The sequence below is a fragment of the Streptomyces sp. NPDC043996 genome (assembly GCF_056435225.1).
This window is the reverse complement of record NZ_JBWKEY010000002.1, coordinates 287,701-345,371: the sequence shown is the minus strand read 5'-3', so window position 1 is coordinate 345,371 and position 57,671 is coordinate 287,701. Positions and strand designations below refer to the sequence as shown.

The 57,671-nt window shown below is 74.6% G+C and carries 43 protein-coding genes and 1 pseudogene (2 of these 44 only partly in view); 27 read left to right on the top strand and 17 right to left on the bottom strand.

Features of this window, described 5'->3' with window-relative positions; translation table 11 throughout:
- On the bottom strand, nt 1-514 hold the 5' portion of the coding sequence (locus AC07A4_RS05935; RefSeq protein ID WP_478593539.1) for a TetR/AcrR family transcriptional regulator. The gene continues 71 nt to the left of window position 1, outside the view; only the first 514 of its 585 coding nucleotides appear in the window; it begins with the start codon at nt 512-514; its stop codon lies off the left edge, out of view.
- A 111-nt stretch (nt 515-625) separates the two neighbouring features.
- Between AC07A4_RS05935 and AC07A4_RS05930 the strand changes: the two genes are divergently transcribed.
- Nucleotides 626-1,021 (top strand): nuclear transport factor 2 family protein, encoded by a 396-nt coding sequence (locus AC07A4_RS05930; protein WP_478593536.1) that lies wholly within the window; start codon nt 626-628, stop codon nt 1,019-1,021.
- A 295-nt stretch (nt 1,022-1,316) separates the two neighbouring features.
- Here AC07A4_RS05930 and AC07A4_RS05925 read toward each other — a convergent pair whose 3' ends face one another.
- The 3 genes from AC07A4_RS05925 to AC07A4_RS05915 all read right to left on the bottom strand — a co-directional run bounded on the left by AC07A4_RS05925 (nt 1,317) and on the right by AC07A4_RS05915 (nt 5,547).
- Nucleotides 1,317-3,599, bottom strand: a complete 2,283-nt coding sequence (locus AC07A4_RS05925; RefSeq protein WP_478593534.1) for an ATP-binding protein — start codon at nt 3,597-3,599, stop codon at nt 1,317-1,319.
- A 146-nt stretch (nt 3,600-3,745) separates the two neighbouring features.
- The gene (locus AC07A4_RS05920; RefSeq protein WP_478593533.1) at nt 3,746-4,648 is read right to left on the bottom strand and encodes a serine hydrolase; all 903 of its coding nucleotides are present in this window, start codon (nt 4,646-4,648) and stop codon (nt 3,746-3,748) included.
- The gene (locus AC07A4_RS05915; protein ID WP_478593531.1) at nt 4,645-5,547 is read right to left on the bottom strand and encodes a LysR family transcriptional regulator; all 903 of its coding nucleotides are present in this window, start codon (nt 5,545-5,547) and stop codon (nt 4,645-4,647) included. Before AC07A4_RS05915 ends, AC07A4_RS05920 begins: the two co-directional genes overlap by 4 nt.
- Nucleotides 5,548-5,711: 164 nt before the next feature.
- Between AC07A4_RS05915 and bla the strand changes: the two genes are divergently transcribed.
- Complete coding sequence (gene bla / locus AC07A4_RS05910) at nt 5,712-6,680, top strand: class A beta-lactamase (protein WP_478593529.1); 969 nt, start codon at nt 5,712-5,714, stop codon at nt 6,678-6,680.
- 80 nt (nt 6,681-6,760) lie between these two features.
- Here the strand turns inward: bla and AC07A4_RS05905 are convergent, their stop codons facing one another.
- Complete coding sequence (locus AC07A4_RS05905; protein ID WP_478593526.1) at nt 6,761-7,228, bottom strand: hypothetical protein; 468 nt, start codon at nt 7,226-7,228, stop codon at nt 6,761-6,763.
- 366 nt (nt 7,229-7,594) lie between these two features.
- On the opposite strand from AC07A4_RS05905, the gene AC07A4_RS05900 reads away from it, so the two are divergent.
- From AC07A4_RS05900 to AC07A4_RS05875, 6 genes are all read left to right on the top strand, one after another.
- Nucleotides 7,595-8,419, top strand: a complete 825-nt coding sequence (locus AC07A4_RS05900; RefSeq protein ID WP_478593524.1) for a 2,3-dihydro-2,3-dihydroxybenzoate dehydrogenase — start codon at nt 7,595-7,597, stop codon at nt 8,417-8,419.
- 128 nt (nt 8,420-8,547) lie between these two features.
- A complete protein-coding gene (gene dhbC, locus AC07A4_RS05895) occupies nt 8,548-9,756 on the top strand; it encodes an isochorismate synthase DhbC (protein WP_478593522.1) in 1,209 nt (402 codons plus the stop codon).
- Complete coding sequence (locus tag AC07A4_RS05890; protein WP_478593520.1) at nt 9,753-11,405, top strand: (2,3-dihydroxybenzoyl)adenylate synthase; 1,653 nt, start codon at nt 9,753-9,755, stop codon at nt 11,403-11,405. The genes dhbC and AC07A4_RS05890 overlap by 4 nt, the downstream gene beginning before the upstream one ends.
- 43 nt (nt 11,406-11,448) lie before the next feature.
- Nucleotides 11,449-12,084, top strand: coding sequence for an isochorismatase family protein (locus AC07A4_RS05885; protein ID WP_478593518.1), 636 nt, complete (start codon nt 11,449-11,451; stop codon nt 12,082-12,084).
- A gap of 226 nt (nt 12,085-12,310) precedes the next feature.
- Complete coding sequence (locus AC07A4_RS05880) at nt 12,311-13,234, top strand: glycoside hydrolase family 19 protein (RefSeq protein WP_478594362.1); 924 nt, start codon at nt 12,311-12,313, stop codon at nt 13,232-13,234.
- Nucleotides 13,235-13,367: 133 nt separating this feature from the next.
- Nucleotides 13,368-14,630, top strand: coding sequence for a glycosyltransferase (locus AC07A4_RS05875; RefSeq protein WP_478594359.1), 1,263 nt, complete (start codon nt 13,368-13,370; stop codon nt 14,628-14,630).
- An 8-nt stretch (nt 14,631-14,638) separates the two neighbouring features.
- On the opposite strand, the gene AC07A4_RS05870 is transcribed toward AC07A4_RS05875, so the two are convergent.
- Nucleotides 14,639-15,466, bottom strand: coding sequence for a pentapeptide repeat-containing protein (locus AC07A4_RS05870; protein WP_478593516.1), 828 nt, complete (start codon nt 15,464-15,466; stop codon nt 14,639-14,641).
- A gap of 98 nt (nt 15,467-15,564) precedes the next feature.
- Nucleotides 15,565-15,957, bottom strand: coding sequence for a DUF5997 family protein (locus tag AC07A4_RS05865; protein WP_478593513.1), 393 nt, complete (start codon nt 15,955-15,957; stop codon nt 15,565-15,567).
- A gap of 163 nt (nt 15,958-16,120) precedes the next feature.
- Between AC07A4_RS05865 and AC07A4_RS05860 the strand changes: the two genes are divergently transcribed.
- Nucleotides 16,121-16,921: a LysR family substrate-binding domain-containing protein gene (locus AC07A4_RS05860; protein ID WP_478593510.1), complete on the top strand. Its 801-nt coding sequence runs from the start codon at nt 16,121-16,123 to the stop codon at nt 16,919-16,921.
- 16 nt (nt 16,922-16,937) lie between these two features.
- On the opposite strand, the gene AC07A4_RS05855 is transcribed toward AC07A4_RS05860, so the two are convergent.
- A complete protein-coding gene (locus AC07A4_RS05855; protein ID WP_478593508.1) occupies nt 16,938-18,512 on the bottom strand; it encodes an alpha/beta hydrolase in 1,575 nt (524 codons plus the stop codon).
- Nucleotides 18,513-18,884: 372 nt separating this feature from the next.
- On the opposite strand from AC07A4_RS05855, the gene AC07A4_RS05850 reads away from it, so the two are divergent.
- The 4 genes from AC07A4_RS05850 (at nt 18,885) to AC07A4_RS05835 (ending at nt 22,604) form a co-directional block, all read left to right on the top strand.
- Entirely contained in the window at nt 18,885-19,460 is a 576-nt protein-coding gene (locus AC07A4_RS05850) for an RNA polymerase sigma factor (RefSeq protein WP_478593506.1), read from the top strand.
- Nucleotides 19,457-20,215 (top strand): hypothetical protein, encoded by a 759-nt coding sequence (locus AC07A4_RS05845; RefSeq protein ID WP_478593503.1) that lies wholly within the window; start codon nt 19,457-19,459, stop codon nt 20,213-20,215. The genes AC07A4_RS05850 and AC07A4_RS05845 overlap by 4 nt, the downstream gene beginning before the upstream one ends.
- Before the next feature lie 164 nt (nt 20,216-20,379).
- Complete coding sequence (locus AC07A4_RS05840) at nt 20,380-21,012, top strand: helix-turn-helix domain-containing protein (RefSeq protein ID WP_478593500.1); 633 nt, start codon at nt 20,380-20,382, stop codon at nt 21,010-21,012.
- A complete protein-coding gene (locus AC07A4_RS05835; RefSeq protein WP_478593497.1) occupies nt 21,009-22,604 on the top strand; it encodes a helix-turn-helix domain-containing protein in 1,596 nt (531 codons plus the stop codon). Before AC07A4_RS05840 ends, AC07A4_RS05835 begins: the two co-directional genes overlap by 4 nt.
- 18 nt (nt 22,605-22,622) lie before the next feature.
- On the opposite strand, the gene AC07A4_RS05830 is transcribed toward AC07A4_RS05835, so the two are convergent.
- Nucleotides 22,623-23,261, bottom strand: a complete 639-nt coding sequence (locus tag AC07A4_RS05830) for a hypothetical protein (RefSeq protein WP_478593496.1) — start codon at nt 23,259-23,261, stop codon at nt 22,623-22,625.
- 215 nt (nt 23,262-23,476) lie between these two features.
- Here AC07A4_RS05830 and AC07A4_RS05825 point away from each other — a divergent pair, with 215 nt between their 5' ends.
- Entirely contained in the window at nt 23,477-25,102 is a 1,626-nt protein-coding gene (locus AC07A4_RS05825) for an FAD-binding oxidoreductase (protein WP_478593493.1), read from the top strand.
- 60 nt (nt 25,103-25,162) lie between these two features.
- Here the strand turns inward: AC07A4_RS05825 and AC07A4_RS05820 are convergent, their stop codons facing one another.
- Nucleotides 25,163-26,677 (bottom strand): FG-GAP-like repeat-containing protein, encoded by a 1,515-nt coding sequence (locus AC07A4_RS05820; RefSeq protein WP_478593491.1) that lies wholly within the window; start codon nt 26,675-26,677, stop codon nt 25,163-25,165.
- A gap of 287 nt (nt 26,678-26,964) precedes the next feature.
- Between AC07A4_RS05820 and AC07A4_RS05815 the strand changes: the two genes are divergently transcribed.
- From AC07A4_RS05815 to araD, 5 genes are all read left to right on the top strand, one after another.
- Nucleotides 26,965-29,196: an MGH1-like glycoside hydrolase domain-containing protein gene (locus AC07A4_RS05815; protein WP_478593489.1), complete on the top strand. Its 2,232-nt coding sequence runs from the start codon at nt 26,965-26,967 to the stop codon at nt 29,194-29,196.
- A gap of 201 nt (nt 29,197-29,397) precedes the next feature.
- Nucleotides 29,398-30,171, top strand: a complete 774-nt coding sequence (locus tag AC07A4_RS05810; RefSeq protein ID WP_478593487.1) for an IclR family transcriptional regulator — start codon at nt 29,398-29,400, stop codon at nt 30,169-30,171.
- A 369-nt stretch (nt 30,172-30,540) separates the two neighbouring features.
- Nucleotides 30,541-31,197, top strand: coding sequence for a GntR family transcriptional regulator (locus AC07A4_RS05805; RefSeq protein ID WP_478594357.1), 657 nt, complete (start codon nt 30,541-30,543; stop codon nt 31,195-31,197).
- Nucleotides 31,194-32,126 carry a dihydrodipicolinate synthase family protein gene (locus AC07A4_RS05800; protein WP_478593485.1) on the top strand — a complete coding sequence of 311 codons (933 nt, stop codon included), beginning with the start codon at nt 31,194-31,196 and terminating at the stop codon, nt 32,124-32,126. Before AC07A4_RS05805 ends, AC07A4_RS05800 begins: the two co-directional genes overlap by 4 nt.
- The gene (gene araD / locus AC07A4_RS05795) at nt 32,123-33,853 is read left to right on the top strand and encodes an L-arabinonate dehydratase (RefSeq protein ID WP_478593483.1); all 1,731 of its coding nucleotides are present in this window, start codon (nt 32,123-32,125) and stop codon (nt 33,851-33,853) included. Before AC07A4_RS05800 ends, araD begins: the two co-directional genes overlap by 4 nt.
- Before the next feature lie 48 nt (nt 33,854-33,901).
- On the opposite strand, the gene AC07A4_RS05790 is transcribed toward araD, so the two are convergent.
- Nucleotides 33,902-34,282: a winged helix-turn-helix transcriptional regulator gene (locus tag AC07A4_RS05790; RefSeq protein WP_478593481.1), complete on the bottom strand. Its 381-nt coding sequence runs from the start codon at nt 34,280-34,282 to the stop codon at nt 33,902-33,904.
- Between the two features lie 147 nt (nt 34,283-34,429).
- Between AC07A4_RS05790 and AC07A4_RS05785 the strand changes: the two genes are divergently transcribed.
- Nucleotides 34,430-34,837, top strand: coding sequence for a RidA family protein (locus AC07A4_RS05785; protein ID WP_478593478.1), 408 nt, complete (start codon nt 34,430-34,432; stop codon nt 34,835-34,837).
- A gap of 45 nt (nt 34,838-34,882) precedes the next feature.
- On the opposite strand, the gene AC07A4_RS05780 is transcribed toward AC07A4_RS05785, so the two are convergent.
- Nucleotides 34,883-36,775, bottom strand: a complete 1,893-nt coding sequence (locus tag AC07A4_RS05780; protein ID WP_478593475.1) for a reprolysin-like metallopeptidase — start codon at nt 36,773-36,775, stop codon at nt 34,883-34,885.
- 379 nt (nt 36,776-37,154) lie between these two features.
- On the opposite strand from AC07A4_RS05780, the gene AC07A4_RS05775 reads away from it, so the two are divergent.
- Together AC07A4_RS05775 and AC07A4_RS05770 are read left to right on the top strand one after the other, a co-directional pair.
- Nucleotides 37,155-38,348 (top strand): S8 family peptidase, encoded by a 1,194-nt coding sequence (locus AC07A4_RS05775; RefSeq protein ID WP_478593473.1) that lies wholly within the window; start codon nt 37,155-37,157, stop codon nt 38,346-38,348.
- 452 nt (nt 38,349-38,800) lie between these two features.
- Nucleotides 38,801-39,538 (top strand): S1 family peptidase, encoded by a 738-nt coding sequence (locus AC07A4_RS05770; protein WP_478593470.1) that lies wholly within the window; start codon nt 38,801-38,803, stop codon nt 39,536-39,538.
- 90 nt (nt 39,539-39,628) lie between these two features.
- Here AC07A4_RS05770 and AC07A4_RS05765 read toward each other — a convergent pair whose 3' ends face one another.
- The 5 genes from AC07A4_RS05765 to AC07A4_RS05745 form a co-directional block, all read right to left on the bottom strand.
- Entirely contained in the window at nt 39,629-40,987 is a 1,359-nt protein-coding gene (locus tag AC07A4_RS05765; protein WP_478593468.1) for a cytochrome P450, read from the bottom strand.
- A gap of 86 nt (nt 40,988-41,073) precedes the next feature.
- A complete protein-coding gene (locus AC07A4_RS05760) occupies nt 41,074-42,348 on the bottom strand; it encodes an MFS transporter (RefSeq protein ID WP_478593465.1) in 1,275 nt (424 codons plus the stop codon).
- Nucleotides 42,345-44,909 (bottom strand): class III lanthionine synthetase LanKC, encoded by a 2,565-nt coding sequence (gene lanKC / locus AC07A4_RS05755; RefSeq protein ID WP_478593464.1) that lies wholly within the window; start codon nt 44,907-44,909, stop codon nt 42,345-42,347. The genes AC07A4_RS05760 and lanKC (AC07A4_RS05755) overlap by 4 nt, the downstream gene beginning before the upstream one ends.
- Before the next feature lie 376 nt (nt 44,910-45,285).
- Nucleotides 45,286-47,880 (bottom strand): class III lanthionine synthetase LanKC, encoded by a 2,595-nt coding sequence (gene lanKC / locus AC07A4_RS05750; RefSeq protein ID WP_478593462.1) that lies wholly within the window; start codon nt 47,878-47,880, stop codon nt 45,286-45,288.
- A 216-nt stretch (nt 47,881-48,096) separates the two neighbouring features.
- The gene (locus AC07A4_RS05745) at nt 48,097-49,230 is read right to left on the bottom strand and encodes a radical SAM protein (protein ID WP_478594355.1); all 1,134 of its coding nucleotides are present in this window, start codon (nt 49,228-49,230) and stop codon (nt 48,097-48,099) included.
- A gap of 169 nt (nt 49,231-49,399) precedes the next feature.
- Between AC07A4_RS05745 and AC07A4_RS05740 the strand changes: the two genes are divergently transcribed.
- The 5 genes and pseudogenes from AC07A4_RS05740 to narH all read left to right on the top strand — a co-directional run.
- On the top strand, nt 49,400-51,454 hold the full coding sequence (locus AC07A4_RS05740; protein WP_478593460.1) for a sensor histidine kinase: 2,055 nt from the start codon (nt 49,400-49,402) through the stop codon (nt 51,452-51,454).
- Nucleotides 51,447-52,145: a response regulator transcription factor gene (locus AC07A4_RS05735; protein ID WP_478593457.1), complete on the top strand. Its 699-nt coding sequence runs from the start codon at nt 51,447-51,449 to the stop codon at nt 52,143-52,145. Before AC07A4_RS05740 ends, AC07A4_RS05735 begins: the two co-directional genes overlap by 8 nt.
- A 99-nt stretch (nt 52,146-52,244) precedes the next feature.
- Nucleotides 52,245-53,063 carry a DUF1206 domain-containing protein gene (locus tag AC07A4_RS05730; protein WP_478593455.1) on the top strand — a complete coding sequence of 273 codons (819 nt, stop codon included), beginning with the start codon at nt 52,245-52,247 and terminating at the stop codon, nt 53,061-53,063.
- A gap of 175 nt (nt 53,064-53,238) precedes the next feature.
- Nucleotides 53,239-56,509: pseudogene (locus AC07A4_RS05725) on the top strand (molybdopterin-dependent oxidoreductase).
- Between the two features lies 1 nt (nt 56,510).
- Nucleotides 56,511-57,671, top strand: the 5' portion of a protein-coding gene (gene narH / locus AC07A4_RS05720) for a nitrate reductase subunit beta (protein WP_478593452.1). It continues 480 nt past the right edge of the window; only the first 1,161 of its 1,641 coding nucleotides appear in the window; the start codon lies at nt 56,511-56,513; its stop codon lies beyond the right edge, outside the window.

Sequence of the window (57,671 nt, the reverse complement as noted above, 5' to 3'; positions counted from 1 at the left end):
GCACGCGCCCGGCGCGGACCTCGTCCCCCGTGGCGTGGTTGAGCGCGATGACGGCCGCCACCTGCCAGGACAGCGCGGGGCGCGGGTCGAAGTCCCCCGTGTCGCGGCCGCGTCGCAGGACGCCCGCGACGCGGTCGGCGATCGGCGCGTGCCGTGAGCGGTCCTCCTCGGGCGCGGCCGGACGCCCGCCGAGCCGGATCAGGGCCGGATACGCCTCGGCGACGCTCCAGGCCGCGTCGAGCAGCCGCAGCAGCGCCTCCGGCGGCGGGCCCGCGTCGGCTTCGGCGGCGTCCATCGCCTCCGTCACCTTCTCCGTCACGCGGTCCACGACCGCCGTGAGCAGGCCGTCCCGCGAGGGGAAGTGCGCGTACACGGTCTGGCGGGTGACTCCGGCGGCGGCCGCGACGGCGGCCATGCCCGCGTCGGGGCGCTCGCCGAGCAGGCTCACGGCCGCGTCGAGGACGGCGGTACGGCTGCGTTCGGCGTCGGCGCGGCGCTGTGGAGGAGAGCTCAACTCTTACACCTTGTCAAAGTTGTCGGCTGCTCCATATCTTACAGGCTGTAAGAGTTAGCGGGGTGGCGGAACGTGCGCCGCTCCGCGTCACCGCGTCCGGACGGGAGCACCGTGAAACCACCGCACCAGAGCACTCCCGAGCAGTTCATCGCCGACTTCTTCACCTCCTTCCACGAGCAGGTCGTGCGGGGCGAGCACGATCCGGCGCCCGTGATGGCCCGCTTCTACACGCCCGACATCGTGATGGTCAGCGACGGCGTGCGGCTCGACTGGGGGAGGCTCGTCGACCACATCCGCCCCGTGCGCAAGAACCTGGCGGCGGGCGTCGAGCCCCGGTTCGAGGTGCACGAGGCCATCGCCGACGGCGACCGGATCGCGGCACGGCTCACCATCGACGCGACCACGCGCAAGAAGCGGATCGTCACCGAGGTCATGGCCTTCTACGCGTTCACACCGGACGGAAGGATGAGCCGGTCCCACGGCTTCACCCGGACGGCCACCGACTAAGGCTCCGCTGAGGGGGTCCGGGCGTGTGGTCGCCCGCCGACTGTGGCGACCGCACACCCGTCCGCACCGCCGGAGGGGAGAGGCGGCGCGGAACACCCGTGCCAGGGCGGGCGTGGACCTCCACGTCGCCGGCGCCCCGCACCGCGCTCCCGGCCCTCGGGCGGCCCGTCCAGCGTCGTGGCCGCGAGGGCGTCCCGCCATCCGTATCCCGCGCGGTCCGCATACGTACGCCGGGAGCCGTGTCCGGCCCCGGGGCGCGACACCCGTACGTACGTATGCCGCCCACGGGGGAGCGTCAGTCCGCGAGGGCCTCGGGGATCTCGGCGCGCGAGGTGAGGCCGAGCTTGGCGAGGATGCGCTCGACGTGGGTGTCCGCGGTCCGCTTGGAGATGACCAGGTGCTCGGCGACCTCCCGGTTGGACAGGCCCCGCGCCACGAGCGCGGCGACCTCGCGCTCGCGCGGGGTCAGCGCGTCGGCCGCGCGCCCCTGGCGGGAGCCGGGCACGGTCCTGGCCGAAGCGGGCACGTCCGCGTCGGCCCGCACCGCCTCCAGGACCTCCGTCCCCGAAAGCCGCGCCCCCAGGCCGTGCCAGCGCTCGTAGGCCGTGTCACCGAGCGCGGCCCGCACCGCCCGCTGCGTCGCCTCCTGCTCCTCCAGGAGCGAGGGCAGCATCGCCACCGGATCCCCGGTCAGGCGCCGCGCGCTCTCCGCGTACCCAAGCAGCCAGGCCGCGCGCGTGTGCCGCCCCCGCCCGGCGGCGTGCCAGGCGAGCCCCAGGCAGCACAGCGCGGCGACCAGCACGTCCCCGACCTCGCTCACCGCCTCCAGGGCCGTGCGCAGCGGCGGCGCGCTCTCCTCGCGCCGCCCGGCGAGCCACAGCACGATGCCCTGCACCATCAGCGTCGAGGCGTACAGCTGACGGTCCCCGGTCTCCCTCAGGTACGCGAGCCCGATCGCGCACAGCTTCAACGCCCCCTCGACGTCCCCGAGGACGGCCCGCAGCAGCGCGCCTTCGTAGTGGACCACGCCGATGCCGAGCGGATCCCCGGCCGCCACGATCCGCTCGCGCCCCCGCTCCAGCTGGGCGAGCCCCTCCTCGGTCTCCCCGCACAGCGCGCGCATCGCCCCCAAGTACGGCTCGGCGAACAGCTCCACGCGCTCCTCGCCGCAGCGCACCGCCACGGCCCGCGCCTCCTCGAAGTGGCCGGGGGCCGCGTCGAGGTCGCCGCTCCACACGGCGAGCACCCCGGAAAGCAGCAGCCCCCAGGCCCGCTCCGGGCCGTCGTCGGGCACGAGCGCGAGCCCCTTGTCGATCCAGTACCGCCCCTCCGACAGCGTGCCCGCCGCCCGCCAGAACGGCGCCAACTGCGCGGCCAGCCACAGGCCTTGCGCCGCACGGCCCGGCGTGGCGAAGGCGTGGCCGAGGGCGCCGCGCAGATCGGCGGCCGCAGCCCGCGCCTCCTCGTACCGCACGGCCTGCGCCGGGGTGAGCAGTTCGTCCCACAGCCGCTGGCCGCGCCGCCGGTGGAACGAGAAGTGCCGCTCCCGCACGGCCCCGGCGTCGTCCATGGCCTCCAGGCGCTCGGCGCCGTACGCGCGCAGGGTGTCGAGGAGCCGGTAGCGCCCCGTGCCCTCGCCGAGGTGCTGCACCACCGACTTGTCGACGAGCCCGACGAGCGCGTCCAGGACGTCCTCCGCGGCGAGCGCGCCGCCCGCGCACACCCGCTCCGCGGCGGCCAGCTCGAACGGGCCCGCGAACACCGAGAGCCGCGCCCACAGCAGGCGCTCGGCGGGCGCGCACAGCTCGTGCGACCAGTCGATGGCCGTGCGCAGCGTCTGGTGCCGGGCGAGCGCCGTGCGCCGGCCGCCCGTCAGGACCCCGAAGCGCCGGTCGAGCCGCGCCACCAGCTGCGCGAGCGGCACCGCCCGCAGACGCACCGCCGCGAGCTCGAGCGCCAGCGGAATCCCGTCGAGGCGGTCGACGAGCGCCCGCAGCTGCGCCCGGTTGGCGTCGCGCACCGCGAAGTCCGGGACCACGGCCGCCGCGCGCCGCGCGAACAGCTCCAGGGCGTCGTCGGCCGGGAGCGGCGCGATCGGCAGGCACCGCTCGCCGGGCACGTCGAGCGGCTGGCGGCTGGTGGCGAGGACGCACACCTCTGCGGCCTCCCGCAGCAGCACGTCGCACAGCAGCGCGCAGGCGTCCACCAGGTGCTCACAGGTGTCGAGGACGATCAGCAGGCGGCGCTCGCGCAGATGCGCGACGAGCGCGTCCAGCGGCTCCATCCCCGCTTGTTCGGGCACGTCGAGCACGGCGGCCAGGGTCGCGGGGACGAGCTCGGGGTCGCGCAGCGCGGACAGCTCCGTCAGCCACACCCCGTCGGGGAAGCGGCCGGAGAGCTCGCCCGCCACGCGCAGGGCCGTGCGGCTCTTGCCCACGCCGCCGGGGCCCACCAGGGTCACGACCGGGGCGCGCGCGAACGCCTCCTGGATCAGGGCGAGTTCCTCGGCCCGCCCGACGAAGTCGGTCCGTTCGACGGGCAACTGCCCGCCGCGCCGCTGTCCGAAGCCGAATCCCATGGCGCCCCCGTGCCCCCTCGACCGCGCACCGCGATCAGCGCGTCTCGTTCCTCAGCGTAGGAGAACGACAGCGGAGTGTTAACGGAAACGGGGGCGGCGGGTACGAGGCGCGCGGCGCGGCCCGAACGAGGGGAGGAGCGCGGTGGTCAGAGCTGGCGCAGGTGGTCCCGCAGCGCGCGGGCGACCTGGGCCATCAGGGCCTCGGCGCCCGGCTGCGCGCTCGCGGGCACGAGGGACTCGGTCAGGACGGCGACGGCGAAGGACTGGCCGTCGGCGTGCTCGACGACCCCGATCTCGTGGCGCAGGTTGAGCAGCGTGCCGGTCTTGGAGGACCAGGTGGCGGCGTCGGAGCTGAAGTCCGGGGTGAGCCGGTGCCGGATGAGGTTGTGGGCCATCAGGTCCCGGACCCGCGCGGCCACATCGGGGTGGATCGCGGAGGGGGTCCACAGGGCCTGGAGCAGGTCGGCGAAGGCGCGGGCGCTGCCGGTGTTGGCGCGGGTGGTGTCGAGCTGGGGCAGGCGGTGGCCGCGGCCGCTGGTGCCCGCGTCTATGGCGAGGGCGTGGGCGAGGTGGACCTGCGCGGCGTCGAGGCGCTCGGCGGGGGTGTCGACGAGCTCGCGCGTGTCGTGCCGGACGGTGATGCCGCCGATGCCGAGCTCATCGAGGATCTCGCTGACGCGGCCCGGGGGCGTGAGGTCGAACAGGGCGTCGGCGGCGGCGCCGTCGCTCAGGCTCGTGCTCAGGTACAGCAGGTCGTCGATGGCGATCCGGGCCGGGTGGCGGAAGCGGCTCACACCGGTGGGGCCGGGCGTGGTGATCCGTCCGGGCACCACCTCGACCGGGGTCGCGCCGTCGATCTCGCCGCGGCGGACGCGCTCCGCCGTCGCCACCGCGAGCGGGATCTTGACCAGGGACGCGGAGGGGAGCTGGGCGTCAGGATCGATGCCCAGTTCGTCCCCCGTGCGCAGGTCCCGTACGAGCAGACAGCCGTGCAGGCCGCCCTCGCGCAGCTGGCGGCGCAGGTCGCGCAGCAGGGCCTCGGTGCTCACGTGCTGGTTCCTCCTGGGGTGCGGACCTGGGCCCTTGTGCCGAGGCAGCGGGCGATGGCCGGGCCGAGGCGGGCCTCGATGTGCTGGGGGTTGCCGTCCGCGGCGGCGGTCAGGGCGAAGCCGCGGCTGAGCGCGATCTCGCCGATGGGCCGCCAGGCCAGACAGAGCTCGTCGGCCTGGGCGAGGGAGCACAGGAGCAGGTCGCCGCCGCACAGGACCTCCGCCGCGGCGGTGGTCAGATCGGCCGCGGCGGCCAGTTGGGCCGGGCGCAGGCCGAGCGCGTCCCGCAGCCGCGTCAGCGGGTCGCGGATGTGCGGCACGTCGTCCTCCGGCTGGATCCAGACGCGGCGTGCCGGTTCGGCGCTGCCGCGGCCGAGGCGCAGGGTCTCCAGGTAGACGCGGCGCACGCCGGGGTCGCGGGCGGCGGCGAGGCCCAGCGGCACGGTCCACGCGGCCTGGTCCGCGGGCACGGCGAGCAGGGCGGCCCGCACCTGCTGCGCGTGGAGGAGCTCCAGGCGCCGGGGCGGGAGCGCGACCCGCGGGTCGAGGGTGATGCCGTGGCCGCGGGCCTCGGCGACGAGGCGGGCGAGACCGGCGGTGGTGCAGACGTCGGGCACCGCGAGCCGCCACGGCTTGCGCTTGGCGGCCTCCGCCTCGTCGAGCAGCACGTCCGCCGCCCGGACCAGCTGGCGGGCCACCGGCAGCAGGTCCCGGCCGAAGGGGGTGAGCACGGCGCGCCGGGACGTCCGCTCGAACAGGGGCTCCCCGAAGCGCTCCTCCAGGGCGGCGACACGGCGGCTGGCCACCGACTGCGACATCCGCGCGGCGGCGGCGCCCACGGTGAAGCCGCCGCGGTCGCTGACGCTGACGAACGCCCGGCACGCTCCCACCAGATCCACCCCCGCACTCTATGCCGGATCGGCATGGAATGGCGCGTACGGGTATTGGACCGCATGGACGCCCGATGGCCAGGGTGGTCCTGGCACCGAGTCCACCCACCGGGACGGGCCGAGCCGCCCCGTCCCCCGACGCCCCCGCACGGGGCGCCCTGGAGGTTTGATCCATGCAGCACACGCGTACCCGGCGTGCCGCCCTGGCCGCGATCGCCGCGCTCACCCTCGTCCCGCTCGTGGCCTGCGGGCAGGACTCGTCGGCGTCGTCCTCATCGGCCTCGTCGAAGTCGAAGGCGCCGGGCACGTCGGGCGAGGCGGCGCGGACGACGCGGGCCTCGGCGGCGGACGCCTCGACGACCGGCGCCCGCGCGTTCAGGAAGCTTGAGGGCCAGTACGACGCGCGGCTCGGCGTCTACGCCGTGGACACCGGCACTGGACGCCAGGTCGCCTACCGCGCGGGCGAGCGCTTCGCCTTCGCGTCCACGTGCAAGGCCCTGCAGGCGGGCGCCGTACTGCGCAAGTACTCCCTGGGCGGCATGGACAAGCTGGTGAAGTACTCCAAGGACGACTTGGTCGCCAACTCGCCCGTCACGGAGAAGCACGTCGGCACCGGCATGACCCTGGACGCCCTGTCCGACGCCGCCGTCCGCTACAGCGACAACACCGCGGCCAACCTGCTCTTCGACCACCTCGGGGGGCCGCGCGGCATGAACGCCGTCCTGAAGGAGCTGGGTGACGACGTCACGCGCATGGAGCGCGTCGAGCCGGACCTGAGCGAGTGGATCCCGGGCGACACACGGGACACGACCACGCCCCGGGCGCTCGCCAAGGACCTGCGCGCGTTCGTCCTCGGGGACGCGCTCGGCAAGGGGGAGCGCAAGCGGCTCACGCGGTGGCTGAAGACCAACACCACCGGGGACGAGCTGATCCGGGCCGGGGTGCCCAAGGGCTGGGTGGTCGGTGACAAGACCGGCGCCACCAGCACGTACGGCGGACGCAACGACATCGCCGTGGTGTGGCGCCCGAACGCCGCCCCGATCGTCATGGCGGTCATGACGAACCGCAAGGAGAAGGACGCGACGTACGACAACAAGCTCATCGCCGACGCGGCCGCCGTGGTCGCGGACGAGGTGGCGTAGCGGACGGCTCGCGGGGCGGGCTCTCGTGAGGGGTGCGGTGGGCGGACCGGCCGGTGGCCGGTCCGCCCACCGCGTCACTGTCAGTACCAGTCGCCGCACCACACGACGGCGCCCGCGCTGTTGGCGGTGCAGGTCCTGACCTTGAGGTCCTTGATCTTCACGTCCGACCGGGTGTGCAGACTGGTGTGGATACCGGTCTTGGTGGTGTCCTTGAGCGTGTTGAGGACGCGCGTGACGGGCTTCCACGTGCCGTCGCTCAGGTACGAGTAACTGGCCTCGAGCCGGGCGTCGTTGCCGTCCTCGTAGAGGTCCCACATGTTGCCGTAGACGGCGCCCTTGCCGTCCTCCCAGTCCACGCGGACGAGGATGCGCGCGCCGTCCGTCTTGCCGTCGTGCGGCGAGAGGATGTTGCGGGAGTTGGCGTAGCGGACCTCGCCCTCGGTCCAGTGCTCGGGCGCGGCCGCCGCGGGCGACGCCACGGCCACGGCGGCGAGCGCCGCTCCGGCCAGCGGCGCGAACACGCGCGTGGACACCTTGGCGAGCTTCATGAATCCCCCTTCTCCGCCCCGGGTCATGGGGCTCGTGGTGATCGGCTGGCTCACCCAAGCACGCCGCCACGAGGCCTGTCACCAGTCATAGGGGTTCATGCCCCTGTCGCGGCGCTGATCTCGCCAAGTAGGGGTGGGGGAGGGGGTGTTCGGGCCCGGTCGGGCCTCGGGTTCGCCGGGTGGTGCCGCGGTGAACGCGCCCCGTGCCGGGGGCCTTCGGCGGGGGCTTGCGGTGGTCCCGCGTGCCGCGCTCGCGTGAAGTGAGGTTAGCCTAACCAAACACGCGTCCCGGAATCAGGCCGGAAGGGCTCGGCCTTGCGCTTGTATTAGGTTAGGCTTACCTAACCATTACGGGGGGAGTTGCCCATGCCTGACCACATATCCGGCGCCCGCGCCGAACTCGCCGACAGAACCGCCCTGGTCACCGGGGCGGGCCGGGGGATCGGCGCCGCGGTCGCCGAGGCCCTGGCCGCCGCGGGCGCCCGTGTCGTGGCCACCGACCGCGCGGCCGACGGAATCGCCGCGCTCGTCGCCCGCTGGACCGAGCGCCAGGCGCGCGGCGGCGAGGGCACCGCGGGCACGCTCACCGGCCGGGTCCTCGACGTCACCGACCCCGCGGCCGTCCAGGCCGTGGTGCGCGCCGCCGAGCGCGAGCACGGACCCGTCGACATCCTCGTGAACGTCGCCGGAATCCTCCGCCCGGGCCCCGCCGCCGAACTCACCGACCACGACTGGGCGGACACCTTCGCCGTGAACGCCACCGGCGTCCTGCACACCGCCCGCGCCGTCACCCCCGGCATGGCCGCGCGCGGCCGCGGCAGCGTCGTCACCGTCGGCTCCAACGCCGCGGGCGTCCCCCGCACGGGCATGGCCGCCTACGCCGCCTCCAAGGCCGCCGCCGCGATGTACACCAAATGCCTCGGTCTGGAACTCGCCCGCAGCGGTGTGCGGTGCAACGTCGTCGCCCCCGGCTCGACCGACACCGCCATGCAGCGCGCCCTGTGGACCGACGACGCCGCCCCCCAGCGGGTCATCGACGGCGACCCCGCCACGTACCGCACCGGCATCCCCCTCGGCCGCATCGCCGAGCCCCGTGACATCGCCGAGTCCGTGCTCTTCCTCGCCTCGGACCGCGCGCGCCACATCACCATGCAGGAGCTCTACGTCGACGGCGGCGCCACCCTCCGCTGACGTCCCGGCGCTCCTGACGGCCGCACCCCGGCCCTCGCTCCGCACCGCCTCCTCCACCCGCACACACAGCTCACCGGTGTCCGCGCGCCCGCCCGCGCCCGGACGGCGTGAGAGAAACGGAGACCCTCGTGTCGACGGCACCCGATGTCGCCACACACGCCCCGGCCCCGGCCGCGCCCACCCACCCCGCCGTGGGCGCCGCCACCGCCCTGCTCGCCGACCACACCCCCGGCGCCCGCTTCCTCGCCACCCCCACCCGGACCCTGCTCGGCCACGGCGTCCACACCGAAGTGCCCCACGGCGACAGACCCCTGGCGGAACGCGTCGCCCGGACCCTCGAAGCGGCCCGCGACGCCGGAGCCGAGGCGCCCGTCGTCATCGGCGCGGTGCCCTTCGACCAGGAGGCCCCCGCGGCGCTCGCCGTGCCCCGGTCGCTGCGCACCGCGCCGCCGCTGGCCTCCGACCCGCTGATCGCCCTGCCCGCCGAGCCGCCCGCCCCCGTCGACTGGCGCATCCGGCAGGTCCCCGAGCCCGAGCGGTACGGCGCGGCCGTGGCCGCGGCCGTCGACCGCATGTGGCGGGGCGAGTTCAGCAAGGTCGTCCTCGCCCGCACCCTCGAACTCGACAGCGACACGCCCCTCGACGTGCCCGCCCTGCTCCAGCGCCTGGCCCGGCGCGACCCCTCCGGCTACACCTTCGCCCTGCCCACCGGGCCCGAGCGCACCCTCATCGGCGCCAGCCCCGAGCTCCTGGTCTCCCGGCGCGGACAGCGCGTCGTCGCCAACCCGCTCGCCGGGTCCATCCCGCGCAGCGAGGACCTGGCGGAGGACGTGCGCCGCGCGGCCGCCCTGCTGCAGTCCGCCAAGGACCTGCACGAGCACGCCGTCGTCGTCGACGCCGTGCACCAGGCACTCGCCCCGTACTGCGCCGACATGACCGTCCCCGCCACGCCCACCCTGATCCGCACCGCCGCCATGTGGCACCTGTCCACGACCGTCACCGGCACCCTGAGCAGCCCGCGCACCTCCGCGCTCGCGCTCGCCCAGGCGCTCCACCCCACCCCGGCCGTGTGCGGCACGCCGACCGCCACCGCCCGCGAGGTGATCCGCGCCAGCGAGCCCTTCGACCGCGGGTTCTTCACCGGCATGGTCGGCTGGGGCGACGCCTCCGGCGACGGCGAGTGGGTCGTCACCATCCGCTGCGCGGAGGCTGAGCGGACCGCGCTGCGCCTGTACGCGGGCGCGGGCGTCGTCGCGGCCTCCGAGCCGGAGGCGGAGACCGCGGAGACCGCCGCGAAGTTCCGTACGTTCCTCACCGCCGTGGGAGCCCAGCTGTGACCAGCGCACCGAACCAAGCTCCCTTCTGGCCCGCCGAGTTCGCCGAGCGCTACCGCGCCGCGGGCCACTGGCGCGGCGAGACCTTCGGCGGCCTGCTGCGCGAGCGGGCCGCCGCCCATCCGGACCGGGTGGCGATCGTCGACCCCGCCACGAGCCGCCGCTGGACCTACGGCGAACTCGACGCCCGGGCCGACCGGCTCGCCGCGGGCCTGCTCGCGCGCGGCATCGCGCCCGGCGACCGCGTGGTCGTGCAACTGCCCAACATCGCCGAGTTCTTCGAGGTGGTCTTCGCGCTCTTCCGGATCGGCGCGCTGCCGGTGTTCGCGCTGCCCGCCCACCGCGAGACGGAGATCGCCTACTTCTGCCGCTTCACCGAGGCCGCCGCCTATGTCATCGCCGCCGAGCACGGCGGCTACGACTACCGGGCGCTGGCCGCGACGGTCCGGGCCGAGGTGCCGACGCTGCGGCACGTGTGGGTCGCGCAGGGCGAGCCGGGGGAGTTCGAGGCCCTGGCCGACGTGTCCGAGCACGTGGCCGCCGACGCCGACGCCCTGGACGCGGCCGGGCCCGCCCCGCACGACCTGGCCTTCCTCCAGCTGTCCGGCGGCAGCACCGGCGTACCCAAACTGATCCCGCGCACCCACGACGACTACATCTACTCACTGCGCGGCTCCAACGAGCTCTGCGGCGTCGACGAGCACAGCGTCTACCTGTGCGTGCTCCCGGCCGCCCACAACTTCCCGCTGTCCTCGCCCGGCACGCTCGGCGCGCTGTACGCCGGGGCCCGCGTCGTCCTGTGCCCGCAGCCGGGTCCCGACGCCGCCTTCCCGCTCATCGAGCGCGAGGGCGTCACCCTCACCGGACTCGTGCCGCCGCTCGCGCTCCTGTGGACCCAGGCCGCGGCCACCACGCCGCACGACCTGAGCAGCCTGGACGTCCTGCTCGTGGGCGGCGCGAAGTTCAGCGAGGAGGCGGCCCGCCGGGTGCGCCCCGCCCTCGGCTGCACGCTCCAGCAGGTCTTCGGCATGGCCGAGGGCCTGGTCAACTACACGCGCCTGGACGACCCCGAGGAGACCATCGTCACCACGCAGGGCCGGCCGATCTCCCCGGACGACGAGGTGCGCGTCGTCGACGACGAGGACAACGACCTGCCGCCCGGCGCCACCGGACACCTCCTGACCCGCGGCCCGTACACCATCCGCGGCTACTGGAACGCCCCCGAGCACAACGCGCGGTCCTTCACCGCGGACGGCTTCTACCGCACCGGGGACATCGTCCGCCTCACCGACACCGGCCACCTGGTCGTCGAGGGCCGGGCCAAGGACCAGATCAACCGGGGCGGCGAGAAGATCGCGGCCGAGGAGATCGAGAACCACCTCCTGGCCCACCCCGCCGTCCACGACGCCAACGTGGTCGGCGAGCCCGACCCGTACCTCGGCGAGCGCACCTGCGCGTACGTGATCCTGCGCGCCGGCGCGGAACCCCTGAAGCCCCTCGCCGTGAAGCGGTTCGTACGGGAGCGGGGACTCGCCGCGTACAAGGTCCCCGACCGCGTGGAGTTCGTCGACGCCTTCCCCCAGACGGGCGTGGGCAAGATCTCCAAGAAGGACCTGCGCAGCGCGGCCGCCCAGCCGCCCGCCACCTCCTGATCCGAAGCTTCCTGACCCGCACCGAAACGGACGACACCGCACCATGGCCCTGCCCGCCATCGCCCCCTACCCCATGCCCGCCGCGGCCGACCTGCCCGCCAACCGCGTCCCGTGGACGGTGGACCCCGCGCGCGCCGTGCTCCTCGTGCACGACCTGCAGAACTACTTCCTGTCCGCCTACGACGCCGATGCCGCCCCGATCCCCGAACTCCTCGGCAACGTCAGGGCCTTGAAGGAGCACGCCGCCGCACTCGGCATCCCGGTGGTCTATACCGCCCAGCCCGGCGGCCAGACCCCCGCCGAGCGCGGCCTCCAGCAGGACTTCTGGGGGTCGGGACTGCCGGACGACCCGCACGCGGCGGCCATCGCGGAGCCCGTCGCGCCGGGCGCCGGGGACACCGTCCTGACGAAGTGGAAGTACAGCGGGTTCGTGCGCACGTCGCTCGCGGACGACCTGCGCGCCCAGGGCCGCGACCAGCTCGTCATCACCGGCGTGTACGCCCACATCGGCGTCATGATGACGGCGTGCGACGCCTGGATGCGCGACATCCAGGCCTTCGTGGTGGCCGACGCCGTCGCGGACTTCTCCGCCGAAGACCACGCCATGGCGCTGCGCTGGGCCGCCGGGCGGTGCGCGGTCGTGACCACCACCGCCGACGTGCTCGGGCAGCCTGCCTGACGTGACGTCAGGAGTACGTCCTCGAACGGGAAATGGTCTACACCCTTGACTGGTATAGACCAAGCCGGTTGACTGCGCCCCAGTCCGTCTCGGCCCCCACCGTGGCTCGCCGCCGCACCGAGGAGTGAAGAGATTGAACGAGCGCAAGCACGCCCGTCCGACGTACTCCCCGCCCCTGGAATCCGGCCGTCACGAGGCGGTGCGACCCCGCCGCGTGGCGGCCCGGATCCGCGAACGCGCCCAGCGCCTTCGGCCGTTGCTCGCCGGGACGGCCGCGGCCGGAGCCGCCGCCCTGCTCGCCGTGCTGCTCCCGGCGTCCCCGGCGGCGGCGGCACCCGCCGCCGTGCCCGCCTGCGCCTCGGCGTGGGACTCCGGCGCCGTCTACACCAATGGCTCCACCGTCTCGCACGGGAGCCGCAACTGGCAGGCCAAGTGGTGGACGCGGGGCGAGACGCCCGGCACCACCGGAGAGTGGGGAGTCTGGGTGGACCAGGGGCAGTGCGGGACCGGGGGCGGCAACCCCGACCCGAGCGGCTTCATCGTGAGCCAGGGCCAGTTCGACCAGATGTTCCCGAACAGGAAGCCCTTCTACACCTACCAGGGCCTGGTCGACGCCCTGAAGGCCTACCCCGAGTTCACCAAGACCGGCAGCGACACCGTCCGCAAGCGGGAGGCCGCCGCCTTCCTCGCCAACGTCAGCCACGAGACCGGCGGCCTCGTCCACGTCGTCGAACAGAACCAGGCCAACTACCCGCACTACTGCGACAAGACGCAGCCCTACGGCTGCCCCGCGGGCAACGACGCCTACTACGGTCGCGGCCCGATCCAGCTGAGCTGGAACTTCAACTACAAGGCCGCCGGTGAGGCCCTTGGCCTCGACCTTCTGAACAACCCCTGGCTGGTCGAGCGCGATCCGTCCGTGGCCTGGCAGACCGGGCTGTGGTACTGGAACACCCAGAAGGGCCCGGGCACCGTGACGGGTCATCAGGCCATCGTCGACGGCCACGGCTTCGGCGAGACGATCCGCAGCATCAACGGCACCCTGGAGTGCAACGGCGGCAACCCGGCCCAGGTGCAGAGCCGGATCAACCGCTATCAGCAGTTCGTCCAGATCCTCGGCACCACCCCGGGTGACAAGCTGAGCTGCTGACCGTCACCCGCACCCGGCCGCCGGGTCCCGCTCCCCCGGGACCCGGCGGCACCGCGTTCGGGCCCTCCTGCGCGCGTTCCGCCGCGTGACCGGCCGCACCGCGCCCATACTGGCCGCTGTGCGCGTTGCGATGATGACAGCAGGCTCCAGGGGCGACGTGGCCCCGTTCATCGGCCTCGGAGCGGGCCTGACCGCCGCCGGACACGACGTCACCCTGGTGACCCACGAGATGTTCGCGCCCCTGACGGAGGGCTCCGGGATCCGCTTCCTGCCGCTGCCCGTCGACCCGCGGGCGGAGCTGCACTCCGAACGCGGCCAGGGGCTGCACCGCAGCGGCACCGGCGTCGGCAAGCTGCTGCGGGCCCTGTCCATGGGCAAGGCCGTCGTCGGCCAGTTCACCGACAGCCTCATCGAGGCGGCCAAGCGCAGCGACGTCCTCGTCCTCGCCGGGGTGGTGGCCCCGCTCGGCTGCGCCGTCGCCGAGGGCCTGCGCCTTCCCAGCGTCGGCGTCAACCTCCAGCCCATGCACGCCACCCGGGCGTTCGCGCCCCCGCTGGCCACCGTCCGCTCCCTCGGCCCCGCGGGCAACCGCCTCGCCGGGCACGCCGTCACCGCCGTCATCGAGCGGATCTTCACCGAGGCCGCCAGGGACGCGCGCGCCCGCCTCGGGCTGCCCCCGCGCGGCCTCGGCGCAGCCCGCCGCGCCCGCGAACGCCAGCGGTGGCCCGTCCTGTACGGCTTCAGCCCCCGGGTGGTGCCCCGCCCCGCCGACTGGCGGCCCGGCCTGGACGTCGTCGGCTACTGGTGGTCGCACGACGTGCGCTCCCAACTCCCCGCCGACCTTGAGGACTTCCTCGCCGCGGGCCCGCCCCCGGTCTTCGTCGGCCTCGGCAGCGCCACCGTCCCCGCCCCCGGCCACCTCTGCGACCGGGTGGTGGGCGCCCTGCGCGCGGCGGGCCTGCGCGGCGTCATCCAGCGCGGCTGGGCCGGTCTGGGCGCCACCGGCGACGACATCCTCACCATCGGCGACGTCCCGCACAGCCTGCTGTTCCCGCGCACGGCCGCCGTGGTCCACCACTGCGGCGCGGGCACCACCGCCGCGGGCCTGCGCGCCGGGGTCCCCGCCGTGCCCGTGCCCGTCCAGTTCGACGAGATGTTCTGGGCGCGCCGCCTGACCGCCCTGGGCGCCGCCCCCGGCGTCATCCCGCTGCCGCGGCTGACCCCGTGGAACCTCGCCGAGGCCCTGACCCGGGTGACGCGCGACCCCGCGTACCGCGACCGCGCCCGCGCCGTCGCCGCGGACCTGGCGGCCGAGGACGCGGTCAGGCCCGTACGGGAGCTGCTGCGCGGCATCGAGAACGGGGAGAACGGGGAAGGCGTCGCCCGCCCGCGCTGAAGCAGGGGTCAGGCGCGCCAATGCGCCGGGCGTGCCAGCGTCGCGGGGAGCTTCGTGGCGGCGTCGCCCCGGGCGGCGTTGAGCTGGGGCTGGGTGAGGAACAGCGCCCCCGTCAGATCGGCCCCGCACAGGTTGGTGTCCCGCATGTCCGCGCCGATCAGGTCCGCGTCGCGCAGGTCGGCCCCCGACAGGTCGGCGGCGATGAGCAGCGCGCCCCGCAGGCTGGCGCCCCGGAGCCGCGCGGCGCGCAGCCGGGCGCCCATCAGGTTGGCGCCCCGGTGGTTCTTCTTGCGCCCCGGCACCGCGGCGCGGGCCAGCTCACTGGCGCGCAGAAGCAGCGGGTTCACCTCGCCGCGCAGCCCGTCCACGTCCACGGACAGAAGGGCGTCGGGCGTGTCCCGGGTCAGCGCGTCGATCCGGTCGTACGCGGCGCGCAGCTCGCGGTGGACGGGCCGGGCCGCTGGCAGGTCGAGGGCCTCGGCGGCGTACTTGAGCAGCTCGTGCAGCTGCCGCACGACGGGGAAGACCTCGTACATCGCGCGGGCCGACGCGGGCTCCTCGCGCCAGCTGCGGCCCCCGAAGGTGATCTGGGAGACCTTCTGGCCCGCGCCGAAGCAGTCGAACACCGTGCAGCCGTTGTAGCCCTTGTCCCGCAGCCGCGTGTGGACCGAGCAGCGGAAGTCCTCCTGGAGGTTGCCGCAGGGCGTGCCCGCGGCCTTGTCCACCGGGAAGTCCGACGAGCGGGCGAAGGGCAGGGCCACACAGCACAGGCCGAAGCAGCTGCCGCAGTCGGCCCGCAGGTCGGGGTGGTCGGTGTGCGCGGTGCGCTGGGACAACGGGGGTGACTCCTGATCCGGCGGATGCGGGGTGCGTGCGAAAGTGAGGCGCGCTCGCCCCGGCCCCCGCCCGTGGCCCGCGCGGCGCCCCCGGCCGCCTACTCGGCCGTCTCGGCCTGCTCGGCCTTCTTCGCCTTGAGTCGGGCCGCTTCCTTGCGGACGTCCGCCTGCGTGGCCCGCTCCCGCTCCAGCCACTCGGGGCGCTCCGTCTTGAGGGCCTCGATCTGCTCGGTGGTCAGCGCCTCGGTGACACCGCCGCGCGCGAGGCCGGCGATGGACACGCCCAGCTTCGCCGCGACCACCGGGCGGGGGTGCGGTCCCTCGCGGCGCAGGTCGCGCAGCCACTGGGGCGGGTCGGCCTGCAGAGCGTTGAGCTCGGTCCGCGAGACGACACCCTCCTGGAACTCGGCGGGGGTGGCCTCGAGGTACACACCCAGCTTCTTGGCCGCGGTGGCGGGCTTCATCGTCTGGGCGGAGTGGTGCGACGTCATGGGACAAGGGTATCGAGCGAACGCGCGAGCGATGACCACTCCGATCATGGACCGCCCGTTCCGGGCCCCGGTCCCGGCGCGTCGGCAGCGGCCGCGGCGGGCCAAGGGCGGGCGGCGACGGGCGGCGACGGTCCCGTCTGACTACTGCCGGTAGTCTGGCGAGGTGACAGCCTCGGATGATTCCCCTGACTCCGCCACGTTTCGGCTCGCCTACGTTCCCGGGGTGACGCCCTCGAAGTGGGTGCGCGTCTGGAACGAGCGGCTGCCCGACGTGCCCCTGACGCTCGTCCCGGTGTCCGTGGCCGAGGCGTGCGCGGTGCTGCGCGAGGGCGGGGCCGACGCGGGACTCGTGCGGCTTCCGGTCGACGGGGAAGACCTGAGCGCGATTCCGCTGTACGAGGAGACGACGGTCGTCGTCGTCCCCAAGGACCACATCGTGGCGGCCGTCGAGGAGGTGTCCCCGGCGGACCTCGCCGACGAGCTGGTCCTTCACCCCCTCGACGACACCCTCGACTGGGAGCACCCGCCCGGCCGCCCCGCCCTCGAGCGCCCGGCCACGACGGCCGATGCCATCGAGCTGGTGGCGGCGGGCGTGGGCGTGCTCGCCGTACCGCAGTCCCTCGCGCGCCTGCACCACCGCCGTGACCTCACCTACCGCACGCTCACCGGCGTCCCCACCTCCCGCGTCGCGCTGTCATGGCCGCAGGAGGCGACGACCGACCTGGTGGACGACTTCATCGGCATCGTCCGCGGGCGCACCGTCAACAGCACCCGGGGCCGCCGGGGCCAGACCGAGGCCGAGCCGAAGGCCAAGCGCCCGGAGAAGACCGGCGGCGCCCGGCGCCAGGCCGGGGCGGGCAAGCAGCAGGGCAAGCAGCAGGCCAGGCAGCCGGGCAAGGGCCCTCGCCGCGGCTCAGGGGCCGCCAAGGGCGGCCAGCGCGGCAAGCCGCGCCGGGGCCGCTGACCCGCGGGCGGGCTCCCTAGCCGGGCCGCTTGACGCAGGTCAGGTCGCCCGACGGCAGCGTGCCCGTCGCCAGGTACGCGTTGACCTCGGCGTCGACGCAGGCGTTGCCGTACTCGGCGTAGATCCCGTGCCGGTAGGCGCCCCGCAAGGTGAGCAGCCGGGAGCTCGGCAGCAGGCGGTGCAGGGCGACGGCGCCCCGGTGCGGGGTGCGCGGGTCGCCGGTGGCGGACACGATCAGGGCCTCGGCGTCGTGCCGTACGCGCGTGGGCCGCTCGCGCGGGGGGTCCCAGAAGGCGCAGGGGCCGATGTTCCGCGTGAGTGAGCCAAGGAGCCGGTGCCGCGCGCGGCCGCGCTCGATGTCCCGCCAGTAGTGCTCGGGGTCGCGCGGGGCGGCCACGTCACCGCACAGGATCGCGGTCTGGACGCTCGCCTGGTGCGAATCGCCGCCGGTCAGCGCGAACCGCAGGAGGTCCGCGAACCCCGGCGCAAGCCGCGTCGGCTTCCCCGCCGCCGCCCTGGCCAGCGTGGACAGCTGGTCGCCGAGGGCGGCCCGGGCGGCGTCGGAGTCGTCCGCGATGCCGTTGACGATCAGGAACGGCACCAGCGAGTCGTCGACACGGAACACCTCGGGGGCGGCGCCGACGGTCAGCGGGCGGCGCGCGGACGCCTCGAAGACGCGGTCCACGGCGGCGAGGACGGCACCGCGGGTGAGGCCGAGACCGTAGGCGCCGTCGCGGGCCGCCGCCCAGGACGCCCAGTCACCGAGCGCCCGCTCGTTCGCGCGCTCGGCGCCCCGCAGCAGCTGAGGGCCGTAGCGGCGCGGGTCGATCGCCCCGTCGAGCACCATCCGGTCGACGCGGCCGGGGAACATCTGGCTGTAGACCGTGCCCAGGTACGTGCCGTACGAGTAGCCGAGGTACGAAAGGCGCCGCTCACCGAGCGCACTGCGCACGACGTCCATGTCGCGGGCCGTGTCGCGGGTGCTGACGTACGGCAGGACCGGCGCGTGGGCGGCGCGGCACCGCTCGGCGAGGCCCTTCTGGAAGGCGGCCTGCCGCTCGAAGCCCGCCCGGCCGAGACCGGCCGCGACGACGGAGGTGCCCACGGGCCACCCGCAGTCCAGCGGCGTGCTGCGGCCCACGAAGCGCGGGTCCATGCCGATCACGTCGTAGCGCGGGCCGACCGACTTCATCGCCGCGCGGATGTCCGGCGGCGCGTCGAGCGTCGGGCCGCCCGGGCCGCCGTAGTTGACGACCAGCGAGCCGACGCGGCGACGGGTGTCGGTGGCCTTGATCCGGGACAGGGCGACGGTGAGCGTGCGGCCCTCCGGGTCGGCGTAGTCGAGCGGCACCGTCACGTCGGCGCAGCGCGCGCCCGCCTTCTCTAAGGTGCGGCCCCGCTTGTCGTCCGGGCCGAGGACGCAGCTGCGCCAGTCGAGCCGCTGCTGGCGGTAGCGGTCGAGCCCGCCCGCACCGGGCGACGCGTCCGCCGCCGCGGGCGCGGCGAGCGCCAGCGCGAGCGCGGCGGCGCTCCACACCGGTCGGCGTGAGGGGAAGAGGGGGTGTCGCACGGGGTGCCGTCGCTGCGTCATACGACGACGCTAGAAGCCCCCGGGGCCGCGCTCACTGGAGCCCGCCCCCCGATCCCCGGTCGGGTTTCGTCTACCACCACCGCCGGTGCGAATTGCCCGCGACGGCGTTCGTCGCACACCTGTAATCCGGCGGACGGCGCCGGACATAGAAGGACGCAAGGCCATGCGAGCACGATCCGAAGGACCGGGCGGAAGGAGGCAGGCGTGCAGGGGGATGGGCACGAGGACGGTCACGGATACGGGGACGGTCACGGGCACGGCCACGGGGACGGTCACGGCCACGGGGACGGTCACGGGGACGGTCACGGGGACGGGCGCGGCGATGCGGGGGACCGGACCGACGCGTCACCGCCCGACGCGTCACGGCCCGACGTGTCACGGTCTGGCGCGTCACGGTCTGACGAGCAGTGGTTCAGCACGCTGTTCGCGGTCCACTACGAACACGTGCTGCGCTTCGCGGCCCGCAGGGTGGGGCCCGAGGCGGCGGCCGACGTGGCGGGAGAGACCTTCCTCGTCGCGTGGCGGCGGCTTTCCGGGGTGCCCGTGGCCGACGAGGAGGCGCTGCCCTGGCTGTACGCGGTGGCGCGCCGCGTCCTGGCCAACCAGAGGCGCGGCGACCGGCGCGGTGAGCGCCTCGCGGCGCGGGTCGGCAGGGCCGCCGTTCCGGCCGTCGGCCCCGACCACGCGGGCGACGTCGTCGGCGTACTGCACCTTCGGCAGGCGCTCGGGACGCTGTCCGCGCGGGACCAGGAGACGCTGCTGCTCGTCGGCTGGGACGGCCTCGACGTGGCGGCCGCCGCGGTCGTCGTCGGCTGCACCCGGCGGACGTTCGCGGTCCGGCTGCACCGGGCGCGCCGCCGTCTGCGGCAGGCACTGGACGAGACACCCGTGGGTGAGGCGGCGCCGGGGGCGCTCCTGGCCTTCGAGCTGAAGAGGAGGCAGGCATGAGGGGGAGGCACGGCGGGACGACGGAGGAGGCGCTGGCCGACGTCCGCCGGACGCTCGGCCCGGCGGACCCGGCACGGGGCGACGGCTTCAGGGGCGCCGCCCAAGCACCACGGGGCCGGGCCGCGCTGGCCCGGATCCTGGCCGAACCCACGGGGCGGCGCACCGGCGCGCCCGGTGCGCGGAGCCGCTGGCTGGTGGCGGTGGCCGCGGTGATGACCTTGGGAGGAGTGACGGCGGTGGCGGACGCGACAGGGGTGCTTCCCTCGGGAGTCATCGAGGGGTTCGCCAGCGTGCGGGACGATCAGCTGGGCCGCGTCGACCTGGACCGGGCCAAGAAGATCCTCGAGGGGCGGACGCCGGACGGCCTCACGATGCAGTTGTGGCTGGCGCCCAACGACAAGGGCGGCGCCTGTATGCACTCGGTGTTCGTGGCCGACGACGGCACGTCCGAACCGGGCGAAATCGAGTGTTGGAGAGGGGAGAACACCGAGCCGCTGGAGAGCCTGCCGCTGTGGACGGGCGGCGGCACCACCCTCGTGCCCGACTACGTGGCGACGTACGGCCGTACCACCGTGCCCGGCGCCGTGTCGGTGCGCATCATCGAGTCCGACGGCACGCGGCACACGGTCCGGCTGAAGCCGGACGGCACCTTCGTCACGTTCACGCGCCAACGGGACGAGACCGCGTTCGAGCGCCGCACGATCGAGGTGCTCGACGCGCGGGGGAAGGTGCTCTACACCGATCCGTACGGGTAGCGGGCGCGACCCCGCTCGGGCGAGGCCCCGGGCGGGGCCGGCGTGTGACCGGCTGGGGAGGGACCGTCGTGGCGTGTTGACGCAATACACGCCGCGTTGATTCACTACAGGGCCCGCGGTGCCGTCGGGGTGAAGGCGTCCCGAAGTGAGTGAGGTTGACCGTGTTGCCGTCCATCACGCTGGAGGGGCCCGCGGGGCCGCCGCGTGAGACGCTCACCCGGGCGCAGGCGGGCACCGCCCTCGGCCTTTCGCCCAACACCGTCGGCAAGCTGCTGGCCAGCGCGTTCCTGCCGGATCTGAGCGTGGCCCGGGTCGCGGCCCTCGCCCGTGCCCCGCGGGCGCGCGTCACGCGGGGCGAACTGCCCGTGCTGCGCGCCACCCCCGCCACGGCGCCGGGGCGCGAGGGCGACGACCGCCAGTTCATCGGCGACGCGGCCGGTCTGAGCGACGCTCAGTTCCTGGAGGCCTCCCGCCAGTGGTGGCGGTGCGAGCCGGACAAGGTCGTGGGCGCCGGTGTCCTCGCCGTGTCCCTGGCCGGGTGGGTGACCGGTGTCCTCGCCGTGCACCGGGCCGAGGCGACGCTGCGGCTGCCGGGCGAGGTCCGGCACGCCTTCGCCGCGACCGTCGCCGGACGGGTCGGGACGCTGGACGCGCCCGGCTCCTACCGGGTGCTGACCGACGAGCCCGCCCTTGCGGACCTGACCCGGCGGCTGCTCGGCACCCGGGTGCACGCGGCCGTGTCGGGCGGCCCCATCGCGTACTTGAGACCACCCGCGGACGACCGGAAAAGCCCATGAGCGACTTCGAGACCATTGACGCACTCCTCGACTCCGCGGCCGCGCCCGTCCCGCTGCCGCCCATCGAGGTGCGGCGGACCCTGCGCGAGTCGCTCGGCCTGTCCCGCACCCAGGTGGCACAGGCCCTGGGGGTGAGCCCGTCCACGCTCGGCGGCTGGGAGTCGGGCCGGGACCCGAGCGGGGAGACCCGGGCGCGGTACGCGTACTTCCTGGAGAAGGCCGAGGGGAAGGCGCGTGCCCAGGAACAGGAAGCCCAGGAACAGGAAGAGGACCAGGCGCCCGGCGCGGAAGGTGACGCGGTGGCCGCCCCTCCGGCGGAAACCGTCCCCGGAGAGCCTGGCGGGGGCGGCGCACCCGCCCCGGAGCCGGGGCAGCACCCGGCGCGGGCGGAAGACCAGGACCCGGACCGGCTCGCCGTGCCGCAGCCGTGCGTGCTGTGCGGTCGCCCCGCGCGCCACCAAGTGGAGGGCTTTCCCCAGCACTTGAGCCCCGAGGAGTGCGCGGCGGCGTCCGCCCCCGCCGAGCGGGAACCCCGCCCCGCGCCCGCCCCGGACCTCCCGGGCCCCGCCCGTCCGGCGCGCCCCGCGCCCCGCGACGGCGGCGTGCGGGTCGTCCCCGAGGGCCGCCGCATGCGGGCGGCCTCCGACGCGCCGGACCTCATCACCGCCGCCGTCACCGCGACCCTCGCCGAGCACCAGGGCGACGTCGAGGCGGCCACCGCCGCGCTGGTCAAGCGGGCCATCCCGGACGCGATGGCGCTCCTCGACCACACCCGCAAGGGCGGCCGCTACGACATCGTGGCCCACCCCTGGATGCCCGACGTGCTGCGCAAGCAGAGCGCGCACGGCGCCGACCAGATCTGGGAGGCCCGCCCCAAGTGGGCCCGCGCCGAACTGCCGCCCGGGCGGCACGAGGTGACCGCGCTCGACGTCAACGGCGCCTATCTGTCCGCCCTGAAGACCCATCTGCCGATCGGTCAGCTGGAGCACTCCACCGGCTTCGACCACGACCGCCGCCGGGCGGGCGTCCATCTGATCACGCCGCCCGCCTGGGACCACGACGACGTCCTGCCCCACCCCCTCGGCAACCGCGACGAGCCGGGCCCGCTGTGGGTGACCGAGCCGACCCTGCGGCTGCTGCTCCGCCTGTCAGGCCCGAAGCACGGCCTGTGCGACCCGCCGGAGATCCACGAGTCGTTCACCTCCGGCGCCACGGAGAACCTCCTGGAGAAGTTCCGCTCGGCCCTGAAGGACGCCCGGGACCAGGCCATCGCCGAGGACGACGAGGTGACACTGGAGTACGTCAAGGCGATGTACTCGAAGTTCGTCTCGACGCTGGGGGAGTCGAACTACAACCGCGAGATCTACCGCGCCGACTGGATGCACCTCATCCGCTCGCAGGCCTTCTCGAACCTGTGGTGGAAGGCGTACAAGGCGCACGAGGAGGGCCTGACCGTGGTCCGCGCGATGGGCACCGACGAACTGCACGTCATCGGCGAGTGGCGCGCGGTCTTCGCCGAGGGGCGGGGCGTGACGGAGGTCAAGGTCAAGGACCAGTACGCGGTCGGGGACGCGCACGAGTCCGAGGCGTAGCGGGGGCCGCCGCGGCGGCTAGCGCACGGGCAGGCCGACGACCTGGTCCCCGTCGGGCACGTCCGTCACCGTCACGCTGCCGGTCGGCACCCCGACGCCGCGCGCCACGGCCCGGCGCAGTCCGGCCGTGTCCTGGCCCGTGGGCACCGGGACCTGTTCGCCCTCGCCGTACGCCTCGATCGCCTTGGTGAAGTAGCCCGGGTGCCAGGCCCCGACCGCGCCCTTGACGTCCACCGAGGCCACCGCGCGCTTGCCGACGGTGCTCCGGACCCGGTCGAGGATCTGGTCCGAGCGCAGCTCGCCCGGCACCTGGAAGAGGCTCGCGTGCGCGCCGACCGCGCCGCCCGCCCGCAGCCGCACGGTGACGGTCAGACAGCTGGTGACGCTGGGGTAGCGGATGACGCCACCGGGGCGGGCCTCCTTGACCTGGCCCTCCGCGATCACGGTCTCCGCGGCGGTGGCCGTCCGGGCCGCGACCGGGGCGGCGGCCCGGTCGCCGCCGTCCGCCGCGTGGGCCGGGACGGACGCGCCGAGGCACACCACGGCGAGCAGCCCGGCCGCGGGCAGCATCCGTCGAACGGGGCGCGCCCGCCGGGGAGTCGGGCACGCGGCCGGGGCGATGGGCGCGGGTGACGTGGTCGGGACGCGGTGGGACAAGACGAGCTCCTGGCTGGTGAACGGCGGTGCGACGCCCGAGCAGAGCACACGGGCGACCCGCCACTCTATGTCGCGGCCCGGGGAGGGGTGGCGCCGGATACACCCCGGATGCGGTGGCTGGACCGACTGCCACGGCCGTCACGCGTCCCTAGCGTCGTAGTCGTAGGGGCGCCGCGAGGGCGCGCGCTGCTTCGCCGAACACCGGGGAGACAGGCATGGATCCAAGGGACGAGCACGTCCGGCGCACGGTCCTGCGGGCCGCGACGGGCGCGGGGGCGGGGCTCGCCCTGAGCCCCGCCGCGGCCCGGGCGGCGGCGCCCGCGAGGGGAGCCGCCGGGGGCGGCCCGGCGCGGGGGCCGGTGCGCGTGCCCCGAGACGATCCCCGGTACGCGCATCTGGTCGCGCGCGGCGCGAGCAACCGCTTCCGGGGGCGCCCTGACCTCGTCTACCTGGCCGGTTCGACGTCCGACGTGGTGGCCGCCGTGCGCGAGGCGGTGCGGTCCGGGGCGCGGCTCGCCGTCCGTGGGGGCGGCCACTGCTTCGAGGACTTCGTCGACCACCCCGACGTGACGGCCGTCATCGACATGTCGCCCATGCGGCGGGTCGACTTCGACGAGCGGCGCCGGGCCTTCGTCGTGGAGGCCGGGGCCACCCTCGGCGAGGTCTACCGCGAGCTGTACCTCGGCTGGCGTGTCACCCTGCCCGCCGGATACCACCCCGAGGTGGGCGTCGGCGGCCATGTCCCCGGCGGCGGATACGGCCCCCTGTGCCGGTTGTTCGGTCTGGTCAGCGACTATCTGTACGCCGTGGAGGTGGTCGTCGTGAACCGTCGCGGCGAGGTCCGCGCGGTCGTGGCGAGCCGCGAGCGGGACGACCCGCACCGCGACCTGTGGTGGGCCCACACGGGCGGCGGGGGCGGCACCTTCGGCGTCGTGACCCGGATGTGGTTCCGCTCGCCCGGGGTGCCGACCCGCGCGGCGCCGGACCGCCTGCTGCCCGCCCCCGCCCGGACGGCGCTCACCTTCACCGCCGACTGGAGCTGGCGGGGCCTGGACGAGGACCGCTTCGCCCGCCTGGTCCGCAACCACGGCCGGTGGGCCGAGCGGCACAGCGCCCCCGGCGACCCCGCCGCCGCGCTCTACGCGGAGTTCGCCCTCACCCGCCGCGCGGCCGGGGCCCATCTGCTGCTCGGCCAGGTCGCCGCCGAGCCCGGCGCGGACCGCCGGCTCCTCGACGGCTTCCTCGGCGCCCTGAGCGCGGGCACCACCCGGCCCGCCGCGCCGAAGGTCCAGCGCCTTCCCTGGCTCACCGCCGCGCTGCGCGGCTCCGGGGAGGCGGTGGGGGACTGGCACATCAAGATCAAGTCGGCTTTCCTGCGGCGGGGGTTCACCGACCGTCAGATCGCCGCGGCGCACCACCACCTCACCCGCGCCGACACCGGCGTCATCGCGGGCAGCGTCGTCCTCAACACCTACGGCGGAGCGGTGAACACCCCGGCCCCCGCCGCGACGGCCATGCCCCACCGCGACAGCGTCCTGAAGCTGTCCTGCCTCGCGTCCTGGGCGCGCCCCGGGCAGGCCGACGCGTACCTGGCGTGGGTCCGCGCCTGCTATCGGGACCTGTTCGCCGACACCGGTGGGGTCCCCGTGCCGGGCGCGGGCGCCGACGGCGCCTTCATCAACTACCCGGACACCGATCTCGCGGACCCGCGCTGGAACACCTCCGGCACGCCCTGGGGGACCCTGTACTTCACGGCGAACCACGCCCGCCTGCGGGCGGTCAAGGCGCGCTGGGACCCGCGTGACGTCTTCCGCCACGCCCTGTCGGTCCGCCCGGCCTGAAGCCGCGAGGGCGGGTACGGCGGGGCACCCGGCCCCGCCGTACCCGCCCCCACGCGTGCGCTAGCGCAGCGTGCTGCCGAAGAGCGCCGCCGTGTTCGGGGCGCCGAGGTCCTTCGGGCCGAAGGCGACGGACTTCTTCACCGTCAGGCCCGTGGCGGTGCCGCGCAGGGACCACAGGGCGCCCGCGTCGGCGTTCTCGCGGACGGAGGAGACCGCCAGGTCGCGGCGGCCGTCGCCGGTGACGTCGAGCAGGGCCACCGCCGCGCCGAACGCGTCGTCCTTCTCGCCGACTCCGGGGATCCCGGCCGTGTCCTGCTGGAAGGCCTGGGAGCCGGTGCCGGTCACGCCGGCGGCGCTGCCGCGCACGAGGACGACCGAGCCCGCGTTGGTGACGCGGCCGACGTCCTCGCCGGGCACGCCGACCGCGATGTCGGCGAAGCCGTCACGGTCGACGTCGCCCACGGCGAGGGACGCGCCGAAGTAGTCGCCGCGCTCCTCGGCGCCGGGGACGCCGGGCAGGTCCTGGTCGAACTTCTGGATCGTGCCGTCGATCTTCAGGCCGTCCTTCGAGCCGAAGGCGACCATGGCCCGGGGCTCGTAGTCGCCGGGGCCGATGACCAGGTCGTCGTAGCGGTCGCCGTTGACGTCACCCACGGCCAGGGCGCCGCTGGAACCCGGGGCGTTACCGCGCTTGAAGCCGGTGGGTGAGCCGTACAGGACCTTGTTGCCCCACTCGCCGTCGCCGTAGTAGTCGTTCATGGCGATGTCGGCGCGGCCGTCGCCGTTGATGTCGCCGACGGCCATCGGCACGACCGGGCCCTTCACGGACCGCGGGCCGTCGATGCAGCTCTCGGGCAGGCCCGGCTCCGGCTTGCAGTCGAGGTGGGGACGAGGCTCGTCGCTGTAGGTCCACCACTGCGACTTGTCCATGAAGTCGAGGGTGGCGGCGGGCTTGCCGGTGCGGGAGACCGGGCCCTTCCACAGGCGGGCCCGCTGGTCGACCGGGTCGTCGCCGTAGGAGCCGACCGCGCCGAACAGGGCCAGGTCGGTGGTGCCGTCGCCGTCGAAGTCACCGGCCTGCGGCGCGAAGCCGAAGGTGGGGATCTTGGTGCCGCCAGTGAGGCCGTTCTTGGAGCCCCACAGGATCACCGCGCCGCCGGGCTCGACGACGCCCGCGGAGCCGATGACGAGGTCGGTGTAGCCGTCCTTGTCCAGGTCGCCCTTGGTGAACCAGCGGCCGAACTCCTGCTTGGTGGTGGCCGCGCCGGGGACGCCGCTGGTCGAGCGGCTGACGATCTTCTTGTGCGCGGGGTCGAGCCCGTTCTTGGAGCCGTACGTCACCGCCACGTACCCGGCCTTCTTCTTGCCGGAGACGGTGCCGCCCGGGGCGCCGACGACCAGGTCGCCGTAGCCGTCGCCGTTGAAGTCGTCCGCGGGCTTCGCGGCGGCCTTCGCCGCGGGGGCCGCGGCCTCGGCCCGGTCCTGGCCGAGGGACCAGATCGTCAGGCCTCCCGTCAGCAGGGACATGGCGACCAGCGGAGTGGTGAGACGGGCTCGACGGCGTGCTCGCGTCATAGGGCTTCTCATGCTTCCTTCGCTCAGAGGTCGGCCGGTGAACGTCCAGGGGAGAACACCCTCGGAATTCACCACCGGTTCACGGCCCTTGACCCGTGAGGACGTCCCATGGTTGTACGGGGCCGCACGCCGCGCCGTCGCCCCTCGCGGCCCACGGGAGCCGCCGAACCTCGTCCGCCCCCTTGACCACGTCCGCCGCACGGGATTGGCTGCGGCCGATCACCAGTCCGGGGGCGGCCGACCCGTGGCCGACCCGTACGTCCGTCGTACGACACCGGGGGGAACCCATGCGTCACGCGAGACGGCTGAGCCTGCTCACCGCGGTGCTCGCGGTCTGGACCGCGGCGGTCCCGGCCGCCTCGGGCGGGGAAGGCCCGCGCCCGCCGGGGCCGAGCGCCGCCTCGTCAGCCCCGCACGAAGCCCCGCCGCACGCCGCCTCGTACGGCAAGGGCCGCGCGTCCTCGTACGAGAACGTGCTCGACCTGAGCGGGACGCCGAAGGCCGCCTACCCCGGTGAGTTCAACCCGGTCGGCGTGTTCGCGGACCGGGGCGCCTGGCACGCGTACGCGCTGCCCGAAGCGGGCGATCCTTCGACGTACGGCGGGTTCAGCGGCCCGCTCTACATCGCCCAGGAGTACCCCTGGTGGCTGAGCACGTCCTTCAGCCGGATCCGGTTCCGCGAGGCGGGCGCGGAGCTCGACCTCGCCGCCGGGGGCGCCCCGCGCCTCACGTCGCTGCCCGGGCTGCTGCGGCAGAGCTACCGGCTCGACGGCCTCCGCCTGACCCTGGAGCTGCGCTTCGCCACCGACCGCACCGCCCTGGTCCAAGCCCGCGTCCGCAACACCGGCCGCGTGCCGCGCACCCTCGCCGCCGACTGGTCCGGCACCCTGCTGCGCCCCGAGAAGGGCCCCCAGCGCGACGCGCCCGCCCTCAAGGCCACCCGCGACGGCGTCGCCGTGGACTTCGCCCGCGTCCGCGAGAAGTGGGACTACCTCACCGACGGCACCGAACGCTTCGAGGTCACCCACCGCGAGCGCGTCCGCACCACGCTCGCGGGCGACGCCTACCGCAGCGAACTGGCCGCCCCGATCACGCTGGCGCCCGGCCAAGGCCGCGCCCTGGACTGGACCGAGAGCTACACCTTCACCGCGTCCGAGCGGGCCCGCGAGGCGGCCGCCGCGCGCCGGACGCTGGCCCGCCCGGCCGCCGTCGCGGCGTCCGGCGACGCGCGCTGGCGCCGCTACGTCGCCGCCGTCACCGGGCCCGTGGCGCCCGCGCGCCGCCGCCTCGCGGTGAAGTCCCTGCAGACCCTCGCCACCAACTGGCGCTCGGCCGCGGGCCGGATCCGGCACGACGCCATCAGCCCCTCGGTGTCGTACAAGTGGTTCACGGGCGGCGTCTGGGCCTGGGACACCTGGAAGCAGGCCGTCGGCACCGCCCGCTTCGCACCCCGCCTCGCCGAGTCCCAGATCCGCGCCATGTTCGACCACCAGATCAGGACCGGCGCCGCGGACCGGCCGCAGGACGCCGGGATGGTGCCGGACGCGGTGTTCTACAACGACCCCTCGGACGGCGGCGGCAACTGGAACGCGCGCAACAGCAAGCCCCCGCTGGCCGCGTGGGCGGTGTGGGAGGTCTACCGGCGCGGCGGCGAGAGGCGGTTCCTGCGCGAGATGTACCCGAAGCTCGCCGCCTACCAGGCGTGGTGGTACCGCAACCGCGACCACGACCGCGACGGGCTCGCCGAGTACGGGGCGACCGTCGACCCGGCCAACGACAGCCCCGAGCAGCGCCGCCTCGCCGCCGCCTGGGAGAGCGGCATGGACAACGCGCCCCGCTTCGACGCGGCCCTCGGCGCCTCCGTGGTCACCAACAGGGACGCCACGGGCACGGTGACCGGCTACTCGCTCACCCAGGAGTCCGTCGACCTCAACGCCTACCTCGCCGCCGACCAGGGGCATCTCGCCGCCATCGCGCGGGAGCTGGGGGACCGGGCGGGGGAGCGGCACTGGCGCGGCCGGGCCCGCGCCACGCACCGGGCGGTGCGCGGGCACATGTACGACCCGAAGAGCGGGTGGTTCTACGACACGGCCCTGGACGGCGGCGCCCGGCTCACCGCGCGCGGGCGCGGCATCGAGGGCGCCATCCCGCTGTGGACAGGGACGGCGTCGCCCGCGCAGGCCGCCGCCGTGCGCGCCAAGCTGACGGACCCGCAGGAGTTCGCCACGCACGTCCCGTTCCCCACGGTCGCCCGCAGCTCGCCGTACTTCGCCCCGCGGCGCTACTGGCGCGGACCGGTCTGGCTGGACCAGGCGTACTTCGCGCAGGCCGGACTGCGCCGGTACGGCCACGCCGCCTCCGCCCGCGCGCTGACGGACCGGCTGCTGACCCACGCGCGGGGCCTCGCGGCCCGGGGCCCGGTGATGGAGAACTACGACCCGCTCACCGGTGACCCGCTGAACTCCCCGCACTTCAGCTGGTCGGCGGCGGTGCTCCTGCCGATGCTGAGCGGGGAGTGAGGGGGCGGAGGGCGCCGTTCGCACGCCGTTCGCACGCCGGTGGTTTCCGGCCTCCGCGTCGGAAACACCGCCGTGGCCCCCGCCCGGTGCCGGCGGCATGATGGCCGACGCGGTTGGTGCGCCCCGGCCCGTGTTCGCCGTGTGCGCCGCACCGGTCAGCTGCCGCTTTCTCATACAAGGACGAAGGGTGGGTGCGTGGCCGTGGGGCGACTTGTACCGGCGGTGACCCGGGCGCTGGACATACTCGAACTGTTCCTGGAGGGCGACGGCACGCGCTCCGCCCCGGACATCGTCCGCGAGCTGGCGCTGCCCCGCACCACCGTGCACGAGCTGCTCACCACGCTCGCGGCCCGCTCCTACCTGGTGCCGGTGCCCGAGCAGGCAGGGCGCTACCGCCTGGGGGTGCGCTCCTACCAGCTGGGCAGCCGCTACGCGGAACAGCTCGACCTCGCCGCCGAGGGGCAGCGCGTGGCCCGCGAGGTCGCCGAGACCTGTGACGAGACCGTCCACGTCGCGGTCCTGGAGGACCTGGACGTCATCTACATCGCCAAGGTCGACTCCATCCACGCCGTGCGCATGGTCTCCGCGCCGGGCCGCAGGCTGCCCGCCCACTGCACGGCGGTCGGCAAGATGCTGCTTGCCTCCCTGCCCGAGGAGGAGCTCGAGCTGCGCCTCGCCGAGAACGGCGAGCTCGTGGCGCTCACCCCGAACAGCATCACCGACGCCGACGCGCTGCGGGCCCAGCTGGCCGTGATCCGGCGCCGCGGCACCGCCGTCGAACAGCGCGAGGCCAACCCGGACGTGAGCTGCGTGGCCGCCCCGGTGCGGGACGGTACGGGCGAGGTGGTCTCCGCCCTGTCCGTCTCCGTGCCGATGGTCCGCTGGAGCGAGGAGCGCGCGCACGAACTGGGCGAGCTCGCCCTCAAGGGCGCGGGCGACCTGTCCGTGCGCCTGGGGCACCGGGAAACCCGCTAGGGGCCCGCCCGGAGCGATGCCCGGTGCGGGGCGCTCCCCCTCGCGGGGGCTCCAGCACGCGCGCGTGCACCTGGCTTTGCGAAGCACGCGTTCCGAAAACTGTGCGTTCCGAAAACTGTGCGTTCCGAAAACTGTGCGTTCCGAAAAGCGTGGGGTGCGCGGGGCGCGTGCTTCGTGGAGCGTGCGCTGTGCGGAAGCGCGTGTGCGCCGGGAAAGGGTGTGTGCGCCGGGGAAGGGCGTGTGCTCGCCAACTCGCGCGCTGTGCGCGGGCGTTGACTCCATGCCCCTCCACTCTTAACGTGGACACGTCATACGTCATATATGAGATGTGCTGTGCGAGGCGTGGACCGACGAGAGCTGGAGGCACCCATGGCCGCCGTGCCCGCCCCCATCCCCTCCCGTACGCAAGTCGTCCTCGAAGAGATCAAGCGCCGCATCCTCACCGGCGGCCTCAGACCCGGACAGGCCCTGGTCGAGGCCGAGCTGGCCGCGTGGTTCGGCGTCTCCAAGACCCCCGTGCGCGAGGCCCTGAAGACCCTGGCCGGGACCGGCCTCGTGGTGATGAGCCAGTACAAGGGCGCCACCGTGCGCAGGGTGGACGCCGCCATGGCGCGCGAGGTCTACGACGTGCGCCTGCTGCTCGAACCCGAGGCGCTGCGCCGCACGGTGCGCCGCGCCGCCGCCCTCGACGCCGCCGAAGAGGCCCTGCGCCGCGCGGACGGCGCGGCCGACACCGCCGAACGTTCCCTGGCCAACCGCGACTTCCACCGCGCCCTGTACCTGCCCTGCGGCAACCCGCTGCTCGCCCGGATGCTCGACGAGGTCCGCGACCAGGCCGCGCTCGTCTCCGCTGTGGCCTGGGCCGCCGACCCTTCCTGGGACCGGGAGGCCGCCGAGCACCGGCACCTCCTGGACCTGGCCCTCGCCGGGGACGCGCGGGGAGCGTCCGCTGCCCTGCGCGACCACATCGCGTCGTTCGTCCAACGCGCCTTCCCCGCACCCCGGGAGGAAGGGGAGCAGCCATGACCGCCCCGCCCAGCCACCCGCCCGCCGATGCCTTCGGCGCCGAGCGCGCCGCCCTCGCCGACGTCGTCGCCATCCCCGTCACCCCGTACGCCGAGGACGGCACCGTCGACCACACGGCGCTGCGCGCCCTGCTGCGCCGCCTGGTCGACGGCGGCGTGCGCACGCTGACCCCGGGCGGCAACACCGGGGAGTTCCACACGCTCACCCCCGACGAACGGCGCGCCGTCACCGAGACCGCCGTCGAGGCGGCCGCGGGCGAGGCGGCCGTCGTCGTCGGCGTCGGCCACGACGTGCCCTCGGCCGTCGCCGCCGCCCGGCACGCCGCCGGGGCGGGCGCCCAGATGGTGATGGTGCACCAGCCCGCCCACCCCTACGTCTCGGCCGCCGGATGGGTCGACTACCACCGCGCCGTCGCCGAGGCCGTGCCCGGCCTCGGCGTGGTCCCCTACGTCAGGCTGCCCGCCCTGCCCGGGGCAAGGATCGCCGAACTCGCCGATGCCTGCCCGAACGTCATCGGCGTCAAGTACGCGGTGCCGGACGCCGCGCGCTTCGCGGGGTTCGCGCGCGACGCGGGCCTCGACCGGTTCGTCTGGATCGCCGGACTCGCCGAGCCGTACGCCCCCGCGTACTTCTCGGCGGGCGCCACCGGATTCACCTCCGGCCTGGTGAACGTCGCCCCCGGCGTCTCGCTCGCCCTGCTGGCGGCGCTGCGCGCGGCCGACTACCCCGCGGCCATGAGGATCTGGGAGCGGATCCGCCGCTTCGAGGAGCTGCGCGGCGCCGACGGCTCCGCCAACAACGTCTCCGTCGTCAAGGAGGCCCTCGCCGGGCTCGGCCTGTGCCGCCGCGACGTGCGCCCGCCGGGCAAGGAGCTGCCCGAGGCGGACCGCGCCGAGGTGGCCGCCCTCGCGGCGCGGTGGTCCCGGTGAGCCGCCCCCGCCTGCGGCCCGAGGAGCTGCGCTCCCACCGGTGGTACGGCACGGAGGGGCTGCGCGCGTGGTCGCACCACGCCCGGATGCGCCAACTCGGCTACGAGGCCGAGGAGTACCGGGGCCGTCCGGTGGTCGCCGTCGTCAACACCTGGTCCGACATCAACCCCTGCCACACGCATCTGCGCGCACGCGCCCAGGCCGTCAAGCGCGGGGTGTGGCAGGCCGGCGGCTTCCCCCTGGAGTTCCCCGTCGCCACGCTCTCCGAGACGTTCCAGAAGCCCACCCCCATGCTGTACCGCAACCTGCTGGCCATGGAGACCGAGGAACTCCTGCGGTCCTATCCCGTCGACGCCGCCGTGCTGCTCGGCGGCTGCGACAAGACCACCCCGGCCCTGCTCATGGGCGCCGCCTCCGCCGACGTCCCCGCCGTGTTCGTGCCCGCCGGGCCCATGCTGCCGGGGCACTGGCGCGGCGAAAGGATCGGCTCGGGCACGGACATGTGGAAGTACTGGGACGAGTACCGCGCCGGGACCCTGAGCGAGTGCGAGCTGCGCGGCCTGCAGGAAGGCCTCGCCCGCTCGCCGGGCCACTGCATGACGATGGGCACCGCCTCCACCCTGACCGCCGCCGCCGAGGCCCTGGGCATGACGCTGGCGGGCGCCTCGTCGGTCCCGGCCGTCGACTCCGGGCACGAGCGGCTCGCCGCGGCCGCCGGGCGGCGCGCCGTCGCCCTCGCCTGGAGCGCGCTCACCCCCTCGCTGATCCTCACCGCCGAGGCCTTCGCGGACGCGGTGACCACCGTGCTCGGGATCGGCGGCTCCACCAACGCCGTGATCCACCTGATCGCCCTGGCCGGGCGCGCCGGGGTGCGGCTCACCCTGGACGACTTCGACCGGACCGCCCGCACCGTGCCGGTCCTCGCGAACGTACGGCCCGGCGGGCGCACGCACCTGATGGAGGACTTCCACTGCGCGGGCGGCCTGCCCGGGTTCCTGTCCCGCGTCACCGACCTGCTCCACCTGGATCGGCCCACCGTCAACGGCCGCTTCGGCGCGCAGCTCGCGGGGGCGCGCGTCCACGACGACGACGTGATCCGCACCCGTGACGACCCGGTCGCGGCCGAAGGCGGCGTGGCCGTCCTGCGCGGCAACCTGTGCCCCGACGGCGCCGTCATCAAGCACATCGCCGCCGAGCCGCGGCTGCTCGCGCACACCGGCCCCGCCGTCGTCTTCGACGACTACCGCACCCTGCGGCGGACCATCGACGACCCGGCCCTCGGCATCACCGCCGACAGCGTGCTCGTGCTGCGCGGCGCCGGTCCCCAGGGCGGGCCCGGCATGCCCGAGTACGGCATGCTGCCCATCCCCGCGCACCTGCTCGCCCAGGGGGTGCGGGACATGGTGCGGATCTCCGACGCGCGGATGAGCGGCACCTCGTACGGGGCGTGCGTCCTGCACGTGGCACCCGAGTCGCACGTCGGCGGTCCCCTCGCCCTGGTGCGCGACGGGGACAGCGTCACCCTCGACGTCGCCGCCCGCAGCCTGCGCCTGAACGTGTCCGACGAGGAGCTGCGGCGCCGCCGCGCCGCGTGGACCGCGCCGCCCGAACGGTTTGAGCGCGGCTACGGCGCGCTGTACTCCGCACACGTCACCCAGGCCGACACCGGCTGCGACTTCGACTTCCTCGCCAGGCCGGGCGAGGTGCCGGAGCCGTACGCGGGCTGAGCGGCCCTGGTGCCCGGGCGCCGCGCGCCGCCTGGCCCTGACGCGGCCTCAGGAGTCGAAGCGGCTCCGGGACGCCTCGATGTGGCCCAGATAGCGCTGCGTCCAGGCGCACATGCCGTCGACGGTCGCGCGCAGGCCGCGGCCCGCCTCGGTGAGGGTGTACTCGACGCGCGGCGGCACGGTCGGATGCACCGTCCGCTCGACGAGTCCGTTGCGCTCCAGCATCCGCAGGTTCTGGGTGAGCATCTTGTGGCTGATGCCCTCGACCTCGTCGCGCAGCCGGCTGAAGCGCAGGGTGTCGTCACCGAGCGACTCGATGATCAGCAGCGCCCACTTGTTGGCGACGTCCGAGAAGATCTCGCGGGCCAGGGAGTCCGCGCGGGTCAGGTCCGCGTCCTCGGCCGAGCCCTGGAACTGCTTGGTCACCATCTGGTTCCCCTGTCACCGAAAAGTGCGTTCTTCCCCGCCAGGGGTGACTCTCCTACGGTTCCTGAGTAACCACAAGAGAGCGCGGTCGACCCGGCCGCGCTCGCTCCACGCGTGCCGACGACGGCTCATGACCACCAGGCGGACAGCATGGCCATCACCCTGATCAACCCCCCGGGACTGCCGGAGATCGACGCCTATCGACAGGTGTCGATCGCCTCCGGCGCCCGGCTCGTCTTCGTCGCCGGACAGGTCTCCTGGGACGCCGGCGGCGGCACCGTCGGCGCGGGGGACCTCGCCGCCCAGGTCGCCCAGTGCTATCTCAACGTCGGCACCGCCCTGGCCGCGGCCGGTGCCACCTTCGACGACGTCGCGAAGCTGACCGTCCACGTCGTCGACTGGACCCCCGACAAGATGCCCCAGCTGATGGCGGGCCTCACTCGTTCGGCCGCGCGCCTCGGCGTCACCGCGGCCCCGCCCGCCACCCTGCTCGGCGTCGCCGCCCTCGACGTGCCCGAGCACCTGGTGGAGATCGAGGCCACGGCGGTCATCGACTGAGCGGCACGGGCGGCCCGAGAAGCCGCCCGCGCCGATGTACGTGCCTCAGCCGGTGTACGTGAAGGCGATGGACGCGGTCAGCGCGCCGCCCCGGGCCGTGGCGAACTGCACGGGGCCCGCCTGCGGATAGGCGGGCGCGGTGAACGTGACCAAGGTGTCGTCGACGACGCGCACGTTCGTGGCCGCGACGCCCCGGAAGCCGCCCGCTGTCGGGGTGCCCGCCAGGACCTGGGTGGTGCCGGTGAGCCCGCCGCCGGTGAGCGTGACGGTGTAGCCGCCCTTGACGGAGCCCTGCGCGGGGCTGACGGCGGTGAGCGCGGCCGGGATCGGGCTGAGCTTGGCACCGGCCTTGACGAACTTCACGGTCACGAAGTGGTCGCTGTCCATCGTGACGCTCAGGGACCCCGCACGCGTCGGCTGCACCTTGCCGTCGACGGTCCACCGGTCGACCTGGAAGCCGGAGTCCGGCGTCGCGGTGACCGTGACCTGGTCGCCGGTGGCGAACAGGCCCGTGGAGGCGACGGAGACCTTGCCGCCGGTGCCGTCCTGGGGGACCGCCGTGAGCGCGTGGCGCTTGGGGGCGGTGCTCTCGGCGGGGGTGCGGTAGTTGGCCAGGACCGGTCCCGTGAGGTTCATGACGCGGGTGGAGTCGGCGGGCTGCGGCGAGCCGAGCGCCACGCCGCGCGGCTTGCCCTCGTACTCCTGGAGGGGGTTGGAGAACCACATCTTGTTCTCACAGACGTCCTCGTCCGCGCAGCTCATGTTGTAGCCCATGATGTCGACCCAGGTGCGCTTCTCGGGCAGGAAGCCGTGGTTGTCCGGGTAGTAGGGGTTGAAGTTGCCGTCCCGGTAGTTGTCTTCGCTCTTGTCGATGGGGTCGGTGACGTAGTCGTGGTTGAGGCCGAAGTTGTGGCCGATCTCGTGGGCGAGGTGGTGGGTGCCGAAGGTGTCGGCCTGCTGCGCGCCGAACCCGGAGTCGTCGGTGCCGTACTTGGCGTTGTCGCCCGGCATGAGCCGGGGCAGCGAGGGGGTCATGCCCGTCCCGGCCGTGTACAGGCCCTCGGGAGGCGTGAACTTGGAAAGGACGTGGACGAGGTCGGCGCCCTTCTCGTCCCGGGTGGCGCGGACGCTGGTGGCCCAGTCCTCGGCGTAGCGCGGGTCGTCGGGGTTGGCCAGCGCGTTCGTCATGCCGTCCATGTCGCTGTCCGCGCCGCTCCAGCTCGGCGTCTCGAACGTCCCGAGCAGGTTGAGGCGGGCCTTCACCTGGCTGTCGGCGTAACTCTGGTTGGTGCCCTCGACGGCGGCCTTGGCCTGGAGTTCGAGGGCCGCGGCCCCGCCGTCCGTCGCCGCGGCCGTCTCCGGGGTGTAGCCGATCAGCACGTCGATGACGGGGTCGGTGGGCGCGGGTTCGGCCCGTCTTCCGGGTGGGTTCGCGGGCCGTGCCGGTTTCGCCAGGCGCAGTCCGTCGCGTACGAGCGGCGTCTGGCGCGCGGTGTCGAAGGAGCGGAGGCGGGAGACGCCGGGGCGCACGGCCTCCAGCGCGTAGCGCACCTGGCCGTCGTGGATCTCCCCGGCGACCCGCGGCGCGCCCTTGGCGCATGCCCCGTCGACCGCGAGCGTGACCGGCCGGTCGGCGCGCCCGGCCAGGTGGCCGCTCCACAGGAGGGTGCCCTCGCGGTCGCGGGAGACCTTCACGGCGTGCGCGGTGACCTTCTTGCCGTCGAACAGCGGCAGGGCGCGGCGGTCGGGCGCCGCCGCGCCCGCGCGTCGGCACAGCGGGCGGAAGGCGTCCTCGCCCCAGGTGACCTCGCCCGAGCGCAGCAGGCCGGGCAGACCGGGCCCGCCGGGGGAGGGCGCGGCGGCCGTGCCCGGGGCGGCGGGCAGGGTGGCGGCGAGCGCGGCGACAGCGCCGAGGGCGGCGGTTTTGACCAGGATCATGAAGGCTCCTTTGCGTTTCGTGCTTGGTGCTTCGAGCGGGTGGCGGCGGTATGAGGCCGTAGGAGCGGGCCGGACACCTGCACGATCACCCGGCGCGGTGGGGAGCGCGGGAGGAGAGCGGCCGAATGGCCGCGCGGGCGGGGTGAACAGGGCGCCGCGGGCGGAGCCCCGGGCCCGGCGCCCCCGGCCCCCGCGCGGAGCCCGTCTCCCCGGACCGCTCCGGGCCGTCCCGGGCGGTGTCACGTATGACGTCCACCGCGAGGCGGAGGCGGCCGGTGTACTCCACGCGTGTGGCGCGCTGGTAGCCGAGGAGGTGACGCGGTGACAGATGACACAGCGGCCGACCGGCCGCCGCGCCCGCCGCCACCGAGGAGCCCCCATGCGCCTGTCGCCCTGGTACGCCGTCGCCACCGCCCTCGCCTCCGGCGTGCTCGGCGCCCCCGCCGCCACCGCTGTCGCCACCGAGCCGCGGACCCCGGCTCCGCTGCACGAGACGGCCGACGCGGTGCCGGGCCGCTACCTCGTCACACTGGCGCCGGGCGTGGCCTCGGACCGGGCCGTGGAGCGCTGGCGGCTGCCGGTGCGCCAGACGTTCCGCGCGGTGTTCAACGGCTTCTCCGCCGACCTGAGCCCCGAGCGGCTGCGGGAGGTGCGCCGCCTGCCGGGGGTGAGGGCGGTGGAACAGGTCGGCGTGGTCTCCGGAGCCGGTAGCGCGCCGCGGGCCCGCCACCGGGAGCCCACCGCCTCCTGGGCCCTCGACCGCATCGACCAGCGGGCCCTGCCCCTCGACCAGTCGTTCACGCCCGACGAGGACGGCGAGGGGACGACGGCCTACATCGTCGACAGCGGAATCGACGTCGCCCACACCGAGTTCGAAGGCCGTGCCGTACGGGGCTTCGACGCCTTCGGCGGGGCGGCCGAGGACTGCTACGGCCACGGCACGAACGTGGCCTCGCTGGCGGGCGGCCGTACGTACGGAGTGGCCCGCAAGGCCCACCTGGTGTCGGTGAAGGTCCTTGACTGCGAGAACAAGGGCACCAGTGAGGGGCTGCTCGCCGGGTACGAGTGGATCGCGGCGAACGCGGCACCGGCGTCCGTGGCGAACTCCTCGCTGAGCTCGATCAGGTCCGCGGCCATCAACACCGCCGCCGACAACCTCGCGCGGCGCGGCATCCTGACCGTGGCCGCCGCGGGGAACCAGGCGAGCGACGCCTGCACGCGCTCGCCCGCCAGCGCCTCCAGCGTCCTCGCGGTCGGCAACAGCACCAGCGCCGACACGGAGTCCTCGACCAGCAACTACGGCCGCTGCCTGGGCCTTTACGCGCCCGGGCACCAAGTCACCGGGGCCAGGATGGGCGGCGGCTCCGTCACCGCCAACGGCACGTCGCTCGCCGCGCCCTATGCCACCGGGGCCGCGCTGCTCGCACTCGACGAGTCCCCGGCGAGCACGCCCGAGGCCCTGCGGCAGCGACTTGTCGCCGCGGCCACCCCCGACGTGCTCTCCGTGACCCCCGGCTCGCCGAACCGCCTGCTGTACGTCACCCCGGACGAGCCGGACACCGCGCGCGACTGAGGCCGGGCGCGGCTCTGTCGGCTTGGCTATGCGCACATATGCATCTCTACGGGGGTAGTTGGCGCGCGCCTCGGTGAGGTGACTCGGTGTCACTCCGCTCGCGGCGCCCGGAGTCGCGCGTCGCGCCCGAGCGGGCGGCCCGGGCCCTTCCTTGTCGGCTCAACCCATGCCTCTTCACTGCCTAGTTGATCCCGAAGGGGGCGGCGGCGAGGCCGGTGCCGACAAGTTCCAGTGGTCAACCTCTTGCGTCGGCGGATGCGCGTCTGTCAGATTCGCCAGGGCCGAAAGTGGCATGCACGTGACAGGCTTACCGGCCTCGCGCGTGCACGGCATCGCCGCATATCTATGCGGCCCGCATGACTATGCGGCTCCGCATGTCCATGTGGCCCGCATGTCTATGTGGCTCGGTCCTCAAGAAGGACGTTCCACACCCCCACACAATGGAGACGACCGTGCGAATATCCAGACTCGTCCCCGCCCTCGCGGCGACGGCGCTGACCGTCCTCGGGCTCGCCCCCACCGCGGCGGCACAGGCCTCGGCGTCCGGCGGCGCGCCGAGCGCGCCCTCCACCACCGGCGTCCAGCCGATCATCGGCGGCGGCTACGCCGACAACGCGCCCTGGGCGGCCCGCCTGTTCTCCAACGGCCGCCAGACGTGCACCGCCACGATCATCGCCCCGACCTGGATCCTCACCGCGAAGCACTGCGTCAGCGGCGGCGGCCTCTCGTTCCGCATCGGCAGCCTCGACCAGACCACGGGCGGCACCACGGCCAACGGCACCAGCGTCACCAACCACTCGACCGCCGACATCTCCCTGGTCAAGCTCGACCGCTCGGTGTCGGCCACCTACTCGCGCCTGGGCGACCCGGGCTCCGTCCAGGTCGGCCAGAGCGTGCAGGTCTACGGCTGGGGCGCCACCTCCCAGTGCGGGTCCGAGATCAACTGCCAGTCCCGGCTCCTGAAGGTCGCCAACGTCACCGTGACCGGCGGCTGCACCGACGCCTACGGCGGCCGGGCCATCTGCGCCCGCCGCGGCAACGGCATCACCGCGGGCGGCGACTCGGGCGGCCCGATGAACGCGGGCGGCATCCAGGTCGGCGTCGCCTCCACCAGTGACCGGCAGACCACGACCGCGTACACGAACGTGACGGCGTACCGCTCCTGGATCCAGAGCGTGGCCGGAGTCTGAGCCCGGCCGTCCCCTTCGCGCCTCGCCCGCGCGAAGGGGGTACGGCGGCCCGGCGCGCCCCGACGGCGGACGGTGGCGCGCCGGGCGGGCTCACCCCGGCGTCCGCGGGGTCGCGGTCATGAGGATGTCGTCGGCCGCCCAGAGGACGAAGCGCTCGACGGGGACCACCTCGTGCCCGGGCACGGGAGCGAACCGGAAGCGCTTGAGCAGGGCGGCGAGGACCAGTTCGGCCTCGACCATGGCCAAGGCGGCGCCCTCACAGCCGCGCTGGCCGACGCCGAAGGGAAGGTAGGCGAGCCTCGGCCGCTTCGCCGCCTCCTCGGGAGTGAACCGCTCGGGCCTGAACTCCTCCGGCTCGGGCCAGTGGTCGGGGTTCATGTGGACGGCCCAGAACGGGTAGAAGACCGTGGTCCCGGCGGGGATCTCGTAGGCGCCGAGGACGAGGGGCTCCGTCGTCAGGCGCGCGCCGTAAGGACCCGGCGGGTACAGCCGCATCGACTCCTTGACCGCCCTCTCCAGGAGGGTGAGCCGCCGCAGGTCGGCGTACGCGGGCGCCGCCCGGTCGCCGAGCACCTCGTCCAGTTCCCGGCCGATCCGCTCGGTGACCTCGGGGTGGCGCGCCAGCAGGTGCAGGGTCCAGGAGACGGCCACGCCCGTGGTGTGATGGGCGGCCAGCATCGCCACCATCACGAGGTCACGGATGCGCGCGGGGCGCTCACCGGCCTCGATGAGGGCTCGGATGAGGTCACTGCGGTCACTGCGGTCGCCGCGGTCGCTGGCGCCGCCGTTCGGTCCTTCGCCGTCCGCGTGGTGCGCGGCGACGACCTCGTCGACCGTCGCGCGCAATTGGGCGAGGGCGTCCCGAGCCCGCTGGGCACGCCGCTCCTCCGTGTCCTTGGCGGGGATCTGGTAGAGCCGCCCCAGGTATTCGGTGAGCACGTCCTCGAACGAGGCGATGACCCGGTCAGGGTCGGAGACCTGCCCGCCGAGCGCGTACTGGCAGATCATGCGCAGCGTCAGCGCGGTGAGGTCCTTCTGGAGCGCGAGGGGCTCCTCGCCGCCCCGCTCGGCCCAGCGGTCGGCGAGCTCCGTGGCCAGTGCGGTGAAACCCGCGAAGTGCCGCTCGTGGGACGGGCGTCCGGCGAGCACTTCGAGCAGCAGGCGGCGCAGCGGAGCGTGCTCGGCCGCGGGCAGGACCTGCAGGTTGCCCGTCTCGAACAGCGGATCCAGGAACGCGAACAGGTCCTTGGGCCGCTCGTCGAGATGGGCCGTGGCCTCCAGGAGTACGGCGTCGGCGACCGACACGGCCGTCTCGGCGCCCGGCAGTTGGAACCGCACGACGGGCCCGTACTCGGCGTGCAGCCGCAGTTGGTAGGTGTGGAGTCCGCCCGCTTCCACGACAGCGCTGAGGCCGCCGTCGGGCCGGGGCTCGGGGCCGGGTATGCGCATGGTGCCTCCTCGTCGAGAAGCCGCTCCAGGGCAGCGTGTCACAGGAGGCGGGCCGCGATCAGGCGGGCGGCACCGGGGCGTTCGGTTCAGTCCAGCGCGGGCGCCCGCGTCTGGCCCGTACCGCCGGGGCGGCCCGCGGCCTCCTCCGCGGACGCGGGCGGCCGGAACGTGTCCGCGCCCGGTGACAGCACGGCGAGCACCGCGAGCAGCGCCGCGAACAGCAGGAAGACGGCCGGTCCTGGGAAGCCGTCCAGGAGCACCCCGGCCAGCGCGGCGCCGAGCGGGGGCGTCGCCATGAACAGCAGGCCGATCGCGCTGTTCGCCCGGCCCTGGAGGTCCGAGGGGGTGCGGAGCAGGCGCGCGAGCGTCATCACCGACCCCGAGACGGCCACCGCGAGGGAGCACCCCGCGAGCAGCGCGGCGAGCACCGCCGCACCCGGGGCGAGCGCCATCGCGCCCACGAGGGCCGCGCACAGGGCCCCGGTGAACAGGAGCAGCGCCGATGGGCGCAGCCGTCGCCCCGCGTACGGGGCGAGCACGACGCCGGTCATCGCCCCGGCCGCCGACGCCGCCGTGACCGCGCCCACCGAAAGGCCCGACGCGCCCTCGCGCGCGGTGGTCACCACGATCGCCAAGTACACGCCGTCGAAGGCGAAGTTCTGCGCCGACGCCACCAGCGTGAGGCGCCGCAGGAGCCGCTCGCGCCACAGGAACCGCAGGCCCGCGGTGAACGACCGCCACCAGACCTGCCGTGTCCGCGCGGGCGCGCCGGGACGGACCGCGAGGGCGAGGACGCAGGCCGCCGAGACGCTGTAGGACGCCGCGTCGAGCCAGAACGGCCAGCTCGCTCCCGCGCCGAACAGCGCGCCCCCGAGCACAGGACCCAGCAGATAGGCCAGTTGCCCGCGCGCCTGGTTCACGGCGAGCGCCGTGGCCAGCTTGTGCGCGGGCACCACCTCGCGCACCAGGGGCAGGAGCGCGGCGTTGAACGGCGCGGTGAGGAAGCCGAGGACGGCGCCCGCGGCCAGCAGGACGGGCAGCGAGGCGAGCCCGGCGAGCACCGCCGCCGCGAGGGCCGTGCTCGCCGCGGCCCGGCCCGCCTCGCACACAAGGAGCACGGTGCGGCGGTCGAAGCGGTCGGCGACCGGGCCCGCGGGCAGGCAGGCGAGCGCGAGCGAGCCCGTCCACACCGCCCCCACCAGGCCGACACGCAGCGGCGATCCGGTCAGCTGCAGCACGAGCAGCGGCAGCGCGACGGCGGACGCGCCCGAGCCCAGCAGGGACAGGCCCTGCCCGGCGCACAGGAGCTGGAAGTCCCGGTTGCGGCGGAGGCTGTCCGCCGCGGGCACCCGGCGCTTCACGCAGGCGTTCCCTCCGTCGCGCGGGCCCGCAGCAGCGGCAGGGGAGCGTGCGGCGTGGGGGCCTGGCCGCCCGCGAGGGCGGTGTGCACGGCCAGGAGCACCCCGGCGGTGCCGGTGGCCAGGTCCATCGAGAGCCGCAGCAGCCCGTCCATCGCGAAGGCCCGCCGCCCCTGGAAGCGCACGCAGTGAAGGCCCAGGCTCCGCAGGTGCGGGCGCACCGCGGAGCCTGGGCCGGCCAGGTGGGCGATGGCGTGGAGGAGCCCCGCCTGGCCGTCGAAGAGGCCTGGGGACAGGAGGAGTTCTGTCCCCAGGCCGTCGTGGACGCGACCTTGGAGCCGCGCCAGGTGCGGGTCGTGGCGGCGCTGGAGGAAGGCGTCGATGACGAGGGCGATGCCCGCGCTGCCGCGGTCCAGGGTCGTGCGCCACCGCTGCCCGTCGCGCACGGCGAGCACGCCCTCGCGGGGCGCGCCGCAGCGGCCGAGGTCCCGGGCGAGGGCGCGCTCGGCCAGGCCGAGCCACCGGTCGTCGTCCGTCGCCTCGTGCAGCCGCGTGAACAGCAGGGCCGGTCCCGACCAGCCGTGCGTGAGCCCCACGGCGTCCGCCGGGCCCGGCAGCGGCTCACCGCCGTCGACGACGCGGGCGAGCCGCTGCCCGAGGGCCTCGGCCGCGGCCGCGTCACCGAAGTGCAGCCGCGTCAGGCCGATGCCCGCGAGGCCGCCGAAGAGGCCCGCGCCGCAGCCGTCCAGGCCGATGTCGTCGAGGCGGGCGAGCACCGCGCGCGCCTCGTCGGCGCGGCCCAGCTCGCGCAGGACGTACGCGACGCCCGCGAGCCCGTCGTACAGGCCGGGGCGCGGCCACCGCAGCCGGGCCGTGGCGTCGATGAGCCAGTCGACGTGCTGGTCGGACGCGGGATACGCGCCGCGGCCGGTGACGTGCAGGGCGTGCAGGACGCCCGCGGCGCCGTACGCCAGCGAAGCGCCCTGCTGGTCGAACTGCCGTACGTCGCCGGGGAAGAGCCGGTCCCGGCGCTCCGGCGTCGCGCTGAGCAGGATCGCCTCGGCCATCGAGTCAAGCGCCGAGGCCGCGTCGTCGCCATGCGCGAGCGGCCAGCGGGAGTCGTCGGGCGGCACGTCGTCATCGGCGGCGCGCGGCCAGTGGGCCGGTGGCGTCAGGCGCTCGCACAGCCGCTCGGTGAACTCCGCGGGCACGGGGAAGCGCCGCCGCGTCCACGCGGTCAGCTCCGTGTGCTTGTCCCGGTCGAAGCGCAGCAGCGGCGTCAGCGGGCAGAACAGCGCGAGGGTCAGGGCCGCGAGCCCGTAGGTGTCCACGTCGCGCCCGGAGCGGGCCCACGCGGCGGTGAACCCGGGGGTGCCGAGCGGCGGCGCGCCGCCCTCGCCGTCGTCGAAGGCGGTCTCGAAGTCGACCAGGCAGACGCTGTCGTCGGGCCGCACCATGACGTTTCCGGGCTGGAGGTCGCCGAACACGACGCCGCGGGCGTGCAGTTCGGCGACGGCCCGCTCGATCCGCGCGAGGACGTCGAGGGCCCAGCGCGTGTACGCCGCGAGCTCCGCCTCGCCCGCGGCGTCGCGGAACAGCGGGTGCCGCCGCCCCACGGCCTCCTGCAGCGTCTCGCCCGCGATGAACTCCTCGACGAGGAAGTGGTGTTCCCAGTGCCGGGTGCGGGCGTACACGCGCGGCACGCAGCCGAGTCCGGCCAGCCGCCGCAGCATCGCCTCCTCGTGCCCGAGGCGGGCCACTGCGTCGAGCCCCCGGTCGTCGAGGCCCGCGTGCGGCCGCGCCTCGCGGAGCACCACGCGCCGCCCGGTGTCCTTCTCGACGGCGCGGTAGACGCCGCCGCCATTGGAGAAGTGCAGCGCCTTCTCCACCCGGTACGGGAACCCTCCCGGCGTGCCCGCCTTCGCCGCCGCGATGGGCCCGGCCAGGAAGGCGGGCGGCTCCACCCACGGCGGCACCCGGAACGAAGCGCTCCGCACGTCGGGCACCAGAGCCCCGCCGGGTCCCGCGAGGGCGGGGACGTACTCGCCGTCCGGGGCGAAGCAGTAGGCGACGCCGAACGCGCCGTAGCGGACGTACAAGGGACCGTCCTGCCAGCGCAGGTCGCTGAGGACGTACGGGCCGGGGACCCCGCGAAGCAGCGGTGCGAGGCCGGTCAGGGTGCGTTCGAGTGCGCTGTCGTCGCCGGGGTAGAGGGTCACCAGCTTCCCGCCCGCGGGGCGCGGCGCCTGCTTGCTGTTGACCTGCTGGAACAGGACGGGTCCGCGCAGGAACTTGAAGCAGACGCCGTGCTCGACGCAGTAGTCCCACACGGTGTCGACGACGTGCTCGGCCCGCTCCGCCGTGGCCGAGACGTGGATCTTCCAGCCCTGGCCCGGGAGCGCGGCGCCGGTCCGGTGGAGGTTCACCCAGCCGCCGCGTTCCACGCGCAGCCAGCCCGGTGGCGGCGGGCTGCCGGTGCGGGCGAAGCGGCGTCCGGTGTCGTCGACGCGGTCGAGCGCGTCCACGAAGCGGGAGTCCGCGACGAGATGGCCCTGAGCGAGCATGGTGGGTTCTCCTCCACGGGAGGCGCCGGACGGCGCGGGTGGGCCGGGGTGCGGGGTCGGGCCGGGAACGGACGTGGCCTGCCGGCCGTGGGTGGCCACGGCCGGCAGGCGTCACGGAGGCGGGCGGTGCGTCAGACGACGCCGCGCGTGCTCTCGTAGCTGTTGGCGCAGGGCCACAGGGAGGGCGTCTCCTCCTCCAACTCCTGCAGTTCCAGGATCTCCGCCATACGGGTCACCTCCCTCCGGGCGGTCGGCCGTCGCGGGGCCGGGGCGGGTCAGCCCATGCCGACGGTGCTGTGGTAGCTGTTGGCGCAGGGCCACAGCGCGGGGGTCTCCTCCTCCAGCTCCTGCAGGTCAAGGATCTCCGCCATCCGGATCACCTCCTTTCGTCCGCTCGTCGTGACGTCGTCCGCGGATCGAGGTACGGCAGGCAGGGCGCGGGCCCGCCGTTCCCGAGCGCGGAGTCGAGGGCGAGCAGCACGCCCGCCGTGCCGGTGGCCAGGTCGGCGGCCAGGCGCCGGGTCCGGAAGCCCGGGAACGCGAGGTGGCCGCGGTGGGAGCGCGCGTGCCAGGCCAGGCGGCGCACCTGGGTGCGGATCGCCTCGCGGTCCCCGGGGCCGTCGAGGGCGGCGAGGACCGCGAGGCCGCCCGCACGGCCGCGCAGCAGTCCGGCGTTGCGCACGTACACCGCGCGGCAGGTGTGCCGGACGGACGCGAGCAGCGCGGCCCGGCCCTCGTCGGGACGGTGCCGCAGCAGCGCGCGCAGCGGGAAGGCGAGTCCGGCGCTGCCGCCGTGCAGGTAGGGAAGGTGATGCGTGCCGTCGAAGAGCGTGAGGGCGCCGTCCGCGCCGGTGGCGCAGCGGGCGATGTCGTACCCGAGCGCGCGCTCGGCGAGCCCGAGGTAGCGGGCCGAGCCGGTCTCCTCGTACACGTGCAGGAAGAGCAGCGCGATGCCGGACGCCCCGTGCAGGAGGCCGTAGGGCGGGGGAGTGCCCGGGCGCGGCGCGGGCGGCCCCTCGGTGAGGAGCCCGGCGAGGTCGTGGGCGGTGCGCAGGGCGGCGTCGTGCAGCGCCGTGTCCCCGGTGAGCGCCGCGAACCGCAGCGAGTTGAGGGCGATCCCGGCCCTGCCGCCCGCCAGGTCGGGGCGGACCACGCGGGCGTCGAGGGCCCGGGAGCGGTCGAGGACGGCGAGCGCGCGGTCCCGGTGGCCGAGCAGGTCCAGGGTGAGGGCCACGCCGTGCAGCCCGTCGTACAGGCCCGGCCGTGGGTCCCGGTCGCGTGCGGCGGCGTCCGCCAGCCACGTCACGTACGCGTCGGGCACCTGGGCGCCGACCCGGTGCAGGGCGTAGAGGACTCCGGCCGCGCCGTAGCCGAACGACGGTCCGCCGAGCGACGCCGGGCCGTTCGGGGTGCCGGGGAAGAGCCGGTCCACGCGCTCGGGCGTGGCCATGGCGTGGAGTCCGGCGACCAGCGATTCGCGCAGGGCGGGCCAGTCGGGGTCCGCCGCGGCGAGCCGCCCCGCGTGGTCGTCGCCCTCGGCCCGCGTGCCCGCGGCCAGGCGGGTCGACAAGGTGGCGCCGAAGCCCGGGGGGACCGGATAGAGCTGGTCGACGGCCCTGGTGAGGGCGCGCAGGGCGGGGGTGCCGCGGGCGGGCAGGGGCAGAAGGAGCCACAGCCGCAGGACGTCCAGGAGGTGGGCGGTGGCGGCCGCGCCGCGGAGCCCGGCGGGGGCGGCGAAGTCCTCGTCCGCGACGGCTGGGGGCCGGTCGTCGCGGAGGTCCGTCGCGCTGCCGAGGCCGGTCAGGGCGACGCGGCCGTCGGGGCGCAGGACGATGTGGTCCGGGTGCAGTTCGCCGAGGCGCAGACCGCGGGCCCGCAGCGCGTCCAGGGCGTCGGCGACGCGGCCGACGACGCCGATGGCCCACTCCGCGTAGCCCCCGGCCTCCTTCTCGGCGCGGTCCTCGGTGGTCAGCGGGAACGCGGCGGCCGCGGCTTCGGCGAGGCTCGTGCCCGCCACCCGCTCGACGGCGAGGAAGTGGTGCCCGGCGCGCACGTGGTGGCCCCGGACGCGCGGCACACAGTCCAGGCCCGCGAGCCGCTCCAGGACGGCGCGCTCCCGGGTGAGGCGGGCCACGGCGTCCTCGCCGCGCGAGTCGAGCCCGGCGTACGGGCGGGCCTCGTACAGGACCACGGGTTCCCCGGTGGCGGCGTCGGTGGCGCGGTAGGTGCCGCCGCCGGTGGTCAGGGCGAGGGCGCGCACGCCCCGGTAGGGGAAGGGGGTGTCCGGGGCGGCGTGCAGGGCCTCCAGGTCGGGGCGCAGGACCTCCGGCAGGGCGACCCAGTCCGGGCAGCGGAAGACCGGGCGGCGGTGTTCCGGGACGAGGGTGCCGTCGGGCCTGCGCAGGGCGGGCGCCAGTTCGTGCTCGTCCCCCGGGGCGGCGTCGCCGCCGTCGGCGGGACATCGGTGGTCCTCGGCCGCGGCGTAGCGCACGTAGAGCGGGCCGGAGCGATGGCGCAGACAGCCCGGCACGTACGGCCCCGGAAGGGGCTCCAGGAGGGCGGTGAGATCACCCAACGCGCTGACCAGGGCGGCCTCGTCGGCCGGGTGCAGGATCATCAGGTCGGCGCAGGTGAGGCGGTCGGCGCGGACGTCGCCGAGCGCGCGGGCGGCGGCCGCCCCGCGGACGAGGTCGCACGTCACGCCGTGCCGCACGCAGTACTCCCGGACGATCTCCGCGGCCCGCTCCAGGTGCGCCAGGGCGACGGACACGTGGATCCGCCAGCCCTGGCCGGGCGGTCGGGCCGTGCGCGGGCGCAGCCGCACCCACCAGGCGTGATCGGAGCGTTCCCAGCCGAGCGGGGCCTCGCGCAGCACCGCCGAAAGGCGTTCACCCGTGTCGGACGCCCGTTCGGGGAATTCGCAGAAGACCGGGTCCGCGCGGTAGAAGCGGTCGTAGTCCTGGAGTTTCATCTCGGTACGGCCCCTCCGGTCGGAAAAGGGGAACCCCGGGAATGGGGGAGGCCCGGACGGAATAGGGATGGGCGAGCGCCCGGGAATCGAACACCGCTGTCGAAAAGCGGGGCGGAATCGGCCAGACCGCGGCCGCCCGGAATCAGCCGGACCGCATCCGCGCGCGGTTGGCCGGACCGTGCCGCGCGGAATGGGCCCGGCCGCGGGCGCCCGCAATCACGCGGACCGCCGTTCCGTCCGCCCGGCCGCCGCGGCGGCCGGAGCGAGGAACTCCGGGGGATTCACGCGCACCGAGCGCCGGTCGATGCGCGCGATGTCCTCGGGGGACCCGAAGCGGCGGTCCATGCGCCGCACCGCCTCCGCCCAGGTCTCCATGGAGCGCACGGACGACAGCGTCTCCACGACGAACGGATCCCGCAGCCGCTCGGACATGCGCTCCCACAGCACCGTCCCCGGCTCCTCCAGGAGGCTGCCGACCGTCCCCTCGTACACGGGGATCGCACGGACCCTCCCGTCCGGCTCCACCTGCATCACCGAGGCGTCGACCTGCTGCGCGACCCGCTCGGGGTTCATCGCCAGGTTGAGGTTGTCCACGGTGAACACGGTCACCGAAGGCGGCGCCAGATCGCGCAGCCGGGCGCGGAAGGCGTCACTGGTCAGCTCGGCGACCTGGTCGTCGCGCAGGAGCTCGTACGCGCAGAACTCCGGGCGGCTGGCGAGCCCTTCGGGCACGGCGGCGTTGAACCCCAGCGTGCTCAGGTGCCCGAAGCGGTGCGCGATGTCGCCCGCGAACTCCTCCAGCTGCGCGAAGTTGCTGCGGATCACCACGCAGTCGATGCCGAAGCGCGGCCGCCCCCGTCCGGCCGCGCTCCGTTCCCCGGCCGCCTCGTCGAGGAAGCCCAGCGCCGCGAGCACCCGGTCGAAGGATCCCCGGCGGCCCCGGACGCGGTCGTGCACCTCGGGCGTCGATCCGTCGAGGCTGACGATCACCTCGTCGAACGTGTCCAGGAGGCGCTCGGCGAGCGTCCGGTTCATCACCCAGCCGCTGGTGTTGACGGACAGCTTGACCCCGCCCGCCCGCAGCCGGTCCGCGACCTCGAACACGCCCCGCACGACGAGCGGTTCGCCTCCGGAGAGGGCCACCACCCGCGGACCGAGCGTGACGAGCGCGTCGGCGACCCGCAGCATGTCCTCCGGGCCGAGCTGCCGCGAAGGGCGCCTGCCCGATTCCGAATAGCAGTGCGAACACCGCAGGGGGCAGGCGTAAGTGGTATCCCAGACCACCACTTCCGGACCGGAGGAACGCTTCACGATGGCCACCCGTTCTCGAAGAATCCACTCTCGACGCATCACGCCGGCGACTCGACGCATCACCCTGGCGATTCCTCCATGAGTGTTCTCGGCGACGCCCTCGCCGGGCACCCGGGCACCCTCCAATCCCACTGGAGGTTTTCCGCCATGGACGGCGGTGGATTATCCCTGTGGACGCCCGTCGGCACCGCCCCCGATAATGTCGGCCGTGGCAGCCAGAAGCAGGGGCATGTGCGTTGTCGCCGCCGTCGGCGGAGCGTCCTTGCTCTGGGCGGTCGTGATCGGGACGACGCAGCTGCAGAACCGGTTCGTGCTGCCGTGGATCCTCGGTTCCGTCCTTCCGTGCTACGTCGCGGGACTCTTCACCTGGTGGCACGCCCCCGCGAGCCCCGTCGCCCGCCGACTGCTCCTCGTCGGCACCTGGCTGTGCGTCGCCGTCGCCATCCGCCACACCACGACGCTGGTGAGCCGCGAACTGGGCTGGCACCTGCGGCCGCGGCCCGGCGGTCTGCTGCTGCCGCTCGACCACTGGCTCCAGATCAGCACCCAGGTCTGCCAGCTGGCGGTCAGCGTCCTCGTCGTGCGCCTGCTGGCCCTGCTGCCGGACGGCGCCCCCCTCTTCCGCTACGAACGCCGCCTCCTCGACCCCCTGTGGGGCCTGCTCGCGCTGCCGCTGCTGCTGCCCCTCACCGGCCTCTCCGACGAGGTCGTCTACTACGTCGTCTTCTACTACCCCGAGGCCTGGCTGCCCGGCGTCGGCGCCACCCTGCTCGCCCTCCGCTGCCTGCGCGCGCGGGCCGTCGGCCGCCAGGACGTCGCCGTCCTGTTCCCCTTCGCCGCCGTCGGCGCCGCCGTCTTCCTGGGCCGCGCCGCCACCCGGCTCTTCCGCACCTGGACGGGCGAGCAGGGCCTGCTCTACCTCATCGGCGCCCTGCTCGGCGCCCTGCCCTACATCTCCATCGCCGTCACCCTCGTGTACGCGGCCTTCCGCCACCGGCTGCTCGGCGTCGACATCGTGCTGCGCCGCACCGCCGTGTACGGCTCGCTGTGGCTGATCGTCAACAGCTGGTACGTGGGCATGGCGATGACGCTCGGGCTCACCGTCGGCCAGTACCTGCCCGTCGGCCTGTCCCTGCTGGTCGCGGTCGCCGCCACGGTCCTCTTCCAGCCCCTGCGCGAACGGCTCAACACCCTCGTCGAGCGGTGCGTGTTCGGCAGGCGCCTCAGCAGGTTCGAGCTCCTCGTCCAGTTCAGCACCACCCTGGAGCACGCCTACGACCTCGACCGGCTGGCCCCGCAGCTCGCCGCTGGCCTGCGCGAGGGCCTCGACCTGAGATGGGTGCGCGTCCGCCTCGGCGGCGCCTGCCTGCCCCTGTCCGTCGCCGAGGCGGGTGGACCGCCCCCGGGCGCGCCGCCCGCCGCCGTGTTTCCGCTCCTGTACGGCGACGACCTGCTCGGCCGCATCGAGTACGGCCCCAAGGCCGAGGGGCGCGGCACCCCGGAGGACCACCACATCGGCGAGGCCCTGGCCCGCTCCGCGGCCCTCGCCGTGCACAACGTCCGCCTCGCCGCCGAACTCGGCCAGCGCGCCGAGGAACTGCGCCACCAGGCCGCCGAACTCGACGCCTCGCGGGCCCGCATCGTGCAGGCCCAGGACACCGAGCGCCGCCGCATCGAACGGCGCCTGCACGACGGCATCCAGCAGGAGCTCGTGGCCCTCGTCGCCAAGCTCGCCCTCGCCCGCAAGCGGCTGCACCGCGGCGGCGACGTCGACGCCGCGCTCACCGAGGTGCAGGACGACGCGTACCACGTCATAGACGAACTCCGCGAGCTCGCCCACGGCATCCATCCGCCCATCCTCACCGACCAGGGACTCATCGCCGCCGTGACCTCCTGCGCCCGCCGCATGCCCGTGCCCGTCACCGTGTACAGCGCGGAGTCGCTGACCGGCGTGCGCTTCGCCCTCGACATCGAGGAGTCAGCCTTCTACCTGGTGTCCGAGGCCCTCACCAACGTCCTCAAGCACGCGGGCGCCACCCGCGTCACTGTCCGCCTCACCCGCGACGCGGGCCGCCTCCAGGTCGAAGTCGCCGACGACGGCGGGGGATTCCCCACCGCCACCACCCACGGCTCCGGCCTCACCGGCATGCGGGACCGCACCGAGGCCGTGGGCGGCGAACTCACCATCACCAGCCGCGCCGGCACCGGCACCGTCATCCGCGCCCGGCTCCCGGAGCGCGTGCGAGAGGAGACCCGTGCCTGACCGCCCGAGCGGCACCCCCCTGCGCGTCGTCATCGCCGAGGACCACTACCTGGTCCGCGAGGGCACCCGGCGGCTCCTGGAGGACACCGGCGAGGCCGACGTCGTCGCGGCCGTCGGCACCGCCGAGGAACTCCTCGACGCCGTCGAGCGGCTGCGGCCCGACGTCGTCATCGCGGACATCCGGATGCCGCCAGGACACCACACCGAGGGCATCGCCGCCGCCCACGCCATCCGCGCGGCCCACCCCGGCATCGGCGTCGTCGTGCTCTCCCAGCACGCCAACGAGAACTACGCCTTCGACCTCTTCCGACGCGGCACCGACGGCCTCGCCTATCTGCTCAAGGAGCGCATCGGCGAGGTCGACGAACTCGTGGGCGCCCTGCGCGAGGTGGCCGAGGGGCGCTCCGTCGTCGACCCGCGCATCGTGGAGGTCCTCATCGGCAGCCACGCGCGCGCCGCCGACGCACCGCTGTCCCACCTCACCCGCAGGGAGCTCGACGTGCTGCGGCACATGGCCGAAGGCAAGACCAACCGGGCGATCGCCGAGGCCCTGCGGCTTTCGGAGTCCACCATCGAAAAGCACGTCAACTCCACCTTCGCCAAGCTCGGCCTCGCCGAGATACCGCAACTGCACCGCCGCGTCAGCGCCGTGCTCGCCTATCTGCGCCACGCCCCGACGGGCCCCGCCTGACCGCGCCGCCGCACCGGCCGGGCCCCGGAGCCCGCCCCGCGCCGCGCGCATCGAGGCGGGATGCCGGGGCACTCGCGCTCCATGGGATGGAATGGCGCCATGCGTGGCGGAACGAGCGCGCGGCGGGTCGCCGACGGCCGCGTCGTGGAGACGGCGGCCCGGGCGGGCCTGATCGGGCGCGGGGTGATCTACGTGCTCGTCGGGATCATCGCGCTGCGGATCGCGCTGACCGACGAGAACAAACAGGCCGACCGCGGCGGCGCCCTGACGGAGATCGCCGACAAGCCCTTCGGCGGCGCCCTGCTGTGGCTCCTCGGGCTCGCCCTCGCCGGAATGGCGCTGTGGCGGCTCTCGGAAGCGCTGTTCGGCCAGGCGGGGCCCGATGGACGCAAGGCCACCAAGCGCCTCGCCGCGGCGGGCCGCTGCGTCCTGTACTGCGTCGTCAGCTACTCCGTCCTGGCGTACGTCACCGGCGACCGGGGCAGCGGCAGCGGCTCGTCGGACCGCAGGACCGACGACGTCACGGCGACCGTCATCGACAAGCCCGGCGGCCAGTGGATCGTCGGCGCCGCGGCGCTCGCGGTGATCGCGGCCGGGCTCTGGGCGGCGGGCCGGGCCGTGCTGCGCAAGTACCGCGAGAAGCTGCGCATGGGGGAGATGACCGCCCCCGTGCGGCGGACCGTGGACGTGCTCGGCGTGGTGGGCGGCACCGGCCGCGGCTGCGTCTTCGCCGCCCTCGGCGCGTCCCTGCTCCTGGCCGCCGTGCGCCACGAGCCCGGCGACGCCAAGGGCATCGACGACACCCTGCGCTCCTTCCAGGAGACCCCGGCGGGCCCCTGGCTCCTGGTCGCCGTGGCCCTCGCCCTGGTGGCGTTCGGACTGTTCTCCTGGGCCGGGGCGCGCTGGCACAAGGTGTGACCAGGCGGGCGCGGTGCACCATCGCAAAGGGCGAGGAAAATAAGTTCTAAGTACAACCAACTGGCTGAAAACTGATCTGTCCCGCCGCGTCGACGCGGGCACTCTGGGCCCTGGCCGACGAGGTGAGTGCCGCCGTGACCGCCGCGGCACCGCGATGCCCGAGGGGAGCCCGCGGATGGGCAGGGAACGTGCCAGGGTGAAGGCGGAGCGCGCCGCGGCAAACGCCGCCGAACGGCTCCTGGAGATCGGCAGGATGCTCCAGCGCGCGCCCACAACCCCCGAGGGCCGGGCGGTGTTCCGGCCCCGCGACGACGTCAACGACCAGCCCTACCGCGAGCGTTGGGCGCACGACAAGGTGGTGCGCTCCACGCACGGGGTCAACTGCACGGGCTCCTGCTCGTGGCAGGTGTACGTCAAAGACGGACTCATCACCTGGGAGACCCAGGCGACGGACTACCCGTCGACGGGACCCGACCGCCCTGACTACGAGCCGCGCGGCTGTCCGCGAGGCGCGTCGTTCTCCTGGTACACCTACTCGCCGACCCGGGTGCGCCACCCGCTCGCACGCGGCGTCCTGGTGGAGATGTTCCGGTCCGCGAAGCAACGGCTCGGCGATCCGGTGGCCGCCTGGGCGGAGCTCACCGGCGATCCGGAGCGCCGCCGCCGGTGGTCTCCCCGGACTACGCCGACGCCACGAAGTTCGCCGACGAGTGGCTGCACCCCCACCCCGGCACCGACGGGGCCCTCGCGATGGCGATGGGGCACGTGATCCTGCGCAGTGCTTCGTGGAGCGCCAGGTCCCGTACTTCACCGACTACGTCAAGCGCTTCACCGACCTGCCGTTCCTGATCGCCCTGGAGGAACGCGAGCGGGACACCCACACCCCCGGGGCCTTCGTCACCGCCCGCGACCTGGACCTGGACCTGGCCCGGGAGGCGGACCCCGAGGCCCGGCGCTGGATGCCTGTGCTCCTGGACACGGCGTCGGGCGAGCCCGTGGTGCCGGGCGGCACCCTCGGCGACCGCTGGACCAAGGGCGGCGAGGGCCGCTGGAACCTCGGCCTCGGCGGCCTCGACCCGGCCCTGACCCTGGCGGGGCGGCCGGGCACGGCGCCCGCTTCGGTGCTCCTGCCCCGCTTCGACGCCGAGGGCGAGACCGTGCGGCGCGCGGTGCCCGCGGACCGCGTCGGCGGCCGCCTGGTGACCACGGTCTTCGACCTGACGCTGGCCCAGTACGGCGTGGCGAGGCCCGGCCTCGAAGGCCAGTGGCCCGCGTCGTACGAGGACGCCTCCACCCCCTGCACGCCCGCCTGGCAGGAGGCGATCACCTCGGTGCCCGCGCGCGCCGCGGTGCGCGCCGCACGGGAGTTCGCCCGCACCGCGGAGCGGACCCGGGGCCGCTGCATGATCGTGATGGGCGCGGGCACCAACCACTGGTTCCACTCCGACACGATCTACCGCTCGTTCCTCTCGCTGCTCCTGCTCACCGGCTGCCAGGGCGTCAACGGCGGCGGCTGGGCGCACTACGTGGGCCAGGAGAAGGTCCGGCCCTACGCGGGCTGGCAGCAGCTCGCGACCGCGTCGGACTGGGCGCGCCCCGCACGCCAGATGGCGGGCACGCCGTACTGGTACCTGCACACCGACCAGTGGCGCTACGACCGTGCGACCGCCGACTCCCTGACCTCGCCCACCGCGCCCGGCACCCTGAGCGGCCTGCACACCGCCGACCTGGTCGCCCGCTCCGTGCGCCAGGGCTGGATGCCGTCCGCCCCCACCTTCGCCGCCAACCCCCTGGACCTCGGCGCGCAGGTGCGGGTCACCGGCGCCGACCCCGCGCGCTGGGTGGCCGCCGAACGGGACGCGGGCCGCCTGCCGTACGCCTGCGAGGACCCCGACGACCCGGCCAACTGGCCCCGCGTCCTGACGGTGTGGCGCGCCAACCTCATCGGCTCATCGGCCAAGGGCAACGAGTTCTTCCTGCGCCACCTGCTGGGCGCCACCGACAACGCGAGCGCCGAGGAGACCCCGCCCGAGGCCCGGCCCAAGGACATCGCCTGGCACCACCAAGCGCCGCGCGGCAAGCTCGACCTGCTGCTCGCCCTCGACTTCCGCATGACGTCCACCACGCTCTACGCCGACCTCGTGCTGCCCGCGGCCACCTGGTACGAGAAGCACGACCTGTCCAGCACGGACATGCACCCCTATGTGCACGCCTTCTCCCCGGCGATCGACCCGCCCTGGCAGGCGCGCACCGACTTCGAGATCTTCCACGGGCTCGCCGCCGAGGTCTCCCGCCTCGCCCACGGCCACCTGGACGTGGCGTACGACCTGGTGGCGACGCCGCTCCAGCACGACACCCCGGGCGAGGCGCCGCCCCAAGGGCCCACCGCGCCGGGGATCTCGCTCGTCGAGCGCGACTACCGGCAGATCGCGGCCCGGCTCGCCGCGTTCGGCCCGCTGCCCGACGAACTGGGCGTGCAGGCCAAGGGAGTCGCCGTCCGCACGGGCCCGGAGAGCGGCTGGCTGAAGGCCCGCTGCGGCACCGCCCCCGAAGGACCGGCACGCGGCCGCCCGCTCCTGGACACCGACGTCAAGTTCTGCGAGGCGATCCTCGCCCTTTCCGGCACCACCAACGGGCGCGTCGCCGCCGAAGGGCTGCGGCGGCTGGCCGAGCGCTGCGGCTCCGACAGCGGCCTGGAGGAGCTCGCCGCCTCGGTCGCCGAGCGGCGCGTCGTCTTCTCCGACACCCAGGCGCGGCCCGTCCCCGTCGGCGCGAGCTTCGAGTGGTCCGGCAAGGAGGCGCCCGACCGGCGCTACGCGCCGTTCACCATCAACACCGAGCACCGCAAGCCCTGGCACACCCTCACCGGACGCCAGCACTTCTACCTCGACCACCCGTGGATCGCCGAGTACGGCGAGCAACTGCCCGTCTACCGGCCGCCCCTTGACCTGGCCGTCCTCGGGGAGCGGCGCGCCACCGCCGACGGCAGGTCGGTGACCGTGCGCTATCTGACCCCGCACTCCAAGTGGTCCATCCACTCCGAGTACCAGGAGAACCTCCTGATGCAGACCCTGGCTCGGGGCGGGCCCGTCATCTGGATGTCCGTCGCCGACGCCGAGGCCATCGGCGCGGCCGACAACGACTGGGTCGAGGCGGTCAACGCCAACGGCGTCGTCGTGGCCCGCGCCGTCGTCTCGCACCGGATGCCGCCCGGCACCGTGTTTATGTACCACGTACAAGAACGCCTGGTGAACGTCCCCAAGTCGGAGCACACCGGGCGGCGCGGCGGCGTCCACAACGCCCTGACACGCCTGCTCATCAAGCCCACCCACCTCATCGGCGGCCACGGCCAGCTGTCCTTCGCCCCCAACTACTACGGCCCCACCGGAAACCAGCGCGACGCGGTGACCGTCATCCGCCGTCGCGCACAGGAGGTGCGGTACTGACATGCCCCGTGACGACGGCACCATCGGGCGCTGCATGGCACAGGTCGCGATGGTGATGAACCTCGACAAGTGCATCGGCTGCCACACCTGTTCGGTCACCTGCAAACAGACCTGGACCAACCGCTCGGGCACCGAGTACGTCTGGTTCAACAACGTCGAGACCCGCCCCGGCCAGGGCTACCCCCGCGGCTACGAGGACCAGGACAAGTGGCAGGGCGGCTGGCGGCTCAGGCACGGCAGGCTCGTGCCGCGCAGCGGCGGCCGCGCCCGCCGCCTGGCCCGGCTCTTCGCCAACCCCGAACTGCCCTCCCTCGACGACTACTACGAGCCCTGGACCTACGACTACGAGAACCTGATCTCCGCGCCGCTCGGCAACGACGTGCCCACGGCGGCGCCCCGGTCCCTGATCGACGGGCGGCCCACCGCGGTCACCTGGGGCCCGAACTGGGACGACGACCTCGGCGGCGGCCCCGCGCACCTCGCCGACGACCCGGTGCTCAAAGACCTGAACGAGCGGGTGCGCCTGGAGTACGAACAGGCGTTCATGTTCTATCTGCCCCGCATCTGCGAGCACTGCCTCAACCCGTCCTGCGTCGCCGTGTGCCCCTCCGGCGCGCTGTACAAGCGCATCGAGGACGGCATCGTCCTCGTCGACCAGGACCGCTGCCGGGGCTGGCGGATGTGCGTGTCCGGCTGCCCGTACAAGAAGGTCTACTTCAACCACGCCACCGGCAAGGCCGAGAAGTGCACCCTGTGCTATCCGCGCATCGAGGCCGGGCAGCCCACCGTCTGCTCCGAGACCTGCGTGGGCCGCCTGCGCTACCTCGGCGTGATCCTGTACGACGCCGACAAGGTGGGCGAGGCCGCCGCCAGCGCGGACGAGAAGGACCTCTACCAGGCGCAGCTGGACTGCTTCCTCGACCCGGCCGACCCCCGCGTCGTGGCGGCGGCCGAGGCGGCGGGCATCCCGCACGACTGGATCACCGCCGCGCGCCGCTCCCCGGCGCACGCCCTGATCAGCCAGTACAAGGTGGCCCTTCCCTTGCACCCGGAGTACCGCACCCTGCCCATGGTCTGGTACGTCCCGCCCCTTTCGCCCGTCGTGGAGTCGCTGACCGCCACCGGGCACGACGGCGAGGACCCCGCCAAGCTCTTCGCCGCC

Bases quoted from the DNA above. Each gene is read 5' to 3' on its own strand.
- AC07A4_RS05865 (WP_478593513.1), bottom strand. From the start codon at position 15,957: ATGACGTCGCACCACTCCGCCCAGACGATGAAGCCCGCCACCGCGGCC.
- AC07A4_RS05905 (WP_478593526.1), bottom strand. From the start codon at position 7,228: ATGAAGCTCGCCAAGGTGTCCACGCGCGTGTTCGCGCCGCTGGCCGGA.
- AC07A4_RS05835 (WP_478593497.1), top strand. From the start codon at position 21,009: ATGAGCGACTTCGAGACCATTGACGCACTCCTCGACTCCGCGGCCGCG.
- AC07A4_RS05775 (WP_478593473.1), top strand. From the start codon at position 37,155: ATGCGCCTGTCGCCCTGGTACGCCGTCGCCACCGCCCTCGCCTCCGGC.
- AC07A4_RS05820 (WP_478593491.1), bottom strand. From the start codon at position 26,677: ATGACGCGAGCACGCCGTCGAGCCCGTCTCACCACTCCGCTGGTCGCC.
- AC07A4_RS05845 (WP_478593503.1), top strand. From the start codon at position 19,457: ATGAGGGGGAGGCACGGCGGGACGACGGAGGAGGCGCTGGCCGACGTC.
- AC07A4_RS05745 (WP_478594355.1), bottom strand. From the start codon at position 49,230: ATGCGTCGAGAGTGGATTCTTCGAGAACGGGTGGCCATCGTGAAGCGT.
- AC07A4_RS05790 (WP_478593481.1), bottom strand. From the start codon at position 34,282: ATGGTGACCAAGCAGTTCCAGGGCTCGGCCGAGGACGCGGACCTGACC.
- AC07A4_RS05800 (WP_478593485.1), top strand. From the start codon at position 31,194: ATGACCGCCCCGCCCAGCCACCCGCCCGCCGATGCCTTCGGCGCCGAG.
- lanKC (WP_478593464.1), bottom strand. From the start codon at position 44,909: ATGCTCGCTCAGGGCCATCTCGTCGCGGACTCCCGCTTCGTGGACGCG.
- AC07A4_RS05900 (WP_478593524.1), top strand. From the start codon at position 7,595: ATGCCTGACCACATATCCGGCGCCCGCGCCGAACTCGCCGACAGAACC.
- AC07A4_RS05780 (WP_478593475.1), bottom strand. From the start codon at position 36,775: ATGATCCTGGTCAAAACCGCCGCCCTCGGCGCTGTCGCCGCGCTCGCC.
- AC07A4_RS05805 (WP_478594357.1), top strand. From the start codon at position 30,541: ATGGCCGCCGTGCCCGCCCCCATCCCCTCCCGTACGCAAGTCGTCCTC.
- AC07A4_RS05825 (WP_478593493.1), top strand. From the start codon at position 23,477: ATGGATCCAAGGGACGAGCACGTCCGGCGCACGGTCCTGCGGGCCGCG.
- bla (WP_478593529.1), top strand. From the start codon at position 5,712: ATGCAGCACACGCGTACCCGGCGTGCCGCCCTGGCCGCGATCGCCGCG.
- AC07A4_RS05925 (WP_478593534.1), bottom strand. From the start codon at position 3,599: ATGGGATTCGGCTTCGGACAGCGGCGCGGCGGGCAGTTGCCCGTCGAA.
- lanKC (WP_478593462.1), bottom strand. From the start codon at position 47,880: ATGAAACTCCAGGACTACGACCGCTTCTACCGCGCGGACCCGGTCTTC.
- AC07A4_RS05785 (WP_478593478.1), top strand. From the start codon at position 34,430: ATGGCCATCACCCTGATCAACCCCCCGGGACTGCCGGAGATCGACGCC.
- AC07A4_RS05855 (WP_478593508.1), bottom strand. From the start codon at position 18,512: ATGACGCAGCGACGGCACCCCGTGCGACACCCCCTCTTCCCCTCACGC.
- AC07A4_RS05815 (WP_478593489.1), top strand. From the start codon at position 26,965: ATGCGTCACGCGAGACGGCTGAGCCTGCTCACCGCGGTGCTCGCGGTC.
- AC07A4_RS05885 (WP_478593518.1), top strand. From the start codon at position 11,449: ATGGCCCTGCCCGCCATCGCCCCCTACCCCATGCCCGCCGCGGCCGAC.
- AC07A4_RS05875 (WP_478594359.1), top strand. From the start codon at position 13,368: ATGACAGCAGGCTCCAGGGGCGACGTGGCCCCGTTCATCGGCCTCGGA.
- AC07A4_RS05730 (WP_478593455.1), top strand. From the start codon at position 52,245: ATGCGTGGCGGAACGAGCGCGCGGCGGGTCGCCGACGGCCGCGTCGTG.
- AC07A4_RS05765 (WP_478593468.1), bottom strand. From the start codon at position 40,987: ATGCGCATACCCGGCCCCGAGCCCCGGCCCGACGGCGGCCTCAGCGCT.